Source organism: Rhodovulum bhavnagarense (assembly GCF_004343505.1).
GTDB classification, from domain to species: Bacteria; Pseudomonadota; Alphaproteobacteria; order Rhodobacterales; family Rhodobacteraceae; genus Rhodovulum; species Rhodovulum bhavnagarense.
Map to the genome: position 1 here is coordinate 665,543 of NZ_SLXU01000001.1, position 57,671 is coordinate 723,213.

General features: G+C 63.9%; 44 protein-coding genes (2 of these 44 running past the window's edge). 36 read left to right on the forward strand and 8 right to left on the reverse strand.

What is annotated here, in order from left to right; translation table 11 throughout:
- The 4 genes from sciP to recG form a co-directional block, all read left to right on the forward strand.
- On the forward strand, positions 1-152 hold the 3' portion of the coding sequence (sciP, locus tag EV663_RS03310) for a CtrA inhibitor SciP (protein ID WP_132950323.1). It extends 127 nt beyond the left edge of the window; only the last 152 of its 279 coding nucleotides appear in the window; its start codon lies off the left edge, out of view; its stop codon occupies positions 150-152.
- Between the two features lie 92 nt (positions 153-244).
- On the forward strand, positions 245-961 hold the full coding sequence (ctrA, locus tag EV663_RS03315) for a response regulator transcription factor CtrA (RefSeq protein ID WP_132950324.1): 717 nt from the start codon (positions 245-247) through the stop codon (positions 959-961).
- Positions 962-1,029: 68 nt separating this feature from the next.
- Positions 1,030-3,156, forward strand: coding sequence for an NAD-dependent DNA ligase LigA (gene ligA / locus EV663_RS03320; RefSeq protein WP_132950325.1), 2,127 nt, complete (start codon positions 1,030-1,032; stop codon positions 3,154-3,156).
- Positions 3,153-5,243: an ATP-dependent DNA helicase RecG gene (recG, locus tag EV663_RS03325; protein WP_132950326.1), complete on the forward strand. Its 2,091-nt coding sequence runs from the start codon at positions 3,153-3,155 to the stop codon at positions 5,241-5,243. The genes ligA and recG overlap by 4 nt, the downstream gene beginning before the upstream one ends.
- Positions 5,244-5,310: 67 nt before the next feature.
- Here recG and EV663_RS15560 read toward each other — a convergent pair whose 3' ends face one another.
- The gene (locus tag EV663_RS15560) at positions 5,311-5,475 is read right to left on the reverse strand and encodes a hypothetical protein (protein WP_165910115.1); all 165 of its coding nucleotides are present in this window, start codon (positions 5,473-5,475) and stop codon (positions 5,311-5,313) included.
- A gap of 405 nt (positions 5,476-5,880) precedes the next feature.
- Between EV663_RS15560 and EV663_RS03330 the strand changes: the two genes are divergently transcribed.
- The 16 genes from EV663_RS03330 (at position 5,881) to EV663_RS03405 (ending at position 22,581) form a co-directional block, all read left to right on the forward strand.
- The gene (locus EV663_RS03330; protein WP_132950327.1) at positions 5,881-6,921 is read left to right on the forward strand and encodes a sensor histidine kinase; all 1,041 of its coding nucleotides are present in this window, start codon (positions 5,881-5,883) and stop codon (positions 6,919-6,921) included.
- A 263-nt stretch (positions 6,922-7,184) separates the two neighbouring features.
- On the forward strand, positions 7,185-9,359 hold the full coding sequence (gene katG, locus EV663_RS03335; protein WP_132950328.1) for a catalase/peroxidase HPI: 2,175 nt from the start codon (positions 7,185-7,187) through the stop codon (positions 9,357-9,359).
- A 195-nt stretch (positions 9,360-9,554) separates the two neighbouring features.
- A complete protein-coding gene (rfbC, locus tag EV663_RS03340) occupies positions 9,555-10,121 on the forward strand; it encodes a dTDP-4-dehydrorhamnose 3,5-epimerase (RefSeq protein WP_132950329.1) in 567 nt (188 codons plus the stop codon).
- A gap of 4 nt (positions 10,122-10,125) precedes the next feature.
- Positions 10,126-11,175, forward strand: coding sequence for a dTDP-glucose 4,6-dehydratase (gene rfbB / locus EV663_RS03345; protein WP_132950330.1), 1,050 nt, complete (start codon positions 10,126-10,128; stop codon positions 11,173-11,175).
- Entirely contained in the window at positions 11,172-12,029 is an 858-nt protein-coding gene (gene rfbD, locus EV663_RS03350) for a dTDP-4-dehydrorhamnose reductase (protein ID WP_132950331.1), read from the forward strand. Before rfbB ends, rfbD begins: the two co-directional genes overlap by 4 nt.
- Complete coding sequence (gene rfbA, locus EV663_RS03355; RefSeq protein WP_132950332.1) at positions 12,026-12,901, forward strand: glucose-1-phosphate thymidylyltransferase RfbA; 876 nt, start codon at positions 12,026-12,028, stop codon at positions 12,899-12,901. Before rfbD ends, rfbA begins: the two co-directional genes overlap by 4 nt.
- 425 nt (positions 12,902-13,326) lie before the next feature.
- On the forward strand, positions 13,327-13,560 hold the full coding sequence (locus EV663_RS03360; RefSeq protein ID WP_132950333.1) for an EF-hand domain-containing protein: 234 nt from the start codon (positions 13,327-13,329) through the stop codon (positions 13,558-13,560).
- Between the two features lie 301 nt (positions 13,561-13,861).
- Positions 13,862-14,899, forward strand: coding sequence for a tetratricopeptide repeat protein (locus EV663_RS03365; protein ID WP_132950334.1), 1,038 nt, complete (start codon positions 13,862-13,864; stop codon positions 14,897-14,899).
- 52 nt (positions 14,900-14,951) lie between these two features.
- Positions 14,952-15,782, forward strand: coding sequence for a sulfatase-like hydrolase/transferase (locus EV663_RS03370; RefSeq protein ID WP_132950335.1), 831 nt, complete (start codon positions 14,952-14,954; stop codon positions 15,780-15,782).
- Positions 15,779-16,717: a sulfotransferase family protein gene (locus tag EV663_RS03375; protein ID WP_132950336.1), complete on the forward strand. Its 939-nt coding sequence runs from the start codon at positions 15,779-15,781 to the stop codon at positions 16,715-16,717. The genes EV663_RS03370 and EV663_RS03375 overlap by 4 nt, the downstream gene beginning before the upstream one ends.
- A complete protein-coding gene (locus tag EV663_RS03380; RefSeq protein ID WP_132950337.1) occupies positions 16,714-17,055 on the forward strand; it encodes a hypothetical protein in 342 nt (113 codons plus the stop codon). Before EV663_RS03375 ends, EV663_RS03380 begins: the two co-directional genes overlap by 4 nt.
- A gap of 10 nt (positions 17,056-17,065) precedes the next feature.
- The gene (locus EV663_RS03385; RefSeq protein ID WP_132950338.1) at positions 17,066-18,559 is read left to right on the forward strand and encodes a hypothetical protein; all 1,494 of its coding nucleotides are present in this window, start codon (positions 17,066-17,068) and stop codon (positions 18,557-18,559) included.
- A complete protein-coding gene (locus EV663_RS03390) occupies positions 18,556-19,530 on the forward strand; it encodes a CE1 family esterase (RefSeq protein ID WP_132950339.1) in 975 nt (324 codons plus the stop codon). Before EV663_RS03385 ends, EV663_RS03390 begins: the two co-directional genes overlap by 4 nt.
- A 52-nt stretch (positions 19,531-19,582) precedes the next feature.
- The gene (locus EV663_RS03395) at positions 19,583-20,491 is read left to right on the forward strand and encodes a sulfotransferase family protein (RefSeq protein ID WP_132950340.1); all 909 of its coding nucleotides are present in this window, start codon (positions 19,583-19,585) and stop codon (positions 20,489-20,491) included.
- Between the two features lie 31 nt (positions 20,492-20,522).
- Positions 20,523-21,395, forward strand: coding sequence for a sulfotransferase family protein (locus EV663_RS03400; protein WP_165910116.1), 873 nt, complete (start codon positions 20,523-20,525; stop codon positions 21,393-21,395).
- A 16-nt stretch (positions 21,396-21,411) separates the two neighbouring features.
- On the forward strand, positions 21,412-22,581 hold the full coding sequence (locus tag EV663_RS03405; protein WP_132950342.1) for a hypothetical protein: 1,170 nt from the start codon (positions 21,412-21,414) through the stop codon (positions 22,579-22,581).
- A 6-nt stretch (positions 22,582-22,587) separates the two neighbouring features.
- On the opposite strand, the gene EV663_RS03410 is transcribed toward EV663_RS03405, so the two are convergent.
- Positions 22,588-24,990, reverse strand: a complete 2,403-nt coding sequence (locus EV663_RS03410) for an HlyD family secretion protein (RefSeq protein WP_132950343.1) — start codon at positions 24,988-24,990, stop codon at positions 22,588-22,590.
- Positions 24,991-25,125: 135 nt separating this feature from the next.
- Between EV663_RS03410 and EV663_RS03415 the strand changes: the two genes are divergently transcribed.
- From EV663_RS03415 to EV663_RS03465, 11 genes are all read left to right on the forward strand, one after another.
- Entirely contained in the window at positions 25,126-25,659 is a 534-nt protein-coding gene (locus tag EV663_RS03415; protein WP_132950344.1) for a hypothetical protein, read from the forward strand.
- 83 nt (positions 25,660-25,742) lie between these two features.
- Complete coding sequence (locus EV663_RS03420) at positions 25,743-33,776, forward strand: type I polyketide synthase (protein WP_132950345.1); 8,034 nt, start codon at positions 25,743-25,745, stop codon at positions 33,774-33,776.
- Positions 33,773-37,579 (forward strand): type I polyketide synthase, encoded by a 3,807-nt coding sequence (locus tag EV663_RS03425; RefSeq protein WP_165910117.1) that lies wholly within the window; start codon positions 33,773-33,775, stop codon positions 37,577-37,579. The genes EV663_RS03420 and EV663_RS03425 overlap by 4 nt, the downstream gene beginning before the upstream one ends.
- A 99-nt stretch (positions 37,580-37,678) precedes the next feature.
- Positions 37,679-37,954, forward strand: coding sequence for a phosphopantetheine-binding protein (locus EV663_RS03430; protein WP_132950347.1), 276 nt, complete (start codon positions 37,679-37,681; stop codon positions 37,952-37,954).
- Between the two features lie 27 nt (positions 37,955-37,981).
- Positions 37,982-39,586: an alkaline phosphatase family protein gene (locus EV663_RS03435; protein ID WP_132950348.1), complete on the forward strand. Its 1,605-nt coding sequence runs from the start codon at positions 37,982-37,984 to the stop codon at positions 39,584-39,586.
- A gap of 30 nt (positions 39,587-39,616) precedes the next feature.
- On the forward strand, positions 39,617-40,528 hold the full coding sequence (locus EV663_RS03440; RefSeq protein WP_132950349.1) for an alpha/beta fold hydrolase: 912 nt from the start codon (positions 39,617-39,619) through the stop codon (positions 40,526-40,528).
- 156 nt (positions 40,529-40,684) lie between these two features.
- On the forward strand, positions 40,685-41,863 hold the full coding sequence (locus EV663_RS03445) for an RsmB/NOP family class I SAM-dependent RNA methyltransferase (protein WP_132950350.1): 1,179 nt from the start codon (positions 40,685-40,687) through the stop codon (positions 41,861-41,863).
- Positions 41,864-41,924: 61 nt separating this feature from the next.
- Entirely contained in the window at positions 41,925-44,240 is a 2,316-nt protein-coding gene (locus tag EV663_RS03450) for a hybrid sensor histidine kinase/response regulator (protein WP_132950351.1), read from the forward strand.
- 144 nt (positions 44,241-44,384) lie between these two features.
- Complete coding sequence (gene recA / locus EV663_RS03455) at positions 44,385-45,452, forward strand: recombinase RecA (RefSeq protein WP_132950352.1); 1,068 nt, start codon at positions 44,385-44,387, stop codon at positions 45,450-45,452.
- 128 nt (positions 45,453-45,580) lie between these two features.
- Positions 45,581-48,238, forward strand: a complete 2,658-nt coding sequence (gene alaS, locus EV663_RS03460) for an alanine--tRNA ligase (protein WP_132950353.1) — start codon at positions 45,581-45,583, stop codon at positions 48,236-48,238.
- Positions 48,239-48,526 carry a DUF1330 domain-containing protein gene (locus EV663_RS03465; protein ID WP_132950354.1) on the forward strand — a complete coding sequence of 96 codons (288 nt, stop codon included), beginning with the start codon at positions 48,239-48,241 and terminating at the stop codon, positions 48,524-48,526.
- 92 nt (positions 48,527-48,618) lie between these two features.
- Here the strand turns inward: EV663_RS03465 and typA are convergent, their stop codons facing one another.
- The 6 genes from typA to EV663_RS03495 all read right to left on the reverse strand — a co-directional run bounded on the left by typA (position 48,619) and on the right by EV663_RS03495 (position 53,840).
- Positions 48,619-50,436 carry a translational GTPase TypA gene (typA, locus tag EV663_RS03470; protein ID WP_132950355.1) on the reverse strand — a complete coding sequence of 606 codons (1,818 nt, stop codon included), beginning with the start codon at positions 50,434-50,436 and terminating at the stop codon, positions 48,619-48,621.
- A gap of 67 nt (positions 50,437-50,503) precedes the next feature.
- Positions 50,504-50,839, reverse strand: a complete 336-nt coding sequence (locus tag EV663_RS03475) for a DMT family transporter (RefSeq protein WP_132950356.1) — start codon at positions 50,837-50,839, stop codon at positions 50,504-50,506.
- Between the two features lie 11 nt (positions 50,840-50,850).
- Positions 50,851-51,456 (reverse strand): YitT family protein, encoded by a 606-nt coding sequence (locus EV663_RS03480; protein WP_132950423.1) that lies wholly within the window; start codon positions 51,454-51,456, stop codon positions 50,851-50,853.
- 158 nt (positions 51,457-51,614) lie between these two features.
- Positions 51,615-52,829, reverse strand: a complete 1,215-nt coding sequence (locus EV663_RS03485; RefSeq protein WP_132950357.1) for an NADP-dependent isocitrate dehydrogenase — start codon at positions 52,827-52,829, stop codon at positions 51,615-51,617.
- Between the two features lie 119 nt (positions 52,830-52,948).
- Positions 52,949-53,176 (reverse strand): hypothetical protein, encoded by a 228-nt coding sequence (locus EV663_RS03490; protein WP_132950358.1) that lies wholly within the window; start codon positions 53,174-53,176, stop codon positions 52,949-52,951.
- Between the two features lie 10 nt (positions 53,177-53,186).
- Positions 53,187-53,840 carry an alpha/beta hydrolase gene (locus EV663_RS03495; protein WP_132950359.1) on the reverse strand — a complete coding sequence of 218 codons (654 nt, stop codon included), beginning with the start codon at positions 53,838-53,840 and terminating at the stop codon, positions 53,187-53,189.
- Positions 53,841-53,994: 154 nt separating this feature from the next.
- On the opposite strand from EV663_RS03495, the gene iscR reads away from it, so the two are divergent.
- From iscR to EV663_RS03520, 5 genes are all read left to right on the forward strand, one after another.
- Positions 53,995-54,456, forward strand: a complete 462-nt coding sequence (gene iscR / locus EV663_RS03500; RefSeq protein WP_132950360.1) for a Fe-S cluster assembly transcriptional regulator IscR — start codon at positions 53,995-53,997, stop codon at positions 54,454-54,456.
- Positions 54,457-54,537: 81 nt separating this feature from the next.
- Complete coding sequence (locus tag EV663_RS03505) at positions 54,538-55,587, forward strand: cysteine desulfurase family protein (protein ID WP_132950361.1); 1,050 nt, start codon at positions 54,538-54,540, stop codon at positions 55,585-55,587.
- A gap of 51 nt (positions 55,588-55,638) precedes the next feature.
- Positions 55,639-57,162: a Fe-S cluster assembly protein SufB gene (gene sufB / locus EV663_RS03510; protein ID WP_132950362.1), complete on the forward strand. Its 1,524-nt coding sequence runs from the start codon at positions 55,639-55,641 to the stop codon at positions 57,160-57,162.
- A complete protein-coding gene (locus EV663_RS03515; RefSeq protein ID WP_132950363.1) occupies positions 57,162-57,425 on the forward strand; it encodes a hypothetical protein in 264 nt (87 codons plus the stop codon). The genes sufB and EV663_RS03515 overlap by 1 nt, the downstream gene beginning before the upstream one ends.
- Positions 57,426-57,435: 10 nt before the next feature.
- Positions 57,436-57,671, forward strand: partial view of a heavy metal-binding domain-containing protein gene (locus tag EV663_RS03520; protein ID WP_132950424.1) — the 5' portion only. It continues 76 nt past the right edge of the window; 236 of the gene's 312 nt are visible here — the first part of the coding sequence; its start codon is at positions 57,436-57,438; its stop codon lies off the right edge, out of view.

A 57,671-nucleotide genomic window follows, 5' to 3' on the forward strand; every position in this document is an offset into this window, starting at 1 on the left:
AGGCCGTTTTGGCGGGGCTGATCACGAAAGCCGAGGCACTGGACCGTTACGCGTTATCCGACGAGGAATTTTCCGGTTGGACGCAGGCAGTGAAAGATCACGGTATCGAGGGGCTGAAGGTTGGTGCATTGAAACTTTACAGACAACCCTAGATTGTGCATGTTGCGGTTTCAGGGGGGTAACGGGCAATTAACCTCCTTTCGCCAGGGTGGGCGGAGAACGAAAGCTGAACGGAGAGCGAGACATGCGCGTGCTTCTGGTGGAAGACGATCCAACCACTGCGAAAAGCATTGAAATGATGCTGACCCATGCGAACCTGAACGTCTATACGACGGATCTGGGCGAAGAAGGGATCGATCTTGCGAAACTTTACGATTACGATCTGATCCTTCTGGACCTCAACCTGCCTGATATGAACGGCCATGATGTGCTGCGCCAGTTGCGGCTGGCGCGGATCGACACGCCGATCCTGATCCTGTCGGGCGAGGGCGATACCGACAACAAGATCAAGGGGTTTGGCTTCGGTGCCGATGATTACCTGACCAAGCCCTTTCACCGGGAAGAACTGGTCGCGCGCATCCATGCCATCATCCGCCGTTCAAAGGGGCACGCCCAGTCGGTCATTCATACCGGGCGCATTGCGGTCAATCTGGATGCCAAGACTGTTGAGGTCGATGGCACGGCGGTTCATCTGACCGGCAAGGAATACCAGATGCTTGAGCTTTTGAGTCTGCGCAAGGGCACGACGCTGACCAAGGAAATGTTCCTCAACCATCTTTATGGCGGCATGGACGAGCCGGAACTCAAGATCATCGACGTCTTCATCTGCAAGCTTCGCAAGAAACTGGCCCAGGCCACGGGCGGCGAGACCTATATCGAAACGGTGTGGGGCCGTGGCTATGTGCTGCGCGATCCCGAGGCGGGGTCGGGCTCTGCTGGGCGGCTGGCGTTGGGGGCCTGAGCGCGGGACCGCTGGAAATTCGTCCCGCCGCTGCCTATCACTAGGCCAGATCAGGCGCGGGGGATGCGATGACCGGGGCGATTGCCGTCGAGGCACTGACCGAGGACGAGGCGCGGGCAGAACTTGCCCGTTTGGCCAAAGTGATAGCGCAGGCAGACGCGGCCTATCACCAGATGGACGCGCCCGAGATGACGGATGCCGCCTATGACGCGCTCAAGCGTCGCAATGCGGTGATCGAGGCGCGCTTTCCCGGTCTCAAGCGCGCCGACAGCCCGTCTGATCGCGTCGGCGCCGCACCTGGCGAAGGGTTTGCAAAGGTCCGCCACGAACGCCGCATGCTGTCGCTCGGCAACGCGTTCGACGCCGGCGAGGTCGCCGCGTTCGATGGCCGTATCCGCCGCTATCTCGGGCTGAGTCATGATTCCCCGCTCGACTATACCGCCGAGCCCAAGATCGACGGGCTATCCCTGAGCCTGCGTTACGAGGGCGGGCGGCTTGTGCAGGCCGCGACCCGCGGCGATGGCGAGACCGGCGAGAACGTTACCGCCAATGCGCGCACCATCGCCGATATACCCGCCCGGCTTGAGGGGGCGCCGGATATCCTTGAGGTCCGTGGCGAGGTCTACATCGCCCATGACGATTTCGAGGCGCTGAATGCGCGTCAGCAAGAGGCGGGCGAGAAACGCTTTGCAAATCCCCGCAATGCCGCTGCGGGATCGTTGCGCCAGCTTGATCCGGCCATGACCGCGCGGCGACCGTTGAAATTCTTTGCCTATGGCTGGGGGGTGCTGTCGGTGCCGCTTGCGGAAACGCAAAAGGCCGCACTTGATCGTCTTGGCGCGCTTGGTTTTACCATCAATCCGCTGACGCGGCTCTGTGACGGACCGGATGCGATGCTGGCCCATTACGCGGCGATCGAACAGGCCCGCGCGACGCTGGGATATGATATAGACGGGGTTGTCTACAAGGTGAACGATCTTGCCTTGCAAGACAGGCTTGGATTTCGCGCGACCACGCCACGTTGGGCCATCGCGCATAAATTCCCTGCCGAACTGGCCTGGACGCGTCTTGAAAAGATCGAGATACAGGTCGGCCGCACCGGGGCGTTGTCGCCCGTCGCGCGGTTGACGCCGGTCACGGTCGGTGGCGTGGTGGTTTCGAACGCAACCTTGCATAACGAGGACTACATCGCCGGGTGCGATGCACGCGGCAACCCGATCCGCGATGGCAAGGATATCCGCGAGGGCGACTGGGTTCAGGTTTACCGCGCGGGCGACGTGATCCCAAAGTTGGCTGATGTCGACCTGTCCAGGCGACCCGCAGAGTCGCGGCCATTCGAGTTTCCCACGCGATGCCCCGAATGCGGCTCCGAGGCGATCCGCGAAGAGGGCGATGCGGTTCGTCGCTGCACGGGTGGGCTGGTCTGTCCCGCGCAGGCCGTTGAAAAATTGAAACACTTCGTAAGCCGAGGCGCATTCGACATCGAGGGCCTGGGGGCGAAACAGGTTGAGATGTTCTATCGTGACCAGTCTCTGCCAATCCGCGAACCTGCCGATATCTTTACGTTGCAAGAGCGCGACGCGGTCAACCTTGCCAAGCTCAGGAATCGTGACGGTTGGGGCGAGAAATCTGCCGCCAATCTCTTTGCCGCGATCGAGGCTCGGCGCACCATTCCGCTTGACCGGCTGATCTTTGCACTGGGCATCCGCCACGTGGGTGAAAGTGCCGCCGACCTTCTGGCACGTAGTTACCAGAGCTGGGATGCGTTCGAGGCCGCCATGACAAATGCCCGGGTGGAAGAGGGCGCGCAATGGGATCAGCTCTTGTCGATAGACGGGGTCGGAAAGGTGATGGCGCGATCACTTGTGACCACGTTTCACCAGGCCGCGGAGCGTGCCTCGATTGATCGGTTGGTTGCGCATCTGCGCATTGAGCCGGCCCGCTTGCGCGGGCAGGTGGACAGCCCCGTGGCGGGCAAGACGGTGGTCTTTACCGGTACGCTGGAAAAGATGACCCGTGCCGAGGCCAAGGCGCGCGCCGAGGCCCTGGGGGCCAAGGTCGCAGGGTCGGTTTCGAAAAAGACTGACCTGCTGGTGGCCGGTCCCGGTGCAGGCAGCAAGGCGAAAAAAGCTGCTGAACTCGGGGTCGAGACCATCGACGAGGATGATTGGTTGCACCTGATCGGACAGGCATGAGCGGGCGTCCCGAGATCTTGTTTCCGCTTTTCGGCGAACTGACCTCGCTTGACGGGGTGGGGCCCAAGACTGCCTGCATGATGGGCCAGATCGGCATCGAAAAACCGCGCGACCTGATCTTTACCTTGCCGCAATCGGGTGTTGATCGGCGCCGCCGCACGACGTTGCGCGATGCGGGGCCGGGCGAGGTCGTTACCGTCGAGGTCGAGATCGGACCCCACGATCCGCCGCGCAGCCCCGCGCGCCCCTATCGCGTGCAGGTGCAGGATGCGCAAACCGCGTTCGACCTGGTCTTTTTCCATGCCCGCGGCGATTTCCTGCGCCGGCAAATGCCCGAGGGTGCGCGGCGCGTGGTTTCGGGAAAGATCGATATATTCGACGGGCGCGCGCAAATGGTTCATCCCGATCATATCGTGCAATGTGACGAAGCCGGGACGATCCCCGAATTCGAACCGGTCTACCCGCTGACCGCGGGTGTGACGCTCAAGACCATGACCCGCGCGGTACACGGCGCGTTGTCACGCCTGCCTGACCTGCCCGAGTGGATCGACCCCGCCTTGCGCGCGCGCGAGGGCTGGCCGGGCTGGCGCATGGCGGTCGAGGCCGCCCATGCGCCGCTTGGTCCGCGCGAACTGTCACCAACCGCCCCGCCGCGCCAGCGGCTGGCCTATGACGAGTTGCTGGCCCATCAACTGACCCTTGCGCTTGCCCGCCAGTCGCTGCGGCATGGCAAGGGACGGGCCAGCGCCGGTGATGGGCGGTTGCGCGACAAGGTGCTGTCCGCCTTGCCCTATACCCCAACCGGCGCACAGACCCGCGCGATCGCCGAGATCGGCGCCGACATGGCAGCGTCGCGCCGGATGAACCGTCTATTGCAGGGCGATGTGGGCGCGGGCAAGACGCTGGTTGCCTTCATGTCGCTGCTGATCGCGGTCGAGGCCGGGGGACAGGGCGTGATGATGGCCCCCACCGAAATTCTGGCTCGCCAGCATCTGGCCAGTCTCCGCCCTCTTGCCGAAACGGCGGGTGTGGTGCTGGAAATCCTGACCGGCCGCGACAAAGGGACAGAACGCGCAGCCAAGCTTGGGGCGCTTGCGGCGGGCGAAATTCAGGTGCTGGTGGGCACCCATGCAGTATTCCAGAAGGACGTGATATTTCGTGACCTACGCTTGGCCATCGTCGATGAACAGCACCGGTTCGGTGTTGCCCAAAGAATGGAACTTTCGGCCAAGGGGCGGGGGGCGGATGTGCTGGTGATGACCGCGACGCCGATCCCGCGCAGCCTGGCGCTTGCCAGTTATGGCGATATGGATATCTCCGTTCTGGATGAGAAACCGCCGGGTCGTACCCCGGTCAAGACGGCGTTGATCTCGGTTGGGCGGCTGGACGAGGTGACCGACCATCTGGCGCGCGCTCTTTCCGAGGGACGACAGGCCTATTGGGTCTGCCCACTGGTCGAAGAGTCAGAGGCGTCGGACCTGACCGCCGCGACAGACCGTTTCGCCCGGTTGCGTGCGCGGCTGGGGGAGGAGCGCGTCGGGCTGGTCCATGGTCAGATGTCGCCGGTTGAACGTGATGCGGCGATGGCGCGTTTCCAGTCCGGTGAAACCGGCGTTCTGGTGGCGACTACGGTTATCGAGGTGGGCGTCGATGTTCCGAATGCCTCGATCATGGTTATCGAGCGGGCCGAGGGGTTTGGGCTGGCGCAATTGCACCAGCTGCGTGGCCGTGTCGGGCGGGGTGCGGCGGCCTCGACCTGCCTTCTGGTCTATGGCGCGCCGCTGAGTGAGACCGGGCGGCGACGGCTGGAGATCCTGCGCGAGACCGAGGACGGGTTCCGCATCGCCGAGGAAGACCTCGCGATGCGCGGCGCGGGCGACCTGATCGGCACCGCGCAATCGGGCCTGCCGCGATTCCGTATCGCCGATCTTGAGAGGCAATCGGCGTTGATGGCGCTGGCCCAGGATGATGCGCGCAAGCTTTTGCTGGATGATCCTGGCCTCGAAACCGCCCGGGGTCAGGCCGCGCGTGTCCTGCTATGGCTGATGGAGCAGGATCGCGCGATCCGGTTGATCCAGGTCGGATAAAGGCAGGTCCGATCCTGCGCATTTTCGCAAGACGTATGTCGTGATGCGCAGGCCGGGTTTCTTTTGCCTAGTGGCGTGCCCGTCTAACCAGTTCGACGGTTGTTCCTGGACAAAGCTGTGCGATCTCGACGCGGATCATCTCGGGACGGGGCAGGGCCGGGGTAACGACCATATAGCGCCCACGATACCCCCCAAGCGCCAGTTGGCTTGCCATGTCAAGGGCGTCGAACATTGGGGTCACCAGCGGCGAAACCACCAGATCGGTTCCGGTTTTACTGGCCAGGGCTGCGTGAAGGAGCGTGTATGGCAGGCGTTCGCATCGGGCAGTGGCGAAGGGCATTCCCACTTCTATACGGTCCTCGGCGCTGAATCCCACCAAAAGCGCCGTCGGTTGGGTAACGGGTCTTTGAACCGCACATCCCAAGAGGATCGGTCGTGACAACATAAGGCCGCTCCGCTCGACGAGGACTTCGTTCCGCCCTTGGTTGACGTGTCAATATATTCTTTACGATAGGTAGAATGCCGGTGCAATTCACTCGATCCCGCCTGCGCGCAAGTTGTCAGGCAGATGCGCCTTGCTTTTTTGTGTTGCCGAGGTCGATACCTCTGTTGGCGTATGTTCCATCGGAGGCCGCAGATGATCCCCGAGATTTCGCATTCCATCCTGTCGGGAATGCCTTTGCCGGTATTGCTGGTCGGGCGGAACGAACGCGTGGCGGCCATGAATGCCCCTGCGCGTGCCATGTTCGGCCCGGCCGGAGTGGGGCGGCATTATATCGCGGTCCTGCGCCAGCCGGCACTGCTTGATTGCGTCGAAGAGGCGCTTCGGCTGTGTCAGGTGCGCCGCGTGCGATACCTGACCACGGGCATCTCGCGCGATGCAACCTACGAGGTCATCGCCAGCCCGTTGGGAACGCGCGGCAGCGAGGGCGTGGTGGTGGCCTTTAGCGACATTTCGGAGCGTGAACAGATGGGCCAGATTCGCCGCGATTTCGTCGCAAATGTCAGCCACGAACTGAAAACGCCGCTGACCGCGTTGCTGGGCTTTATCGAAACGCTCAGGGGGCCTGCGCGCAACGATGCGGCCGCACGCGAACGCTTTCTCGAAATCATGGAACGCGAGGCGATGCGCATGAACCGTCTTGTCAGCGACCTGTTGTCGCTCAGCCGGGTCGAGGCCGAGGAAAGGATGCGTCCCGAAAGCCGGGTCGACCTGGGCGCAATCGTGCGTGCAGCAGTTCAGGCTCTGCGCCCCGTGGCCCAGGAAGCTGGGGTCGAGATCGCGCTGAACATCCCGTCGGAGCCGGTTTTCGTCCAGGGCGATTCCGACCAGTTGACCCAGGTGATTCAGAATCTCGTCGAAAACGGCATCAAGTATGGTGCTTCGGGTGGGGAGGTGCGGGTGATGATGACGTTAAGCGACCGGGAACTCGCCTTTCGCGGTCCTGGCGTGAGGGTCGATGTGATCGATCGCGGCGAGGGATTCGACCCGGTTCACATCCCCCGGCTTACCGAACGGTTCTACCGGGTGGACAACCATCGTTCGCGCGAGATGGGGGGCACGGGCTTGGGATTGGCGATCGTCAAGCATATCGTCAATCGCCATCGCGGCCGGTTCCGCATCGACAGCACACCGGGCGAAGGCAGCATTTTTTCGATCATGTTGCCAAGGGCCTGATGAATGCCAAGGCCGTCTTGTACCTGTGCTGGACGGACGTGAAGGTGCGCGGCGGCCGACCAACGGGCAGCCACCTGATCCCGGCCCGTCATGATATTTTCGGAAAAGGCAGGTCACCTTTAATAAGGCAAAATGATCGCTTAAATAAGAATATACGACTTAAAATAATAATAAAAAATGCTACATCGGTCACCGAAGGTCGGTGCCGCCCACGGTGCCGGTTTCATCAAGGGCAAAACTGCGATCCAACAGTGGAGGAAGCAATGGACGGAAACGATAACGGCATGGCCGGCAAGTGCCCCGTGATGCATGGCGGGAACACCGCCATGGGCACTTCGAACATGGACTGGTGGCCGAACGCGCTGAACCTCGACATCCTGCACCAGCACGACACCAAGACCAACCCGATGGGCAAGGATTTCGACTATCGCGAAGCGGTCAAGACGCTGGACTTCGACGCGATCAAGGCGGATGTGCGCGCGCTGATGACCGACAGCCAGGAATGGTGGCCGGCGGACTGGGGCCATTACGGCGGGTTGATGATCCGCATGGCCTGGCACTCGGCGGGCACCTACCGCATCGCCGATGGCCGTGGCGGCGGTGGCACCGGCAACCAGCGCTTTGCCCCGATCAATTCCTGGCCCGACAATGTCAGCCTCGACAAGGCCCGCCGCCTGCTGTGGCCGATCAAGAAGAAATACGGCAACAAGATCAGCTGGGCCGACCTGATGATCCTGGCCGGCACCGTGGCCTATGAGGATATGGGCCTCAAGACCTTCGGTTTTGCCTTTGGCCGCGAGGATATCTGGCACCCCGAGAAAGACACCTATTGGGGCGCGGAAAAGGAATGGCTGGCGCCGTCTGACGAACGCTATGGCGACCTCGACAATCCGGCGACCATGGAAAACCCGTTGGCCGCGGTTCAGATGGGCCTGATCTACGTCAACCCCGAGGGCGTGAACGGCCAGCCCGACCCGCTGAAGACCGCCGCGCAGGTGCGCGAAACCTTTGCCAGGATGGCAATGAACGACGAGGAAACCGTGGCGCTGACCGCTGGCGGGCATACTGTCGGCAAGTGCCACGGCAATGGCGATGCCAGCCTGCTGGGCGCTGATCCCGAGGCCGCAGATGTCTGTGAACAGGGCCTTGGCTGGACCAACCCGAACAAGTCGGGCAAGGGTCGCTATACAGTGACCAGCGGCATCGAGGGCGCCTGGACCACGCATCCGACCAAGTGGGACAACGGCTATTTCTACCTGCTTTTCACCTATGACTGGGAACTCAAGAAATCGCCGGCCGGCGCCTGGCAGTGGGAACCCGTCAACATCAAGGAAGAGGACAAGCCGGTCGATGTCGAAGACCCCTCGATCCGCTACAACCCGATCATGACCGACGCCGACATGGCGATGATCAAGGATCCGGTCTATCGTGAGATTTCCGAGCGTTTCTACAAGGATCCCGACTATTTCACCGAGGTTTTCGCGCGGGCATGGTTCAAGCTGACCCATCGCGACATGGGGCCCAAGGCGCGTTACATCGGACCCGAGGCGCCGAGCGAAGACCTGATCTGGCAGGATCCGGTGCCCGCGGGCAACACCGGCTATGACGTGGCCGCGCTGAAGGCGAAGATCGCGGCCTCGGGCCTCACGATCCCCGAGATGGTCGCAACCGCCTGGGACAGCGCCCGCACCTTCCGTGGGTCGGACATGCGCGGCGGCGCGAATGGCGCGCGCATCCGTCTTGCGCCCCAGAAGGACTGGGAAGGCAACGAACCCGCACGCCTGCAAAAGGTGCTGACAGTGCTGGAGCCGCTTGCGGCCGAGGCCGGCGCGTCCGTTGCCGATACCATCGTGCTTGCCGGCAATGTCGGCATCGAGATGGCGGCGAAAGCGGCCGGGTTCGACATCGAGGTGCCATTCGCGCCGGGCCGCGGGGACGCCACCGACGAGATGACCGACGCGCCCTCGTTCGACGTTCTGGAACCGATCCATGACGGTTTCCGCAACTGGCTGAAAAAGGACTACGTCGTCAGCCCGGAGGAACTGCTCCTGGACCGGACCCAGTTGATGGGCCTGACCGCGCCCGAGATGACCGTGCTGATCGGCGGGATGCGGGTGCTGGGCACCAATCACGCCGGCACCCGTCACGGCGTTCTGACGGATCGCGAAGGCCAGTTGACCAACGACTTCTTCGTGAACCTGACCGACATGGCCAACACCTGGAAACCGGCGGGCAACAACGTCTATGAAATCCGCGACCGCAAGACGGACACGGTAAAGTGGACGGCAACGCGCGTCGACCTGGTGTTCGGATCGAACTCGATCCTGCGGTCCTACGCCGAGGTCTATGCCCAGGACGACAATACCGCGAAGTTCGTGACCGACTTCGTTGCCGCCTGGGTCAAGGTGATGAACGCGGATCGGTTCGACCTGCACTGATCCATAACGGCTCAAGGCATTGCTTTTGCCTCCCGCGCGCTGGTCGCGCGGGAGGTTTGCTGCCACTGGCTGGCAGAGGCCGCAGTATCCGGTCTTCCTTTACGCGATTTCCTGTTGAGGCCGTTGCGCGGCGGGGTTAGGCAAGGGTCGAATGCGTTCCGTTTGCGGCGCGTTTCCCGGTGCGAGAGGCCATTCATGCTTGAGATCGAAGAGACGGGCTTGCCCGGCGTGGTGGTGCTGACGCCCCGGCGGTTCGGGGATCGTCGCGGTTTTTTTTCCGAGACGTGGAATGCGCGGCGGATGGCCGAACACGGGCTTGATTACCTTTTTGTGCAGGATAACCAGTCGCTGTCGGCCGAGATCGGCACGGTTCGAGGTCTGCATTTCCAGGCCCCGCCGCATGCGCAGGACAAGCTGGTGCGCTGCGGGCGCGGGGCGCTGTTCGACGTGGCCGTCGACATCCGCGTGGGCTCTGCGACCTATGGGCAGTGGGTGGGGGTGGACCTGACTGCGGAAAACGGCAAGCAACTGCTGGTGCCCAAGGGGTTCCTGCATGGTTTTGTCACCCGCGCGCCCGATACCGAGATCGTCTATAAATGCACCGATTACTACGCACCCGAATGCGACGGCGCGGTGCGTTGGGACGATCCCGATCTTGGCATTGACTGGGGGATTTCGGCGGCGTCGGCGATCCTGTCGGACAAGGATGCCGCCGCCCCGCGTTTGCGCGATATCACGTCGCCGTTCCGCTACGAGGAGTAAGCGCATGAAGATACTGGTCACCGGTGGCGCGGGGTTCATCGGTTCGGCGGTGGTGCGCCGGGCGATTGCCGATGGGCACGAGGTGGTCAACCTCGACGCGCTGACCTATGCCGCCTGCCTGGCCAACGTGGCCTGCGTGGCCGATGGCGCGGCCTACGCCTTTGAACAGGCCGATATTCGCGACCGCGCGGCGCTGGACAGGGTTTTCGCCGTGCATGCGCCGGACGCCGTCATGCACCTGGCCGCCGAGTCCCATGTCGACCGCTCCATCGACGGGCCGGGCGATTTCATCGAGACCAACATCACCGGCACCTACAACATGCTGGAGGCCGCGCGCAGCTATTGGGTGGGGCAGGGGCGGCCCGCAAGCTTCCGCTTCCACCATATCTCCACCGACGAGGTCTATGGCTCTCTGCCCGCCGACCCGTCGGTGAAATTCACCGAAACCACGCCCTACGATCCGCGCAGTCCCTATTCGGCCTCCAAGGCGGCGAGCGACCACCTGGTGCGCGCCTGGCATGAAACCTACGGCCTGCCGGTGGTGCTGACCAATTGTTCCAACAATTACGGCCCCTACCATTTCCCCGAAAAGCTGATCCCGGTGATCATCCTGAACGCGCTGGCGGGCAAGCCGCTGCCGATCTACGGCGACGGGTCGAACGTGCGCGACTGGCTTTATGTCGAGGATCACGCCGAGGCGCTGCTGCTGGTGGTGGAAAAGGGCACGGTGGGCCGGTCCTACAATATCGGGGGCGAGAACGAGCGGACCAACCTGGACCTGGTGCGGACCCTGTGTGGCATCCTCGACCGGTTGCGCCCGCGCGCGGCGGGCTCTTACGGCGATCTGATCACCTTCGTCACCGACCGGCCCGGCCATGACGCGCGCTATGCCATCGACCCCACCCGCATCCGGACCGAACTGGGCTGGCGGCCCAGCGTGACGGTCGAAGAGGGGCTTGAGCGCACCGTGCGCTGGTATCTCGACAACGAGGCCTGGTGGCGTCCGTTGCAGGCGCGCCACGGTGTTGGTGAACGCCTGGGGGTGAAGGCATGACGCTTCTGGTGTTCGGATCGACGGGGCAGGTTGCCCGCGAATTGCGCAAACGCGCCCCCGACGCGGTGTTCCTGTCGCGGGAAGAGGCGGATCTGGCCGATCCCGGCGCCTGCGCCGCGGTGATCGAGGCCCATGCGCCCGCAGCCGTGATCAACGCCGCCGCCTATACCGCGGTAGACCGGGCCGAAGAGGAAGAGGCGCTGGCCACCACCATCAACGGTGCAGCGCCCGGCGCCATGGCCTGGATCTGCGCCAAACAGGGCATCCCCTTCGTTCACATCTCGACCGATTACGTGTTCGACGGCTCGGGGGACGCGCCCTGGGCGACGGATGCGAAAACCGCGCCGCTGGGGGCCTATGGCCGCTCCAAGCTGGCCGGGGAAGAGGCGGTGCAAAGCGCGGGCGGGGCCTATGTCATCCTGCGCACGTCCTGGGTGTTTTCCGCCCATGGCAGCAATTTCGTCAAGACCATGCTGCGGCTGGGGGGCGAGCGGGAAAAGCTGACCATCGTCGCCGACCAGGTCGGCGGGCCGACCCCGGCGGGCGACATCGCAGCGGCCTGCCTCAAGATCGCGCACCATCTGCAAGAGACACCCGAACATCGCGGCACCTTCCATTTTTCCGGTGCGCCCGATGTCAGCTGGGCCGATTTCGCGCGCGAGATCTTCGCGCAGGCGGGGCTGGACGTGACGGTGGAGGACATCCCCACCAGCGCCTATCCCACCCCCGCCAGGCGCCCCGCCAATTCCCGGCTGGATTGCGAGGGGACAGAGGTCGTTTTCGAGATTGCCCGCCCGGACTGGCGCGCGGGATTGCGCGATATTCTGAAAGATCTGGGAGCATTGAAGACATGATCACCCGCAAGGGCATCATCCTGGCCGGCGGCTCGGGCACGCGGCTTTACCCGATCACGATGGGCGTCAGCAAGCAGCTCCTGCCGATCTATGACAAGCCGATGATCTATTATCCGCTCAGCGTGTTGATGCTGGCCGGTATCCGCGAGATCGCCGTGATCACCACGCCGCAGGACCAGGACCAGTTCAGGCGCGTGCTGGGCGATGGCAGCCAGTGGGGCCTGAGCCTGACCTACATCGTGCAGCCCTCGCCCGACGGGCTGGCGCAGGCCTTCATCCTCGCCGAGGACTTTCTGGCGGGCGCGCCTTCGGCGCTGGTGCTGGGCGACAACATCTTCTACGGGCACGGCCTGCCCGAGCTGTTGCAGGCGGCCGATGCCAAGACGGCGGGCGGCACGGTGTTCGGCTATCGCGTGGCCGATCCCGAACGCTATGGCGTGGTCGAGTTCGACGCGGGGGGGCGCGCGACGGCGATCGTGGAAAAGCCCGAGGTTCCGCCGTCGAATTACGCGGTGACGGGGCTTTACTTTCTCGATGCCGAGGCGCCGGCCCGCGCGCGCCAGGTCCGGCCCTCGGCGCGCGGCGAGCTGGAGATCACCACGCTGCTGGAAATGTACCTGCACGAGGGCGCGCTGGACGTGCAGGTGATGGGGCGGGGCTATGCATGGCTTGACACGGGCACGCATGGTTCTCTGCTGGATGCGGGCAATTTCGTGCGCACGCTGGAAAAACGCCAGGGCCAGCAGACCGGCTGCCTTGAGGAAATCGCCTATGCCCAGGGCTGGATCGACACCGCCACCCTGATCGCCCGTGCCGAGATGTTCCGAAAGAACGCATATGGCGATTATCTCAAGGGGTTGATCAAGCCCTAGGGTCAGCGCCGTTTCGTCGCCTGGCCCGGGTCGCGACGGTCACGGCGGACGCTGGGCCGGGGTAAGAGCCTCGGTTTTAGCGAAACGATCCCGATTACGATACGCGGCTTGGCTGCGCGGTGACAGGGCGCGTGTGCCGTCGGTACGGAGGTCCTTCGCCCGATGGGGGTGAGTCGCCCATCGCGTGCGCATCGGCAACACCTTGCCCGTTTTACATGCGCCCGCAGGGGCTTTCCGCCGAATACCCTGTGCAGGTTGTTTTCCGGCGGTCTTTCGCATGCCCCGCAGACGGGTTTGGGCGGGGTGCCGCGCGGATCGGGCCTGTTTGGCGAGGCGCCGTTTCTGCGCGGGGCAACCGGCGTATTCGAAAGGCGGGGCCGTATTCCGCGGCTCTCAAGACCTTTGGAAAATATGGGAGACAGAGAATGAAAAAGATCACCGCCATGACCGCGATCCTTTTGTTTTCAACCGGCGCCGCCTTTGCCGCAGAGCTGGATGCCAATGGCGATGGTGCGGTAACTTTCGAAGAGTTTCTGGCTGTCTTGCCGACAACCACCGAAGAGGCGTTCGCGGCAATCGATACCGATGCTAGCGGCGCCCTGTCGGCAGAGGAAATCGCGGCGGCCGAAGAGGCCGGGTTGATCCCCGTCGAGGGCTGAGGCAAGGGCGCACGCCCTAGCTGGCAGGGAATATCCTGCTAGGCACGGCGCCCGGTCATGCCGGGGGCCGTGTCGCCTTACGATTTGTCGGCTTATCACGTGACCTTTTCCCGCCGATGGGGCGCGTGGCCTGGCACGCCCGTCAATGTCGCGCGGCACCGTGGCAATCTGGGCGGCTTTTGCCGATTGCGGGGGGCGTGGCAGATGATTAGGGTCGAATTCGACTGCGGCCGCATCCGGGCGACCGCGCGTGGCATGCAAAGAGGTGACAGTGTCCCGGGACGCCCTAACAGATGACGGCATGTCGACGATCCGCCAGCGTTTGGGCGAGATCCGCGAGATGGAACGATCCAAGGGCGCCGAGGCCGCGGAAAAGGCGCTGATCGCGCTGATCCGCGAGGTGCCCGACAACCGGCCCGCCTATACCGCGCTGAGCCGGGTGCTGATGAAGCAGAAAAAATTCGATTACGCCGTCCGGGCCGCCGAAAAGGTGGTGCGGCTTGCCCCAATGGAGGCCGAGCCGCTGGTGCTGGCGGGCTTTGCGCGGTTGCGCAACGAGGATCGCGAGGGCGCGGCAGTGGCCTTTGCCGATGCACTGGGGCTGGATGGCGCAAATACCCGCGCCATGATGGGCGCGGCCCTTTTGAAGATGTCGGAAGACAGCCACGAGGATGCGCTTGAGCTATGCGAACGCGCCGTCGCGCTTGATCCCGACCTGGAACGCGCGCATGAACTGATTGTGCGTATCAACCTCAAACAGGGGCGCAAGGACGACGCGCTGGCCGAATTGCGCGACCTCGTCGAGGCCGGTGGCGGTTCGTCCCGTGCGTTGCGTCTTTACGCCCGCCTGATGCGCGATGAGGGGCGACTTGACGAGGCGTTGAAGGCCGCCGCGTCGCGGCTCGGAGAGGACCGCAAGAGCCTCAAGCGTTTTTCCCAGCTTGCGGCCTTTTCCGGTCAGGCTGACCTTGCGGTGGACGAGTATCGCAAACTTGCCGAGGCAACCGATGCGAAACCCGCCGACAAGGTTCGCCTTATCGCTGCGCTGATCCGCAGCGGTGCGCTTGATGAGGCCCGCACTGGCATTTCCGCGCTGCCCGATGCGCGGGTTCTCAAGCCGCTCAAGCACAAGCTGTCGGGCGACATCGCGATGGCCGAAGGTCAGCACACGGCCGCGATCGCGCTTTACCGCAAGGCCTGCAAGGCGGCCAACGCACAAGAGCCCGATGCCGACGCGATTGGCGCCGACGCACCTGAGGAAGATCTGGCAAAGCTCTGGCAGAAACATAGTGCCCAGGCTCTGCGTGTTGCCTTGCGCGCCCGCCGCAGTCCGGGCTGACCTCTGGGCCCACCCGCGCAGGCAACGTTCAACAGACAGCGAAAGGCCCGAGATGCCCCTGAACCTTGTCTATATCATCATGGATAGCTGCCGGTTCGACAGCTACCGGCGTGCGCGGACGCCCAACATGGACGCCCTGGCCGAGGGTGAACAGCGCTATAGCTATGCGTCCTGGACCGCGCCCAGCCATCACTCGATCTTCATGGGCCAGATCGCCCATAAAAGCCCCACACGGGTTCTGGCCTCGGAGGTCTACAAGAAGGAATATGCCCGTTGGGTTGACCGGATCGACGTGCCGGACCTGTCGTTCAAATCCTTCGTGCCCGAACTGAGCCTCGCGAAGGTTTTGCAAAAACAGGGTTACCGAACCGTGGGCCGGGTATCGATGCCTGTCTTGAACCCTTTTACCGGGCTCAATCGTCACTTCGACGATTATCGCCTGATGTCGAATCACAATGATTTCGGCGGAATGGTGAACGAGGTATCGTTTTCGACCGATCAGCCGAGCTATTATTTCATGAATCTCGGCGAGACCCATTATCCTTACATGCTCAAGGATGACAGCCTGCCGCGCATTTCGGGCGTTCACGGGGTGGTCAAGGGCATGGATGAGGCGATCCAGCGGTCGGGCGATCTGCCGGATGAGGACGATGGCTTTTTCTCTGCCGGGGACATGGCCGCGCTGCACGACCAACAGGTGCGCTGTGTGGAACATGTCGACGAGATCCTGGGCGCGTTGATCGCCAAGGCGCCGAAGGGGACGCATTTCATCGTGACCGCGGATCACGGTGAATGTTTTGGCGAGGGCGACTATTTCGGGCACGGCCCGGTGATGCACGAAAAGGTTTTCGAGATTCCGTTCCTTGAGGGGCGCAAGACATGATGGACGCGCCTTCGGTTCCCGACCCGGTTTTCGTGCTGGCCGCGCCGCGGTCTTTCACATCGCTGATCACCGCGATGATCGGCCAGCACCCAGAACTTTACGGCCTGCCGGAGCTTAACCTCTTTCAATGTGATCTGATGGAGGAATTCAATACCGGGCTGACGCCCGATGGCATTTCCAAATCGCCTGTCTGGAAGACGATGCGCCATGGGTTGTTGCGGACCGTGGCCGAGCTATATGCCGGCGAACAGACGGTCGAGTCGATCCACATGGCCGAACGCTGGCTTGCGCGCCGGGCCGACCGGACCTCGGCAGAGGTCTTCCATGAACTGTGCAAGTCCATTGCGCCTTTGCGCGTGGTTGAGAAAAGCCCGGGTGTGCTGCGCAAGCAGGTGTTCATGGACCGGATGCTTGAGGCATTTCCGAATGCCCGCTTCATCCACCTGTTGCGCAGTCCCGTGGACCAGGGGCGATCGGTGCTCAAGGCCAAGGGTGGTATCGGCGTGCTCTTGGCGATGAACTGCGTTGACTACCGCGGAGAAGAGGCCGCGCTCGAACCGCAGATCCTGTGGCATGACACCCAGGTTCAGATCCTTCGCTTTCTCGACAAGCTGCCCGATGAGCAATTCGTAACGGTGCGTGGCGAGGATCTGCTGAACGATCTCGATAACTCGCTGGGGGCACTATGCCGCTGGCTGGGCGTGTCCGACGATGTCGAGGCCATCGCCGCGATGAAACGGCCCGAGGAGTCGGCCTATTCCTGCCTTGGGCCCGCGAATGCGCGGCTGGGCAATGACGTGAATTTCCTGCGATCGCCGGCGCTGCGCGAGGGCGGGGTGACGTCAACCCCGCTGGATGCGCCCTTGCCCTGGCGGGCGGATGCGGCGCCGCTACATCCTCGTGTCCAGGCCCTGGCGCGGGAGTTGGGATATTGAGTGTTCTTGACCTCAAACCGTTGCGCGCGCCCGGCCACCGGGCCTTTATCGGGATGGAATTTGGCGGCCCTTCTGCCGAGGCAGATCCGGAGGCGCTGAGCCCTGGCGATGTGCTGGCCGATCCGCGCCTGATGTCGCTGGGCCGGGCCGTGTTCGAAGAGCTGCGCCTGCAATTTGCAGAACCCGCCGGCGCCGCGCATCTGAGCGACGAGGAAGAGGCATATCGGCAGAAGCTGGAAACCTGGGCCGATATCCTGGAAATCCTGCTGGAAGAGACCCTTAACGAGCTTGAAACCCTGAATGCCGCGCGCGCGGGGCTTGCGCATGGGCCGGGTTGAGGGGGCAGGCATGAAGCAGATGCGGTGCGCGGCGGCCCATCCCGGCCTTGGCGAGCGGGCTTTTGTCCGCATCGCCCGTAACGGATTCGGTGATGCGCTGAATTCCTACCCCCATTCCATGGCCTGGTTCAAGGACCGCCTGGTGGTCGGCACAACGCGCAGCAACCTGTGCCTGTTCAAGGTCTCGAAGATCGAGAAGAAGCTGGACCGATGGCCGGTCGAATGTCCTGATTACGTTTACGACCTGGATATGCGGGCGCAGATCTGGTCGTTCGATCCGACCGAGGCTCGGCCGGGGGTGGAAAACTCCGGCTGGACGTTGCGCGCTCGCGCGCCCTGGATCGACGCGCAGGGTGAGAGGCTCCCGCGTGAATTGGGCTATCGCGGCATGTGTGTTTTCAAAGGGACCAGCGATCGGGAAGAATGCCTTTACGTCGCCACCTATACGCCGGCCAGGGGATTCGGCACGCGCATCCTGCGATCTGAGGATGGCATACGGTTCGACGAGATCCCGATGCCAGAGGGGTTCGACCGGTCGGTCATCACGCTGCGCCTTGTTGTACCGTTCAAGGGGCGGCTGTTTACCAGCCCTACGGGCAAGGCGGGTGGTAATCCCAACCAGACCGGACAGGCGGTCATCTATGCCAGCGCCGATCCGGCCGGGGGATCGTGGGAGCCGGTGAACCTGCCCGGTTTCGGCGATCCCGGTAATATCGGCATCTTCGAGATGGTTGGTTGCGGAGATTACCTTTACGCGGGCACCGGCAATCCGGCCGGCTACCAGATATGGCGCACCCGCGCCGAGGGGCCTGCGCCTTACGACTGGGATTGCGTGGTTACCAACGGGGCCTATCGCGGCCCGCTGAACCAGGGTGTCGCCTCTTTCGCGGTGCACCAGGGATTGGTCTATGCTGGCAGCGGTATTCAACATGGCGGCATTGATCGGGGGGCTGGAATCGGCCCTGCCGGGCCGGAACTGATCCGCATCCATGAAAACGGCCGGTGGGACCTGGTCGTGGGCAGTAGTCGCGATACACCCGAGGGCGCGCGCGCGCCGCTGTCGGGCTATACGCCGGGGTTCAACAACCTCTTCAACGGATATTTCTGGCAGATGGAAAGCCATGATGGCTGGCTTTACCTGGGCACCTTCGACTGGACCACGATGCTGCGCTATTCCGAGCGCGGAGCCTGGCCCGCGCCGTTTCGCAAGATGATCGAGCGGGTCGGTGTCGAAAAACTGGTGCAAACCCGGGGCGGTGCCGAGCTTTATCGTTCGCGCGATGGCGAGAATTGGCTGCCGGTCACGACACAGGGCTTTGGGAACGCATTCAATTACGGTATCCGTACATTGCAGTCCACGCCATACGGTCTGGCGGTGGGCTTGGTGAACCCCTTTGGTCCGCGGGTCGGCTTCGACGGCCCGGATGGGTACGGATACCGGTACAACCCCGATGGCGGGCTTGAGATCTGGCTGGGACAGAAACGGGAAAGGAATTTGCCATGAGAGCGCTGCGCATCGCGGGTATTTCACTTGGTCTGGTGCTGGGGCTGGGCGCGTGCATGCCCGATATCGCCGCCATCGGGGGGGGTGGAAAGGGCCGCTCGGTCTCGCTGGGTACGCCCGCCGCGGCGGGTGGTCTGGATCAGCGCACGGTCATGGCTGCGGGGCTGGAGCGCAGCTATCACATCTACGTCCCCAAAAGCGTTGCCGCTGCCGGCGGGTCCGCGCCCGCGATCGTCACGTTCCATGGCGGAGGCGGCAACGCCCTGGAGTTCGCCAAGCGGATCGATATCCGCCGCGTCGCCGATGCGCGTGGCATGATCGTGCTGGCTCCGCAAGGGGTCGGGCGTGGCGACAAGGGATTCTGGAACGCGGGCAGCATCTCGCCCGTCGGCATGGCCGAGCGTAACAACGTGGATGACCTCGCTTTTATCCAGGCCATGCTGCGCGATGCCGCGAGCGTGGCGCCGATAGATCCGTCGCGGGTCTATGCGGCGGGGCTGTCCAAGGGCGGGATGCTGGCCTATCATGCCGCGTGCAATCTTCCGGGCACGTTCACGGCGATCGCGGCGGTCGCCAGCACCCTGTCGGCCGCCGATTGCCCCAACCCGCAGGGCGTCAGCCTGCTGCACATCCACGGCACCGACGACAAGAACGTTCCGTTTTCCGGCGGCAGCGGCGAGATGTCGGCCAAGGGCGCGAACTGGCCGCCCGCAAGCCTCGGGATAGAACGCTTCAGCGCGGCCAACCAATGCGCGCCGCAGGCGCAGGTCATGCGGCCAGCGCAGGATACCACCTGCCAGGTCACTTCATGCGCAGGCGGCGAAAAGGTCGAGCTTTGTCTCGTCGAGGGCGGCGGTCATGCCTGGCCGGGCATAGAGCCCGCCCCCTGGCAGCAGAAATACGGGGTTTATGTTTCGCCCTATTTCAAGGCTACGGACTTCGTCGTCGATTTCCTGCTGAGCAGCAACTAACATCAATGGGAGGCCCCGCGCCGGGTTGCCCGGTCGGGGTTGCGCACTTGCCATGGCGGATCTTCAGCCGCTTTTCATCCTGACCTGCATGCGGTCTTATTCGTCACTGGTCAGTTCGATGCTGGGTCAGCATTCCGGGCTGTTTGCCATGCCAGAGCTGAACCCGTTCATCGGCGATAGCCTGCGACAGATCGAAACCATGGCGCGCGCGGTACGACCGCGCACCCTGGACGGGCTTTATCGGGCGGTGGCAGAACTGGTCTTTGGCGGACAGGGCGAGCCCGAGATCGCCGAGGCCAGGCGCTGGTGCGCCGCGCGCCCGCGTTGGACCGCGGTGGAGTTGATATCTGACCTGTCAGACAGGGTCGCGCCGCGCAAGCCCATCGACAAGAGCCCAAGCACCGTTCTGGTCGACGGCGCGCTTGAACGCGCGCTGGCGCAGTTTCCCAACGCCTTTTTCCTGCATCTTTATCGCCATCCGATCGCCACCACCGCCTCGATTGCGAAGATCACCGGCAAGTGGCAGCCCCCCACCAGGCAGGGGCTGCGGGGTGGGCGTCAGCGCGATCCCGAAGAAAGCTGGTTCGGCATCAATGCCGCTATTCTGCGGGCCTCACTGCGGATCGCGCCCGGTCATTTCATGTCGGTCCGCGGCGAGGACGTGTTGCGCGATCCTGACCGCTACCTGACGCAGATTTGCGACTGGATGGGGCTGGAAACCACGCGGGCCGACCTGTCGGCCATGCATCATCCCGAACACAGCCCCTTTGCTTGTCTCGGTCCGCCCTCGGCGCCGTTCGGCAACGATCCCAATTTCCTGCGCGAGCCTGGTTATAATCCCCGCCCCATCAGTGAGGCGCCGCTTGATGCACCACTGGAATGGGACAGTCCGAACCGGCGACTGGGCCGGGAAACAGTCGCGCTGGCCTGTCAGCTTGGTTATGGGAGGGGCACCCGATGAAGCACGCCACGCCACGTCTGCAAGGTTCACGATGAGACAGCCGTTATTCATCATCTGCCCCGGCCGCACCTTTTCGTCGGTCGTCTGTTCGGCGATTGGCCAACACCCCGAGGCCTATGGTCTGCCCGAGGTGAACCTTTTCGTGCGCGACACGGTGGGCGAGTTGATGGCCTCGGGGCGGGTCGGGGCGATCACGGGGTTGAAACGAACAATCGCCGAACTGAATTTCGGCGCACAGACCGTCGAGACGGTCGAGGCCGCCACCGCCTGGATTGAAGAACGCGGCGCGATGTCGGGTGCCCAGATGCTGCGCCTGCTCGGCGAACTTTCGGGGGGGCGGATGATCGTCGACAAAACCCCCACGAATTCGCAGGAGAAAGCGTTGTTGCGCATCGCCGAGGCATTTCCCGAGGCGCGGTTCCTGCATCTCACGCGGCATCCGCGTGCCACGTTACGTTCGCAATACAAGGCGATCCAGAGCCGACGCGGAAAGATCCCCCGCAAGATGCTGATCGAGGCAACAGGCCGCTGGCTGGAACGACACCGATGGCTGGTTGAGTTTGGCGCCGCGCTGGGACCTGGGCAATATCTTTGCCTGCATGGCGAGTGGTTCTTCGAGGATCCCAGGCGGATTCTGGAACAGGTTTGCGACTGGGCAGAACTGTCGCGGGCACCCGGCGCGGTCGAGCGGATGATGCACCCGGAAGAGTCTCCCTATGCCCGTCCGGGCCCGGAGAACGCGCCTTATGGCAATAATCCCGGTTTCATGGAAAACCCCCATCTGCGCATCGGTGCTCCCTCGGCAGAAACGCTGGACGGGCCGCTGGAATGGCTGGACGGGCTTGACGTGTATTTCGACGCGGAGACCAGGCAGCTTGCGCACCAGCTTGGCTATGCAGGCTGAGCCAACAGGAGATGTCATGACACGTGCCGCCAACATCCGCGAGACAGAGCCGGTTAACATGGAAAGCCCCGAACTGGGCGTGGTTCGTGCGCTGGTGCCAGCCCAGGACGGTTGCCTGGCTGAAATCGAACGGATCGGGGCAGGGGGGGGCGTGGTCGAACTTGCCCGTCTTGATGCCACGGGAAATGCGCGTGCCATGGTTCGGCTGGGCGATATGCTCGGCACGCTGGAGCAAGAGATTGCTGCTCGGCTATTATCCGGTGTGTCGGACGCGCCCGACCTTGTCCGGGCCGAGGGCGCGGGACTGGTCGGCCTTGCCCTTTCGGACCCTTCCGCGCTGAAAACGCTGCGAGATGGGCGCGAGGGCCTTTTTGGCCCAAGTGCCGGATCGGGGCCGTGGTGGGCGCTGGTGGAGCATTGCGCGGGCGCAGACCTGTTGCACCTTTTACACCTGTCCGACGGGGTGCGGCGGCTTGATTGTGGTCCGCTTCGGTTGGACGCGCGGCGGCGGATCACGGCGATTGCCTTTTTCGACGGCGCGCTGTTCGTGGCAGTGGCCGATCCGTTGGCCGGGTTTGACCTGTTCCGGCTCGATCTTGCGGCGCCGACCGGGGAGTGGGTAACGGTTCTGTGTCGTGGCGCGCATCGGTTCGCGCTGAACGCCGCGGTTTTCGCGATGCGGCAAACTCCGGCGGGCCTGTTGATCGGAACCGCGGCGCTGGCGGGCGGGGTCGCGCCGGTCGGCAACTGGGGCCCGGAACTGCTCCTTGTTTTGCCGGGGGGGACATGGGACCTGGTCATGGGCCAGCCCAGGTTCACGCCTGACGGGTTGAAACTGCCTGCCTCGGCGCGGTTGGCGGGCATGGACAGGGCCGGCAATGCCGCAATCAAGGTAATCGCGCAGGGACTCGTAGAGGGATGTCCGGCCACGGTTGTGGCAGTGCAGGATTTCGACGGTGCCAACAAGGCCGACCGTGCCGAGGTGCTGGCTGATGCGATGGACTATCGCGGGCCCGTGCGGTTTTACCTGTCGCATGACCCGGCTGAGTGGCGTGAACTGCCCCACGCCCTGCCCGACGGCCTGGGCGAGGTGACCGCGCTTTGCCTGACCGGTCGCGGGCTTGTCATCGGGCATGAGGCTCTCGGCGCCTCTGGGCTGCCGGTCAGTTTCCTGCCGTTGCCCTGAGACCGTTCAAGGTAACCACGACCACAGCTCGACCTCGACAAATCGAAAGAGAACGCGGGAAAAGACCTGCCAGGCGGGGCGTTCGTCGACTTCGATCTTGGCGTGGCCGGTCATATTTCCGGCAAGCGTCCCCCTTGGATTGGGCACCTCGACCACGACCCGCGTGACCCGACCGAAATCGCGTTCTTCGGCGGCAGGGGCGCGGCGCATCACGGTTCCGCTCAGATTGGCATTCGGTGCGCTCCAGGGTTTCAGCGTCACGTCGGCGCCGATCGCGACCTCGTCGATCTCGGTCTCTGGAACTTCGATTTCTGCCAGGACCGTGCGATTGTCGGCCAATTCCGCGAACAGGTCGCCCTCGCGCAGGTAGGTGCCGACCGAGATGCCCGACATGGTGCTGACGATCTGTCCATTTGCCAGGGCGCGGATATCGGTATGTTCCAGTCGCAGCCGGGCAAAGCCGAGATCCTGCCGGATGCGGTCTATCTCTGCGGTTGCGGCGTCGACCTCGCTTTGCAGGGCGGGGCTGCGCAAAAGGTCCAGTCCGGCCTCGCTGCGCTGCAACTCGGCCTGTGCCACGGCGTGGGCTGCCCGCGCGGCCTCCAGCACGCTTTGTGCAACCGCACCGCGTTCGAAAAGCTGTTGTTTGCGGACGAGATCCTCTTGCGCCGCCGTAAAGCCGGCCCGTGCGGCGGCAACGCCCTGCATGGCCAGTTCGACTTCTTCGGGCCTGGGATCTGCGGTCAGCGTGGCCAGCTCTGCGCGCTGGCGTTCAAGTTCAGCCTCAAGCACGGCGATATCGCGTTCGACGTCCCATTTCGAAAGCGAGGCCAGGATCTTGCCCTTTTCGACCCAGTCGCCCTCTCGCACATGGAGCGCGATGATCTCGCCCGCGGTCCGGGCGCGGATCTGGGTACGTTCGACCGGCTGCACGATGAATTCCCCGCCCACCGAGAAGGGATAGGGATAAAGCCCCGCCCCGAAGAGCGTGCCCAGCAACAGGACCCAAACCAACAGCATCGGGCTGCGTCCGGTCCGGTTTCGCGGCGAGGGTGTTTGCGCCAGCACATCGTCAAGCGCGGCGGATGCCGCCGCCCCCTCCGGGCCACGCTTGCGCCGCTTGGGGTGGTCGATGGCGGGACCGTCGACCGTTAGGGGCAAGGCGGATGGCCGGGTGGCGGGGTCCACATCCGGGTTAGAAGCAGGCGGCGCAAGCGCGGCATCCAGCAACAGGTCTAGGTCATCCTGCCCGGTATCGGTCTGGTCCTGTTGAAAGGGGGCGGATGGCGGCCCGAGGATGGATTCCAGATCGGGATCTTTGCCGCGCTCTGGCTGGCGTAGGGGGGCCTTTTCGTTGCCGGGGCCTGTCATGTCCTCGATACTCGTGCTGGCGTGACGCGGGGAACCGGGCAATCCGGGCGCCGGATGTCTGTAACACGAAACTGTTTCCCGGTGCGATAGCCCAGAGCCGCGCGCCTTGCCCCGCTGGCCCCTGATCCGGCGCCGTGATAGCAGGCTGACAACGAAAAGCGTCAACATGCCCATCATCACGCCAAAGATTACAACGCCGGTTCCCCGATACTCGGCCTCCAGCGCATGGGCGATCGAGATCACGATCCCTCCGATCAGCGTGGTAGTGAACCCGATCGAGACCGCCGCATAGAGCAGCAGCATCCGCCGATATCTTGCTGTCAGCGTTGCTGGCGGGCGCTTTCCCCGCAATCGCACCCCCAGCAGGCGAAAGGCGTCTTCGCGCAGGCGGGGACGCCCCAGAAAGGCTGAAAGCCAACGATAGCCGTCCGCCGGCCAGGCCGGGTTGGCCGTAAACAGGAACGCGGCCAGCCCGGTGACCCCGAAGGCCAGCGCGCTGTCGGCCGCGCCGCTACCGCTCTGGCGCAGCATCGCCCAGGCCGTGACGCCCGTGCCGAACATGGCAAGCCGCGCCAATAGCGGGGCCGCGTAACAGCGTCGCTGTGCCGCGAAATCCAGGTCGCGGATCGTCTGGAGAGATATGAAAAAACGCGGGATGACCCCAAAGGCAAGCCGAACCCCGAACATCCGGGGTGCGATACCCAGCCGTGCCATCACTGTGCCCTGCGCAAGCTTGCCCAAGAGGTTCGAGGTGACCATACCCAGAACGACCGATTGCAGGAAGTTGAACGACAGGAACACCGCGTCGATCCGGTCGGTCATCTCGTACCAGTTGAACAGCGCGGCCAGCGCTGCAAGCCCGGCCAGCGGCAGCGTGAGGTAGGCGATCCAGCAAAAAGGCCGCACGAAGGCATTCAGCCCGCGGAACATCCCGGCGGGATCGAATAGCACCACGCTCAGCGGGGGTTTGCGTTGGGGCTTGGGCGTGGAAATGGCGGGTCCTCGATGTTTGCGGGCGGGCTCTGACGTCTTGGGCAAGCTTGGTGCATTTGCAAGCCGAACGCGGTCGATAAACCTGTCAATGAGATGAAATTAGATATAAAAATTAGAAATAAGTTGACCACGACCTGCGAGGTGCGCAGGCTCAGGATGTTTTTCGCAGATAGGTTGGCTATGAGCAACGATCTAGAAAAGGGTACGGCTTCTGATGCAGGCCCGGAGGGTTTGCCATCGCGGCGCAGCCGTCTCGATGCGCTGAAGGCCCGGCGCGATGCGGTTGGGGAAGAGACGGCGCCGTTGGCGGCTCCGGTGGCCGGTGCGCGCGTTGGCAGCCCGCGACCGCAGGGCCGGCGCGGGCGCATGATGGGTGCCGGGGCGGCAGGCGGGGGGCGTGGCGCGGTCAAGCTCAAGATCCTGACCATGGTCCACAAGATCCTGACCCAGACCCCCGAGGACGAGCGCGGGCTTGTCGAGGGCACCAGCTTTACCGTCTCTGGTGTAGAGCGCTTGATGACGCTGTTGCGCGAACGTGCGGCCAGCGAGGGCAAGCCGGGCGCCAAGGCCGCGAGCGGCGCGCTGCGGTTTCTCGCCGCCGATGAGGCCGATCCCGATGCGGTGATGGGGGCCAGCCGGACGCGGCTGAGAGAAATGGCACAGAAGGCAGAGGCGATCAGGGGACGCCGGGGCGGCGCGCGCGGCGGCGTCTGACAAGAAGGTCTCGGCCTGGGTGCCCGCGGTCCGCACCGGTCGGTGCCGGGGAAGTCATATGCTTTGCATGCGGCAGGTGAAACATGACGGTAGAGCTTGACTGCCTTGTTATGGCCTTGCGGGGAATGGACCCCGTCACGCTGTTGCGTGCCTGTGACCGGGCAGGCGCGATCGGTCTTGCCTTCGCGGGCGTGGATCGTGCGCTGGAGGCGCGGCTTGGATTGGCAGGCGTGGCACGGTTCGGCCTGGTGGCAGAAGAGGCCGCGGCGATCGAGGCATTGGCCGTAGATCCCCCGGCGGGTCTGTCCGTGTTGGTGCTTTCCGCGGGCCTTGCGCACGCCGCATCGGGGGCGGTTGCCGCGCTGCACGAGCGCGGCGTTCGGGTGCTGGTCGAGGCCACCGGATGGGAAGCATCACTGGAGGCATTGGCCGACAGGTATGATGGCTTCATCCTGAAGGGCCATGAATGCGCCGGGCTGGTGGGCGAGCAGACGACGTTCATCCTGCTGCAGGAGTTCGCCCGCCATACCGATGCGCCCCTCTACGCGCGCGGTGGCATCACGCCCGAAACCGCGGCCGCGGCGGGTCTTGCGGGGGCCACGGGCGTGGTTCTGGATGACCAGATCGTGCTGATGCGCGAAGCCGGGTTGAAAGATGCCGATCTGCGTCGTCGGATCGCGGCGCTGTCAGGCACCGAAACGATCCAGGTCGAGGCACCAGAGGGCGGACGATACTTGCGCGGTCTCGCGCCCATGGGAAGCACGCTGGGAGCCGAGGTCGCGGCGGCCGCCCTTGAGAGTCCCGAGGCATTGCAAGGCTGGGCCACCCGGCTGAGTTGGGCGGATGGTGCGGTCGCGCCCGGCGGCCAGGGCCTTGTCCTGGCGGAACCGATGCGCAGGCGCCATGGCACGCTTGGCCGGTTGATCGGGGCGATCCGTCGCGCTGCCGCAACGCTGCCCGCGGCCGCGGCGGCGCGGGGTGCGTTGGCGCGGGGCGGGCCGCTGGCCGACAGCCTGGGCATCGACTATCCCGTGTTGCAGGGGCCGATGACGCGGGTCAGCGACGTGCCCGACTTTGCCCTGAAGGTGTCACAAAGCGGTGGCTTGCCGTTCCAGGCGCTGGCCTTGTTGGGAGGCGAACAGGCCGCGGACCTGTTGGAAAGCACCCAAGAGGTGATGGGCGGGCGACCTTGGGGCGTGGGGTTGCTGGGCTTTGCTCCAAGCGGGGTACTCGGACCCCAGCTTGAGGCGATCGAACGCGTTCGCCCCGGTTTCGCCGTGGTCGCGGGCGGGCGCGTCAACCAGATGCACTGGCTGGAAGAACGCGGCATTCACGGCTTCGTTCATGTCGCCACGCCTGCGTTGGCGCGGCATTTCCTCGACGAGGGCATAACACGGTTCGTGGCGGAGGGGCGTGAATGCGGCGGGCATATAGGCCCGCTTTCCAGCTTTGTTCTGTGGGCCGCACTGATCGACGAGATATCCCGCCACCCGCTTGCCGCGCGCAGTCCCGGCAAAATCGAACTTGTCTTCGCGGGGGGGATTCACGACGCGTTATCCGCCGCGATGGTTGCGACACTGGCTGAGCCGCTGGCCTCAAAAGGGGTCAGGATCGGCGTTTTGATGGGCACAGCCTACCTGTTCACCACTGAGATCGTCGAGGCAGGCGCGATCCTGCCCGATTACCAGGACGTGGCGCTGGCCTGCACCGCCACCCAATCGCTTTGGGAAGGGCCGGGCTTTGCCAGCCGCTGCGCGGTTACGCCGATTACCGCCGAATTTCGTGCCCGCAAGGGCGCGCTCGAGGCGGGTGGCGCATCTGTGCCCGAGATCCGCGAGGCGTTGGAGCATTACACTCTGGGACGGTTGCGCATGGCGACCAAGGGGCTGGCGCGTACCGGTCCCGACAGGGCCCTGACGCAGATCGGGCCGGAACAGCGGCTTGCCGAGGGTATGTACATGATCGGGCAGGTCGCCTCGATGCATGACACGGTGGTCCCGATCGCCAGCCTGCATGAAACGGTCTGTGATGGGTCAGTGGCGCTATTGGAGGAACGGTCCGAGGCCGGGGCGGTTGCCGCCCCTGCACCGGCACCCTGTGATATCGCCATTGTCGGCATGGCGACGCTTTTGCCCGGCGCGGATACACTCGAAACCTATTGGCGGCGTATCCTCGGGGGTGAGTGTGCGTTGCGCGACGTGCCCGCCGACCGCTGGTCTGCGTTGCATTATTTTGACTCCGATCCCTCGGCCCGTGACAAGGTTTACGCCCGACGGGGCGGGTTCCTCGAAGATGTGCCTTTCGATCCGTTGAAATACGGGATACCGCCCGCTGCCATCCCCTCTATCGACCCGATGCAAATGCTGGCGCTGGAGGTCGTGGGCGATGCGCTCGACGATGCCTCTGCGGGGGCTGAACTGGCCTTTGACAAGGAACGGACCTCGGTCGTTTTCGGTTTCTCGGGCGGCCTGGGCGAGGCCGGCTTGCAATATGCCGTTCGTTCCGAGCTGGGCCGCCTGCTGGGCCAGGTGCCCGCCGAGATTCTGTCCCGGTTGCCGGAATGGACCGAAGACAGTTTCGCGGGGCTTTTGCCCAATGTCGCGGCGGGGCGCGTGGCCAACCGTTACGACTTCGGGGGGGCGAATTTCACGGTTGACGCGGCTTGCGGCTCGTCGCTGGCCGCACTTTACAACGCGGTTCTGGAACTGGAAAGCGGCCGGTCGGATACGGTGGTCGCGGGCGGCATCGACAGCTTGCAATCGCCATTTGGTTATCTGTGCTTTTCCAAGACAAGGGCCCTGTCGCCGCGCGGCGAGTGTAATACGTTCGATGCCGAGGGCGATGGTATCGTCATATCCGAAGGGCTTGCGGCGGTGGTGCTCAAGCGGCTGGTCGATGCCGAACGGGACGGCGATCGTGTCTACGCCGTGATCAAGGGGGTCGGCGCGTCGTCGGACGGTCGTGCACGGGGGCTGACCGCGCCCTTGCCCAGGGGGCAGCGGCGCGCACTGCGCCGTGCCTACGAACAGGCGGGATTTGCGCCCTCCACGATCCAGCTTTACGAGGCCCATGGCACCGGTACGGTTGCGGGCGACCGGGCGGAACTGGAAACCATCACGGAGGTTCTGCACGAGGCCAAGGCCGCGCCGCGCAGCGTGGCCATCGGATCGGTCAAGACGCTGATCGGTCACACCAAGGCCGCGGCGGGTGTCAGCGGCTTGATAAAGGTTGCGCTAGGGCTGCACCACAAGGTGTTGCCACCCCATGCCAAGGTCACCACGCCCAACCCGGTGCTGACCGCGGATGGGTCGCCGCTTTACCTGTCGCAAAAGCCGCGCCCCTGGATCGTGCCCGAGGGCCAGCCGCGCCGGGCGGGGGTTAGTGCCTTTGGATTCGGCGGCACGAATTTCCATGTCGCGCTGGAGGAATATCGCAACCCCTGCGCGCCCGCCGTGCCGGTCGACCCGGGCCTTGACCTGGGGCTGTTTGCCTTTGCCGCGACGGATCGCGCCGCGCTGTTGGCGGCGGTGAAACGTCTGTGGGCCGATCTTGAGGTAGGCCGTTTCGCGACGCTGAACGCCGCGGCGCGGGCTGTCGCTGGACCATGGCTGGGCGCGCATCGGCTGGCCTTCGTGGCCAAGTCCCTGGACGAGGCGACAGAGCGATTGCGCGCTGCGCTGGTGTTTCTGGAAACTGGTGCCGCAGGGCCGCCCGCGGGGCTGCACCATTCCTTCGCGCCCGCCTTGATGGGGGGCGGCAAGCTGGCGTTTCTCTATTCCGGGCAAGGGTCGCAATATCCTGACATGCTTGCGCGGACCACGCTTCTTGACCCTGCGATGGTGGCCCGGCTTGCGAGGGCCGACCTGCTTTTCGCCGAAACGCCGACCGGCGCGGCCAAGGAGCTTTCGCTGTCGCGTTTCATCTATCCCGGCTGCGCGTTTTGCGCCGAGGATCGTAAGGCGCAGATGGAGGCCCTGACCGCGACCGAGATCGCCCAGCCTGCCCTTGGCGCGATCGAGGCCGGTTTGACAGACCTTCTGGCGGGGCTGGGAATTCGTCCCGACATGGTCGCAGGTCACAGCTATGGTGAAATCGCCGCGCTTTACGCGGCCGGGGCGCTTTCCTTTGACGAACTTATTCGCCTGTCCGAAGCACGCGGCCGGGCCATGGTTGAAAACGGTGATCCCGACAAACCCGGCGCGATGCTGGCTGTCGCGGCTGATCGCGACGCGACCGAGGCGGCGCTGTCAGGTTTGACCGAGGTGGTGATCGCGAATCTCAACTCGCCCCGGCAGACAGTGATTGCCGGCACCGCCGCAGCCATCGACAAGGCCGCCGGGTTGATGGATCGTGCCGGCCTGCAAACCAGCCGCGTACCCGTAAGCCAGGCTTTCCACTCGCCGCTCATGGAAAAGGCCGGTATGGCCTTTTCCGCTGCGCTGGAAACGGTGGAATGGGGCACGCCCGCCTGTCCGGTCTATTCCAACGTCACGACACAGCCACATGCCACATCTGCCGCCGAGTTGTGCGCGGCCATGGCCCGCCACCTGGTCAGCCCGGTCGATTTCGTGGCGATGGTGCGCAACATGGCGCAAGATGGTGCGCGGGTTTTCGTGGAACTGGGGCCGAAATCGGTCTTGTCCAACCGCGTGCCGGAAATCCTGGCCGATGGTCGGGTGCGCGCCATTGCGCTGGACCGTGGATCGGGGGATGCGGCGTCGGTGTTCGAAGCGTTGGCAGAGCTTTTCGTCGAGGGCGCGCCGGTCGATCCGGGTGTTCTGGCGGCACGCATGGCCGCCCCCGTCCCCCGGCCGCGGCCCGACGCGGCCACGACCCCGCAGCTTTGGTATCTCAACGGCGCCTATGCCCGCCGCGCGGCCGATCCGCGGCGCGACATGACGCCTCCGACCGTTCCGGTTCTGGCCGTTCCGCCCGGATCCGCCCCGGAGCCCCAAGAGGAGCTGGTTTTCATGGAAATCAAGCCGAACGACCCCTGGCCCCCGGCGTCGCAGCCGGGCGGGCAGGGCGATATACTGTCCGACTACCATCGCATGATGGCCGAATTCCTGCGGGTGCAGGAAAGCGTGATGCTGGCATATCTGGGTCAGGGCGGGGCACGCGTGCCGTGCCCGACGATGCCCGTTCCGGCCATTGCGTCAGGCCCCTCCGCCTTCCCCGCACCCAGCGTCTCTGCTGCCCCCGCGCCGTCCCCCGCAACTGTGGACGACCCCCCTTCACCTTCTGTTTCTTCTCAGTCAACTCCGACGGGGGACGATACGGAATTGGATAAAGAAACGGTTATCGCACGTTTCCTTTCGGTGGTCGCCGAAAAGACCGGCTATCCCGAGGATACGCTTGATCCCGATCAGGCGATGGAGGCCGATCTCGGTGTAGACTCGATCAAGCGGATGGAGATCCTCGGGGCGCTGCAAAAGGTGTTGCCCGCCGGCCTGGCCGAGCCGATGCGCGCCGAGATGGACGTGATCGCGCAACTGCCGTCGATCCGTGAAATCGTCGAGCATGTTTTTTCAAGGATGAGCGATAGCACCTCTGCCGTCGCAACAGACGTCAGCGGCCCTTTTGATCTCGCCGGGGAGGCCGTGAAAGCCGCGGACGCGGTGCTTCCCCGGTATGTTCAAAGACCCTTTCACGAGCCGGCCGATCACGTCCCGGACGATCTGCCCCCCGATATGCCAGTGATCATTACCGAGTCCGCCGACGGGTTTCATGCGGTGATGGCCGAGGCCCTGACCGGTCATGGCGGACCTGTTTTGATCCTGCCCGGCGCCGAGTTTGAGGCGGCGCAGCCCGCGCGGATCGCCGATTGGCTGGCCGGTAGGGGCGTGGGCGCGGCACCGGTCGCCCTGATCCACTGCGCCGGGCGCGGTGCCTTGCCCGAGCCAGCTGATTTCGATGCCTGGGCACAGGCGCACCGTCATGGAACCAAGGCATTCTTCTCGCTTTTGCAAGTGCTTGCACCGAACCTGCGCGAGGGTGGTCGGGTGCTGTCGTTGTCGGATAGGGGGGGCGATTTCGGGCGGACCACAGGCCCCGCGGAGACCCCGATGATGGCCGCGCCGGGCAACTTGGGCCTGGTCAAGGCGCTGTCGCTGGAATGGCCGGGCGCCAGTCTCAAGGCCGTTGACCTGGACCCCGCAGAAAGCCAGCAAGCCCAGGCGTCCCATGTGCTGCGTGAATTGACGATGCGCGCCGGTCGCCGTGAGGTCGGCTATTGCGGCGGGCAGCGCACGATCCTCAGGACCGAGCCGGCCTCTCTTTCGCCGCCCGTAACGCGACCGGTCGAGCCGGGCCCGGACTGGGTGATCGTGGCCACTGGCGGCGCGCGCGGGATCACAGCCGAATGCCTGCGTCCGCTCGCCGCGTTCTGTCCGGTCCTGGTTCTGGTCGGCCGTGCATCGCTGCCCCAGCCCGAACCAGAGGCGCTGCGCGGATTGGATGATGCCGGGTTGCGTGCGCATTTCCTGGCAGAGGCCAGGGAAAGGGGCGAAAAGGTAAAACCGACCGAAATCGAGGCGCGCTTGCGCCGTCACCTTGCAGATCGCGACATGGCGCAGAATATCCGCGATCTGGCGTCGTTGGGTGCAAGGGTCGACTATCGTGCGGCCGATGTTTCCGATCCGCAGGCGGTCGAGACGCTGTTTGGCGAACTGATGCGCGATCATGGCCGCATCGACATGGTGGTGCATGGCGCGGGACTGATCGAGGACCGCGCCTTCGAGAAAAAGACGCAAGACAGTTTCGACCGGGTCTTCGACACCAAAGTGAATGCCGCCTGGGCGGTCACCCGCGCGGCGATGAACCCGGCTCTCAAGGCGGTGGCGTTTTTCTCGTCGGTGGCGGGGCGCTATGGCAATCCGGGCCAGGCCGATTACGCCGCGGCCAATGAAACGTTGAACCTGTATGCTTGGGCGCTGAAACGCGGGCCGCTGAAACATGTCCGGGTCAAGACGATCAACTGGGGCCCTTGGGGGATGACGACCACGGGCGCGGGCATGGTCACCGAGGCCGTGCGCAGGCAATTCCTGTCGCGGGGCATCGGCATGGTCGAGGCCGGTCCGGGGCGGGAGTTCTTTTACAAGGAACTGTTCTGGTCCGATGCAGACGAGGTCGAAAGCATTGGCTGGGTTGCCGATGGCGAGTCGATGGAATCGCGTGTCTGCGCGCTGCCGCCTGCCCCGCAGGCGCAGGTGCTGGGTGCCCCGCTGGTCCTGTTGCAAGGCGCGCGCAAAACAGCGGGGGGACTGGGCTGGCGCTGTGATATCGTCAGTGCGCCTTATGCCGACCATCACCGCTTTGACGGTGTACCGGTCTTGCCCATGGCTGCCGCCATTCAGATGATGAGCGAACTTCCGGGCATTCTCGGCGATCCGCGCACGGTTGTGGCGCTGGAGGATGTGCGGCTGTTCAATGGCGTGCGCCTGGGTGAGGGCGCGGTCGAGCTGGCGCTGTCGTTGTCAGGGGACGGAGCGGGAGGTCATGTCGCGCGGATCACCGGGCAGGGCGCACGGGCCAAGCCGCATTATGGTGCGCGCCTCGTGATGGGGCAGGGGCTGGACCGCGCAAAAGAACGACCAGCCCCAGTTGCCGCCGACTGGCAGGGCCCCGACATCACCGAGATCTATCGGCGCTGGCTTAGCCATGGCCCGTGTTTCCAAACATTGGACCGGGTTCTGGAAATCAGCGAAACGCGCGCCCGTACCCTTGCCCATGGAACCCGGCCTGCCGATTTGCGCGCGGTCGAGGGAGCGGTTGCCTGGACCTTCGATCCCGCGCTGGTTGACGGGATGCTGCAATCGGTCTGGATCTGGGCCCGCGCGATCCAGGATTTCTCGGGGCTGCCGCTTTCGGCCGGGGTGATCCGGCGACACGACGGCGATCCGATGAACGGCCCGCTTTTGATCGAGACCGATATTCGGGACATCACTACCGCGAACAACGTGCATTCCGATATTCGCACCTTCGACGCTTCCGGGGCGCTTTGCTATGAGATCGCGGATTTCGTGGTGCAATGCACAACGGCGCTGAACAGGCTCGGCGGTGGATGGGCCGGGGGGCTGCGGGATTGGGACAACAGCAGGCCGGATGCCGCCGAATGAGCGCTGACAGGATCGACATTGCCATCGTCGGCATGGCCGGGCTTTATCCCGACGCGCCCGATATAGACGTGTTCTGGTCCAATATCCTGAACTGTCACGACGCGGTACGCGAGGCTGATGAGAGTTGGCTGGGCGGCGCCGATATCTTGGATCCGGGTGCCGACGGGGACATGAGCCGGATCTACACCCGGCGGGGCGGCTTCCTGGGCGATCTGTCGCGGTTCGATCCGCGCCGGTTCGGCACCATGCCGGTATCTGTCGAGGGTGGGCAGCCCGACCAATTCCTGGCCCTCAAGGTGTGCCAGGATGCGCTGGTCGATGCCGGTTATGCCCCCGATTGCGCCGACCATACCCGCACCGGTGTCATCCTCGGCCACGCGGTTCATGCGCACCGCGCCAATTCCAATGGGATGCAACAGGTCTGGTTCCACGCACAGATGCGCAGCATCCTGAACGACCTCTTTCCCGAGGCCGGCGCGCAGCGCATCGCCGAGGCGGTGGCGTTGATGCAGGACAAGTTGCCGACCATCGCGGTCGAGGCAGTGCCGGGGTTGGTGCCCAACATCATGACGGGCAGAATCTGCAACCGCCTGGGCCTGATGGGGCCGAATTACATCATCGATGCCGCCTGTTCCTCGACGCTGATCGCGGTCAACATCGCCGCGAACGAACTGCGCGCGGGCCGGGCTGACCTGATGTTGGCAGGCGGCGTGAACACGACAACCTCGCCGCTGGTCTACAATGTCTTTTGCAGCATCGGAGCGTTGTCGCGGCAGGGGATCATCCGGCCATTCGGGGCCGAGGCGGCCGGCACCGTTCTGGGCGAGGGGGCCGGCGCGCTGGTGTTGAAGCGGCTTGAGGATGCGCTGCGGGACGAGGATCGTATCTATGGTGTGGTAAAAGCAGTCGGCCAGTCTTCGGACGGCAAGAGCACAGGCCTGATGGCGCCTCGGCTTGAGGGCGAGGTGCTGGCGATGCGTCGCGCCTACGAGTTGTCGCGGATCGATCCGGCCAGCATCGGGCTGGTCGAGGCGCATGGCACCGGCATCCCGCTGGGTGACCGGACCGAGGTCAATGCCCTGCGCGAGGTCTTTGGTGCGCGCATCGGCGGTATACCTCAGGTGCCGATAGGGTCCGTCAAGTCAATGATCGGGCATTGCATCCCCGCGGCGGGCTCGGCGGCGCTGATCAAGTCTGCGTTGGCGCTGACCCATCGCATCGTGCCCCCGACGCTATGCGGCGAAGTCGATCCGGGGCTCGGGCTTGAACAGACGCCTTTCTACGTTGCAACAGAGGCCCGGCCCTGGGTGAATTCAGCCCCCACGCCGCGGCGCGCAGCGATCAACGCCTTTGGTTTCGGCGGAATAAATGCGCATCTCGTGCTCGAAGAATCGCCGCTCGGTCGCGACCTCGACGCGACGGCCTGTTACCTGCGGCCGGGTGTTGATACAGCCTTTGTCGAACAGGTTTTCGCTTTTGCCGCACCAGAACGCGATGGTTTGATCGCGGCGATCAGCGCCGTTTCAGATGCCGATGCGGGGCTTGACCCGGCAGGGTTTGCCACGCTCGCGCGGGAGACATGGCAAAGAGCCCGCGCGGTCGGGTCAGGGGAAAGAATGACGCTGGTCGCCGCCGATCCGCAGGATCTGGCGAAAAAAGTAAAAGCTGCGCTGAAACAGCTTGGCAAACCGGGGCTGCGCACGCTCCAGACGCGCAACGGCATCTATTACGAGGCTGCCCCGATGGGGGGCAAGGTCGCGTTTCTCTTTCCCGGCGAGATGGCGCAATATCCCGGCCTGATGGCCGATGCGCTGATGGCTTTTCCACCGGTGCGCGACTGGGTCGATTTCATCGCGAGCCTGTCGGACGGCCAGCGTGCCTTGCGCCTGCAAGACGCCGTGTTCCCGCCGTCGACCTGTGTCGATGATGCGGCAAAGGCGCGTCTGAACGCGGCACTGCACCAGGTCGATTACGGCTCCGAGATCGTTTTTGCCGCCGATCAGGCGGTGTTCTGGATATTGCGCCGGCTGGGAATCCGGCCCGAGGGTATGCTGGGCCATTCCACTGGCGAGAATGCCGCGATCGTGGCCTCTGGGCGGTTACGCCTGGATCGCGCCGCGGTGGGCGAAATGATCGGCCGAATGAACGCGGCCTTCAACAGCGTCAACGAAAGCGGCGCGGTGCCGCAAGGGGTATTGTTGACGGTGGCCGGGCTGGACCGTGCGACCTTTCTCAGCGTGTTCGAGCGGCATGAGGGGTTGCATTTCACCATGGATAACTGCCCCAATCAGGCGATCATGTTCGGGCCGGAATCTGCCGTCGACGCGGCACAATCGGATCTCGTGGCCGCGGGTGCGGTATGTACGCGGCTGCCGATTTGCTGGGGGTATCATACCGATTTCGTGGCCCCGATGGCCGAGCGGTTCCGCTCGCTGTTTGCGGGCGTGCAAACCGGGCCGTCCGATGTGACACTTTATTCCTGCGCTACTGCCGCGCCGTTTCCCGAGGGCGCCGAGGAGATGCTGGATACCGCGATCCTTCAATACGTCTCGCGCGTGCGATTTACCGAGGCGATCGAACGGATGTACGCCGATGGCTACCGGGTATTCGTCGAATGCGGGCCAAATGCGATGCTGACGGCCTTTGTGCGGGACATCCTTGGCGAGCGTCGCTTCCTCTGCGAATCTGCCGATAACCGAAGGCGCGGGATGGTTTCGCACCTGCGCCATCTCGTCGCCCGACTTGTCGCGGCGGGGATAGACTTGGACTATCCCGATCTGCTGGACCCGGCCGAGACCAATGAAGGCCTGCGCCGCCGGACCCGCCGCGCCGAGGATGCCCGCGCGCCCCTGCTGCCCTCTAACCTGCCATTCCTGAAGTTCGATAGCGACGAGAAGAGCCGCCTGCGCAGCCTTCTGGGCTGTGATGCGCCAGCCACGGCGTCCGCTGCCCAGCCCAAGGTGGCGGGTATGCCCGAAACGGAGGCGGCGATGCGCGGCCATATCGAGGTGATGGACGTCTTTTTGAAAGGGCAGGAAAGGATTGGCCGGATCAGTCTTGGCGCACCCGCGCTGGCCGGTGCAGCGCGGCGTGACAGGCACGCGCAGGGCCCGATCGGGGTGCTGGATATCGCGCCGTTCTTCGATGTGCCTTTCGAACTGGACGCGGTGATGATGCGTGGCCAGCCCGGTCTTGACGCCATGGCGCGACATCTTGCCGAACCCGAACGATCGGAGGCCGCGCGCATGTCGCAACGGACCGCGCGCTGGACCGAATGGGCGCTGGGGCGCCTGGCCGCCAAACATGCCGCGCGCGGCTGGCTCGCCCGGCGCGGCCTGCGGGCCGAGAATGCCGACATCGCCGTGCTGAAGACCGAGGCAGGGGCGCCGGTCCTTTCGGTTGCCGGTCAACAGCAGATGCCTTCGGTATCGATTTCTCATGTCGAGGGCTGTGCGGTGGCGGCGGTGGCCGATCTGCCCTGGCGTGTCGGTATCGATTTTGACCGGCCCGACAGGGTACGCGAACCGACCGGGTTTCTTGGGGCGGTGCTGTGCGAGGCCGAGGGGGTCGCGCGCGCGCTGCCGGCCAATGCAGAGACGGCCATCCGGATCTGGACCGCAAAAGAGGCGGCGGCAAAGGCGGTGGGGCAGGGGATGCAAGGGCGTCCCGAGGCCTTTGTGCTTGAAATGCTCGATCCCGTGACAGGCCGGGCGCGCGTGGTCCATGCCGGGCATGGCATCAAGATACAGACCGTTGCGATCATGGGTGGGTTTTGCTCACTGGGATTTGTCGCGGCAGGGTGATAACCGGGGGGCAGGGATGGTTGCCCTAGAAGGGTGCCGCAGGCCGGAACATGGCCGGGAAAACAGCCCGGCGCCGTTCGAATGCAGGAGTAGACGGGCATGGATGCCGCCAAAGTCAGGGCGCTGGTGCAAGCCACGCTGGAAGAATTCATCGAAGATTGGGGCCTGGAGGCCGAGATCAAGCCCGAGACCCGGATCGTCGAGGATCTTGAATTCGACTCGATCGACGTGATCCAGTTGACCGTCGCCATCGAAAGCGCACTTGGCGGGCGCAAGCTGGGGTTCCAGGACCTGCTGATGCGCGATGGCCGATATATCGACGATCTGTCCCTGCGCGAAGTCCAGGATTTCGTTGCCGCCAAGATCGCCGCCTGATCCGTTCAAGCCCGGGGAGATTCCGACGTGACCCAGACCTTTCTTCTTGGCCTTGACGGGGCGAGCTATACCGTTTTGCGCCCGCTGATCGACGGATCGGCGGATGAAGGGGTGGTGATGCCCTATCTTGCCGGCCTTGTTGCAGACGGTTACTCGGCAACCTTGCGCTCAACAGCCCATCCCCTGACCCCTCCGGCCTGGACCTCGGTCTGCACCGGGCGCACGCCCGGCCATCACGGCATCTACGATTTCGTCCGTTTCGAGGATATGGGCGACGACATCTATTTCACGCTTTACGATTCCCGTGACATCCGCTGCGAGACGTTGTGGCAGATTGCGGGCCGTGCGGGAAAGACGGTGGCCTCGTTGAATTTCCCGATGATGGCCCCCCCCCAAGAGGTCAACGGCGCGCTGGTGCCCGGGTTCGTGTCTTGGAAACACCTGCGCCGCAACACCTGGCCGCGCGAACTTTACGACCGGATCAAGACGCTGGACGGGTTCGACCCACGCGAAATGTCGTGGGATTTCGAACGTGAAAGCCAGATCGGCGACGTGATGCCCGATGACGAACTCCATGACTGGGTCGAAAAGCACCTGCCGCGCGACCACCAGTGGTTCAACATCGGTCTGCATCTGCTGCGCGAGGACAATCCTGACCTGATGGCGCTGATGCTGGACGGAACCGACAAGATCCAGCACCAGGCCTGGCACGTGCTGGACCCCAGGTACTGGAACCCGTCAGAGGCATCGCATGGCCGCAAGAAGGTGCGAGCGCTGGTTCTGGATTATTTCCGCGGGTTGGACGGTTATATTCGCGAATTGCACCAGGCCGCGGGGCCGGATTGTCAGTTCGTGATCGTGTCAGATCACGGCTTTACCGGGGCCGAAAAAGTCGTGCGCATCAACAAATATCTTGAATCTTTGGGGGTCTTGGCATGGCGTGCGCATGACGGGTCAGAGGCTGCGCGTCGCCGGGACCTTGCCAACTTTGCCAATCTCGACTGGACACGGACCCGCGCCTATTGCCCGACGCCCTCGTCCAACGGGGTGGTGATCCGGGTGAAGTCTGACAAGAATCCCGGTGGCGTCGATCCCGCCGAATACGAGAGCTTTCGCGCCGGCTTGATCGCCGAGTTGCTGGCGCTTCGCGATCCCGAGACCGGCGAGGCTGTGATCCGCGAGGTTCTCAAGCGCGAGGACGCCTTTCCCGGACCCGCGATGGGACAGGCCCCGGATCTTACGCTGGTGCTGTCGGATCACGGATTTGTGTCGGTGCGTAACCTCGCGCCCGCCGTGGTTACCCGCCCGGTGCCGATGGGCACGCATCACCCCGACGGCATTTTCATAATGACCGGTCCTGGCGTGCGTCGCGCGCAGGGTGCGGTGCTGTCGATCGTTGACACGACTGCAATCGTGGCACACGGCTTGGGACTGGATATTCCGGCCGATTTCGAGGGCAGGGTGCCGGATGATTTGTTCGATGGCGCCTGGCTGACGGAACACCCGGTCAGGATCGGCGGGCAGACCGCCGCGCAGGATGGCACGCCCGCGCATGATGGCGACGAGGCTGATGAGGATCAACGCGAAGAGGTTCTGGCCCAGCTTCGTCTGCTTGGCTATCTTGAGGACTGACAGCCGGGCGCTTGGGCCGGGGGGCGCGCGATGGCGATGATCGACGTGGGCGGCGTGCGCCTGCATGCCACCCTGATCCCACAGCGGAGCAGGCGACCGGCGGGTCAGGCCCCGATGGTCTTTGTTCATGGTCTCGCCGCCTCGCAGGCCTTTTGGTACGCGGCAGGGGTGCAGGTTTTGACCGGTCTGGGTCCGTGCCTGGTCTACGACCTGCGCGGCCACGGCAAGAGCGATACACCCGAAACCGGCTTTGGTCTGGATCGCATGAGCGCAGATCTGCTTGCGGTGATGGATGCGCACGAAATCCCGCGGGCCAATATCGTATGCCATTCCTTTGGCGGCATGATCGCGCTTTATACTGCCTTGAAGGCCCCCGAGCGGGTGCAAAGCCTTGTTCTTGCCGATGTGCGCGTGCGCCCCTTGCAACAAAAACTTGACATCGCCGTGCCGGCCAAGGCCCTGCCGCCCGGCCTGATACGTCGGCTGCGCAGCCTTGGCATCGATGCAGGCCAGATCTCAAATGCCGATGACGGGGTCGATTACCTGCGCACCGTGGCAAGAATCCAACTCGCCGCGGGGGATGAGGCGGGGGATCTGCTTTCGGCGATCTATCATCATCCCGGGCTGTTTCGTTCACGGCGAAACGCACAGAAATGGGTTCAGCTTGCCGAACGTGCGGCCTTCGTCGATGCGCTGCGCGAGGGGGACAGCTTTGGCGCGCAGGATCTGGGGCGGCTGTCTCTGCCGATGCTGATCCTGGTCGGGGCAAAATCCAGCACGCTGGCCTCGGCGCGCGCGCTGCATGAACTTTGCCCGACGACCGTTTTGCGTGAAATTCCCGATATGGGGCATTTTTTTCCGATGTCGCGCCCGCGCCTGTTCCTGCGGCCAACTGTGCGTTTCCTGCACGCGGTCAATACCGGGCGGCTGAAGGGTGTTTGAGTGGGCATCTTTCGCAATGCCTTAAATTTCGCTAATCGCACATGACGGAAATTTCACGGTGCAGGAGACAGAGGTGAACCGCATCCTTGCGACAGTCATGAGCGGCAGTGCGGGGCAGGTGGGCCTTCGGTTTGCGCCAGTTTTCGGGCGGTCATCATGACCCCGGCCGCGCGGGTGGCGGCGGCGATCGGGCTGCTGGATGAGTGGCTGGCCGGTGCGCCGGCCGAGCGGCTGTTGACCAACTGGGCCCGCGCGAACCGCTATGCCGGGGCGCGTGACCGGGCGGCGATACGCGATCTTGTCTTCGACGCGTTGCGACGGTGTCGGTCGGTCGCGGCGCTGGGAGGGGCGCAAACCGGGCGCGCGATGATGATCGGATTGATGCGGGCCCGCGGCGAGGATCTCAACGTGCTGTTCACGGGCGAGGGCTATGGGCCTGCGCCGCTTTGCGAGGCCGAATGGAATGCAGGCCTTGCGCCCGACGACCTGCCCGAACTGGTCGGGTGCGATTGCCCAGAGGCGTTGGCCCCGGTCCTGCGCGACAGTCTTGGCCGGGATTTCCTGCCCGTGATGCATGCGCTACAGGACCGCGCACCGGTTTTCCTGCGCGTCAATACCCGGCTTGCGTCGCTTGAGCAGGCCCGCGCCACGCTGGCCGCCGAGGGGATAGAAACGCGGTCTCATCCCCTGTCACCGACGGCGCTCGAGGTAACGTCGAATGCCCGGCGTATCCAGGCCGGACGGGCCTTTGCCGATGGCTTGGTCGAGTTGCAGGACGCGGCCTCGCAGGCGGTGGCGGACATGATGCCGCTGATCCCGGGTGGACGTTTTCTGGATTACTGCGCGGGCGGCGGAGGAAAGACCCTGGCGCTGGCTGCGCGGGGAGAGGGGGCGTTCTTTGCCCATGATGCCGCGCCCGAGCGGATGCGTGATCTGCCTGACCGGGCAAATCGGGCGGGGGTGCGGGTCACCATAGCCGCCCGGCCACAAGATGCCGGGCTTTTTGATCTGGTCCTGTGCGATGTGCCATGTTCGGGCTCTGGTGCGTGGCGCCGCAGCCCCGAGGCCAAGTGGCGCATGACGCCCGATGATCTGGCGCGCTTGACCGACGTTCAGGCCGCGATACTTGATCGAGCGGCGGGCCTGGTCGGGCCGGGTGGGGCACTGGGATATGCGACCTGTTCGCTGATTTCTGCAGAGAACGGCGCACAGATCGACGCTTTCGTGCAACGCAATCCGGCCTGGCGGGTCGAAGCCGAACGGCAGTTTAGCCCGCTTGAGGGTGGGGACGGGTTCTTTGCCGCGGTACTGCGACGGGAGACGGGGGAGTGTTAACCGGGGATTAATACCTTGGCGCAACACTCGCTCTCAATCCTGGTCTCGATCGGAGTCCGCCTTGCATCGCCACGTCACCGCCCTCGCGGCCTTGGCTCGCGACCCCATCACGCGGGGGGATGCGTCTTTGTGGTTGTTCCTGTCTGCATCCTTGCTGTCGATCCTGGGTGTTTTCTTTACCCCCGATGTGATCGGGATGCCCTTGCTGGCCGCTGCGGGGGCATTGGTTGCACTGGGGGTAGTGCTGCGCGTGGCGGGGGCGCCGTCGGGGCCTTTGGGGCGGCGCAAGCTTGCCGGATTGATCTCGGGCGAAAGCGGGGCCTGTATCGTGACCGATGCAGGGGGGCGGGTCCATCTGTCCACCGTCGAGGCACGGCACCGGCTTCCGGTCAGTCGGGGCCATGCCTTGAGCGAGGCGTTGGGGGCGGTTTTCGCCGATCCCGCCCGTGCGATTTCCGAGTTGCTGGATCGCGCGTCGGAGGGCGGGGCCGCCACGCGCCTGTGCCGTAGCCCGCAGGGTACGTTGCGCGTCAGCGTCACCCGTGCGAGTGCGCGGGCTTATCTGTGGCGGTTTGACGGAGGGGGCGACTGGGTGTCGCCTGCGGGCCTGCCGATGCTGCGGGCCACGACCGGGGGGGTGGTGCTGTCGGTGAATCCGGCCGCTCGGGCGCTTGTGGGCGGGGTGCCGCAAACCACGGCGGAGTTGGGGCTGGACGGGTTGCCGCCGGACGAGGTTGTCGCGACCGGGCTCGACACGGCGGACGGGCGCGTTTGGCGAGGGGGGCTTCGCCTGGCCGTTGGACCCGATACCGACGAGATCTACCTTCTGCCAAGCGCACCGCCGCCGATTGCCTGCGGTCTTGGGCCGGCGGAGTCCGAAGCCGGAGAACAGGCTTTGCTGGAAACGCTGCCGGTGGCGCTCTTGGAACTCGAACGTGACGGTCACGTGCGTTTTGCCAATGGTCGGGCGCGACAGCTTTTGGAGCTTGCACCGGGGATTCCGGCCAATCTGTGCGACCTGCTTGAGGGGCTGGGCCGTCCGATCCGCGACTGGCTGGATGCCGTGGCTGAGGGCCGCGCACCCAGCCGCGGCGAGGTCGTGCGCGCCGCCTTGCCGGATCGGGATACCTACCTGCGGATCACGCTCGATCGGCATGGTCGAGGCGGCGGCCTGGTCGCGGTGCTGGATGACGTGACCGCGATGAAATCGCTTGAGGCACAATTTGCCCAAAGCCAGAAGACCCAGGCGATCGGCCAGTTGGCCGGAGGAATAGCACATGATTTCAATAATCTGCTGACTGCTATCTCGGGTCATTGCGACCTGTTGATGTTACGCCATGATGCGGGCGACCCCGATTACGGCGATCTCGTTCAGATCCATCAGAACGCCAATCGCGCCGCCAGCCTCGTGGGGCAGCTTCTGGCCTTCTCGCGCAAGCAGACCCTGCGTCCAGAGGTTCTGGATCTGCGCGACACGCTGGGCGAGTTGGGCCACTTGCTTGATCGTCTTGTCGGAGAACGGGTTCGTCTGCGCATGCGCCACGCTCCCGACCTGCCCCCGGTGCGCGCCGACAAGCGCCAGCTAGAGCAGGTGGTGATGAATCTCGTCGTCAATGCCCGCGATGCGATGCCGGACGGCGGCATCATTCGGCTTGAAACCGAGTTCTTGCATCTTTCCGCGCCAGAACGGCGCGACCGCGCCGAAGTTCCGCCCGGCGCCTATGCGGTGATCCATGTCAGTGATGACGGCCTGGGGATTGCGCCTGACAAGCTGTCCAAGATATTCGAACCTTTCTACACGACCAAGCGCACCGGAGAGGGCACCGGACTGGGCCTGTCCACGGCCTATGGGATCATAAAGCAGACCGGCGGTTTCATCTTCGTTGAAAGCGTGCCGGGGCAAGGAAGCTGTTTTTCGGTCTATCTGCCGGCCCATATGGGCCCCGTTGTCGCGCAGGCCCCTGTCGATCCCGGCGCCGAGGAAGACCCGCAAGAAGGTGGCGTCGTGCTGTTGGTTGAGGACGAGGCGCCGGTGCGGGCCTTTGCTGTGCGGGCTCTGCGGCTGAAGGGGCACACCGTTCTTGAGGCCGCGAATGGCGAGGACGCGCTCGATCTTTTAGAGGATGACGCACTTGCGCCCGATATCCTGGTCACTGACATGGTGATGCCTGAGATGGACGGCCCCACCCTCGCCGCCGAGGTCCGTATCCGCCGTCCTGGCCTTCCTGTGCTGTTCATGTCCGGCCATGCCGAGGATTCGATGCGCGAGGCACGTTTGCGGCTGGATAAGGCGGAATTCCTGCAAAAGCCGTTTTCCCTGGAAATGCTGGCAGCGGCTGTCAGGCGGGGAATCCGGGCAGGACGCGATGGATCGTAACTGCCTGTTAACCACATGCCGCGAAGATCGCGTCGAGAATTCTGTTGAAATGTTCTCTTTTTGGTCCCATTAGTAGGGTGAACAAAAGGTGATCAAGAGCAGTCATTGCCGCCCGGCGACGGGTGTGAAATAAGGATGAAACACATGGCCGCAGCGAACCTCCTGGATATGGCAGACAAGCGTAATTCCGACAAACAAAAGGCCCTTGAATCCGCGCTGGCGCAGATCGAGCGCCAATTCGGCAAGGGTTCGATCATGCGGCTGGGGGCCGATAACCCCGTTGCCGAGATAGAGGCGACCTCGACCGGGTCGCTGGGCCTGGATATCGCGCTGGGGATCGGCGGCCTGCCGAAGGGTCGGATCGTGGAGATCTATGGCCCGGAAAGCTCTGGCAAGACGACGCTGACACTGCATTGCGTAGCGGAAGAACAGAAAAAAGGTGGCGTTTGCGCCTTTGTCGATGCCGAACACGCGCTGGACCCGATCTATGCGCGCAAACTGGGCGTCGATCTGGACGAGTTGCTGATTTCGCAGCCCGATACCGGCGAACAGGCGCTGGAAATCGTCGACACGCTGGTGCGCTCGGGCGCGGTCAGCATGGTGGTTGTCGATTCGGTGGCCGCGCTTACCCCGAAATCCGAGCTTGAAGGCGACATGGGGGATTCGAGTGTTGGCGTGCAGGCCCGCTTGATGAGCCAGGCGATGCGCAAGTTGACTGGTTCGATTTCGCGGTCGAACTGCATGGTGATCTTTATCAATCAGATCCGGATGAAGATCGGCGTGATGTTCGGCAGCCCCGAGACGACGACAGGCGGCAACGCGCTCAAGTTCTACTCCTCCGTGCGGCTGGATATTCGTCGTATCGGGTCGATCAAGGATCGCGACGAGGTCGTTGGCAACACGACGCGCGTCAAGGTGGTCAAGAACAAGGTCGCGCCGCCCTTCAAGCAGGTCGAATTCGACATCATGTATGGGGAAGGCATTTCGAAGACGGGCGAGTTGATCGACCTGGGCGTCAAGGCCGGTGTCGTGGACAAGTCAGGCGCATGGTATTCTTACGGCGATGAACGCATCGGGCAAGGACGTGAGAACGCCAAGACCTTCCTCAAGGAAAACACCTCTGTCGCACTTGAGATTGAGGACAAGATCCGCGCCGCGCACGGCCTGGATTTCAGTGCCGGTGAGGATGACGACTCGGTCATGGAATCCTGAGAGCCTTTGACCCCGTCAGGCCGGGCCAGCTAGGCCCGGCCTTTTCGTAAGGCATGGACAGCCCCGGCGCACGGCGATACATCGGGCCGACGATATTTCCGAACCCGTGTCCGAAAGGCCCGTTGCACATGCCCAGCCTGAACGAAATTCGTTCGACCTTCCTGAGCTATTTCGAACGGAACGGCCATAAGGTGGTCGAAAGTTCCCCCCTCGTGCCGCGCAACGACCCCACGCTGATGTTCGCCAATTCCGGCATGGTTCAGTTCAAGAACCTGTTTACCGGGGTCGAGCACCGCGATTACAAGCGCGCCACCACCGCACAGAAATGCGTGCGCGCAGGGGGCAAGCATAACGACCTGGATAATGTCGGCTATACCGCGCGCCATCATACTTTCTTTGAAATGCTCGGCAATTTCAGCTTTGGCGATTATTTCAAGGAACAGGCCATCCCCTTTGCCTGGGAATTGCTGACGCGCGATTTCGACATCCCTGCCGAGCGGCTTCTGGTGACCGTCTACCACACGGATGACGAGGCCGCGGCGATCTGGAAAAAGGTGGCTGGCCTGCCCGATGACCGGATCATCCGCATCCCCACCAATGATAATTTCTGGCAAATGGGCGATACTGGCCCTTGCGGCCCCTGCACCGAGATCTTTTTCGACCACGGTGATCATATCTGGGGCGGCCCGCCGGGCAGCAAGGACGAGGACGGTGACCGGTTCATAGAGATCTGGAACCTCGTCTTCATGCAATACGAACAGTTCGACGATGGCACCCGCCGCGATCTGTCAGCCCAATCGATCGATACCGGCATGGGGCTTGAGCGCATCGGCGCGCTGTTGCAGGGCAAGCACGACAATTACGACACCGACCTGATGCGGGCGCTGATCGAGGCGTCCGCCAATGCCACCTCGTCCGAACCCGACGGGCCGGGCAACGTGCATCACCGGGTGATTGCGGATCACCTGCGCTCGACCTCTTTTCTGATCGCCGATGGGGTGATGCCCTCCAACGAGGGGCGTGGCTACGTGCTGCGCCGGATCATGCGCCGGGCGATGCGGCATGCGCACCTCTTGGGCGCAAAAGACCCGGTCATGCACCGGTTGGTGCCCGCGCTGGTCACCCAGATGGGCGCGGCCTATCCCGAACTCGGACGTGCGCAGGCCCTGATCGAGGAAACGCTCGTGCTTGAAGAAACCCGGTTCATCCAGACGCTCGATCGCGGGCTGCGTTTGCTTGATGACGAACTGGCGCGCCTGCCTGAGGGTGCGCCGCTACCGGGGGCTGCGGCGTTCCGGCTTTATGACACTTATGGCTTTCCGCTCGACCTGACCCAGGATGCGTTGCGCGAACAGGGGCGCGGGGTGGATGTCGCGGGATTTGATGCGGCGATGGCCGAACAAAAGGCCAAGGCCCGTGCCGCCTGGACCGGTTCGGGCGAGGCGAAAGAGGCGCGCATCTGGTTCGAGCTTTCCGAACGCATCGCCCCCACCGAGTTTTTGGGCTATGACACCGAGGTGGCAGAGGGCCAGGTCATGGCGCTGGTTGTCGATGGCCGGGCCGTCGATTCCCTCCCCGAGGGCGGCGAGGGGTGGATGGTGGTCAACCAGACCCCGTTCTACGGTGAATCGGGCGGCCAGGTGGGCGATAGTGGCACCTATCTTAAGCCCGATGGGGCGGGTGCGGTTATCGATACGCAAAAGATGCCCGGCGGGCTGTTCGCCCACAAGGTGCGGCCCGAAAAGGCCGTGCTTTGCATGGGGGACGCGCTGGAACTGCGTGTCGATCACGCCCGTCGCGGCGCAATCCGCGCCAGTCATTCGGCCACTCACCTGCTCCACGAGGCCCTGCGCCAGACCTTGGGCGATCATGTCGCGCAAAAGGGCTCGCTGAATGCGCCGGACCGGCTGCGCTTCGATTTCAGCCATGCCAAGGCGATGAGCGCGGAGGAACTGGCGACGGTGGAATCCGAGGTCAACGCCTTCATCCGGCAGAACTCGGCGGTGGAAACCCGGATCATGACGCCGGACGACGCCCGCGCCATCGGCGCGCAGGCGCTGTTCGGCGAGAAATACGGCGACGAGGTGCGCGTGGTCTCGATGGGCCGCGCCGCGACCGGCAAGGGCCACGACGGCAACACCTGGTCGATCGAGCTCTGCGGCGGCACCCATGTGCGCCAGACCGGCGATATCGGGCAATTCCTGATCCTATCTGAGAACGCTTCTGCTGCGGGTGTGAGACGCATCGAAGCAATTACCGGGCAGGATGCGATAACCGACATTCGCAAGCATCTGTTGATCCTTGATCGCCTGACGCTCGATCTTGGCTGTCTGCCCGAAGAGATGAGTGCTCGCGTTTCCAGCCTAAAGAAGGAGAAACGGGCGCTGGAAACGGAAGTAGCTTCCCTGCGCCGCGAGCTTGCGATGGCGGGGCCGGGCGGCGCGGCGCCCGAAACGCGGCAGGTCGGCGGCGTGCCGTTCTTCGCGCAGGTGCTGTCGGGGGTGTCGGGCAAGGACCTGCCGCCCTTGATCGACGAGCACAAGGCGCGGCTCGGCTCGGGCGCGGTGCTGCTGATCGCCGAGGCGGGCGGCAAGGCCGCGGTGGCGGCCGGCGTGACCGACGACCTGACCGGCAAGCTGTCGGCGGTCGATCTGGTGCGGGCTGCGGTGGCCGAACTGGGCGGCAAGGGCGGTGGCGGACGGCCCGACATGGCACAGGGCGGCGGCAAGGACAGCACTAATGCGGAGGCCGCGATAAAGGCTGCGCAGGCGGTGCTGGGGTCATAGATGCCTGCTCTGTGGATTGCCCATGTCACCGTCACCGATCCCGAGGCCTATGCCCGCTATGCGGAACTTGCTGGGCCCGCGATTGCGAAACATGATGGCCGCTTCATCGCGCGCGGCGGCCGCTTCGTTCAGCTCGAGGGCCATGAACGGGCGCGCAACGTGGTCGCCTGGTTTCCGTCCGTCGAGGCCGCAGAGGCCTGTTACCACTCGCCAGACTACCAAACGGCGCTCGATCATGCCCGCGGCGCCTCGGAACGGGAGTTGCTGATCGTCGAAACCAGCGAGTAAAAGGGCCGGGGTGATTTACCCCAGCCCTTTCTTCTTCTTGGAAAAAATACCCCAAACGGGCCGCAGGCCCGCAATTTTCCAGGTGAAAATCGTCAGCTGCTCCGGGCCGCACGCTTGCGCTCGTGCGGGTCCAAAAACCGCTTGCGCAGCCGCACCGCGTTGGGCGTGACCTCTACCAGTTCATCATCATCGATATAGGCGATTGCCTCTTCCAGGCTCATGGTAACCGGCGTGGTCAGGCGCACCGCGTCATCGGTGCCCGACGCGCGGACGTTGGTGAGTTTCTTGCCCTTGAGCGGGTTGACCTCCAGGTCGTTGTCACGGGAATGCTCGCCGATGATCATCCCCTGGTAGACCGGGGCCTGTGCCCCGATGAATAGCCGCCCCCGTTCTTCCAGGTTCCACAGTGCATAGGCGACCGAGGTGCCATCCTCCATCGAAATCAGCACCCCCGCCCGCCGGCCAGGGATCGGGCCCTTGTGCGGTGCCCAGTCATGGAAAACGCGGTTCAGTACGCCGGTGCCGCGTGTGTCTGTCATGAACTCGCCGTGATACCCAATCAATCCCCGCGAGGGGACATGGGCCACGATCCGGGTCTTGCCGGCGCCTGCCGGGCGCATCTCGACCATCTCACCACGCCGGACACCGGTCAGTTTCTCGATGACGACGCCGGAATAGTCGTCATCCACGTCGATGGTGACTTCCTCGATCGGTTCCAGCTTTTGTCCGTTTTCCTCACGCATCAGCACCTGTGGGCGCGAGATCGACAATTCGAACCCCTCGCGGCGCATGTTCTCGATCAGCACGCCCATTTGCAATTCGCCCCGGCCCGCGACCTCGAAGGCCTCGCCGCCGGGCGTATCGGACACGCGGATCGCCACGTTCGACTCGGCCTCTTTCATCAGCCGCTCGCGAATCACGCGCGATTGCACCTTCTTGCCGTCGCGCCCGGCCAGCGGGCTGTCATTGATGCCGAAGGTAACACTGATGGTCGGCGGGTCGATGGGTTGGGCAGGTAGCGGCGTATCGATGGCCGGCGCACAGAGCGTGTCGGCCACGGTCGCCTTGGACATCCCCGCGAGCGTGACGATATCGCCTGCCTCACCCTCGTCGATGGGCTGTTGGCCAAGGCCGCGAAAGGCCAGTACCTTGGTCACGCGAAAATTCTCGATCAGGTCGCCCGTCCGCGTAAGGGCCTTGACCTGGTCGCCCGGTTTCACACGGCCGCTTTCGATCCGGCCGGTCAGCACGCGCCCGATGAACGGGTCCGCGCCCAGCGTGGTGGCCAGCATGCGAAAGGGTTCGTCGATATGGGCAAGCTGCCGCGGCGCGGGAACGTGATCAAGCACGAGGTCGAACAGCGCGTGGAGATCCTTGCGCGGCCCGTCCAGCGTCGTATCGGCCCAGCCAGAACGGCCAGAAGCATAGAGATGCGGGAAATCGAGCTGTTCATCCGTGGCGCCGAGATTGGCGAAGAGGTCGAACACCTCGTCCAGCGCGCGGTCTGGCTCGGCATCGGGCTTGTCGACCTTGTTGACCACCACGATCGGGCGTAGCCCCAACGCAAGTGCCTTTGAGGTCACGAACTTGGTCTGGGGCATCGGCCCCTCGGCTGCATCCACCAAGAGCACCACGCCATCGACCATACTGAGGATGCGTTCGACCTCGCCGCCGAAATCCGCGTGGCCGGGGGTGTCGACGATATTGACGCGGTGGCCGTCCCACTCGACGCTTGTGGCTTTGGCCAGGATTGTGATGCCGCGTTCGCGTTCCAGGTCGTTGCTATCCATCGCCCGTTCCGCGACGGTCTGGTTCTCGCGGAAAGCGCCGGATTGTTTCAAAAGCTGGTCCACCAGGGTGGTCTTGCCGTGATCGACATGCGCGATGATCGCGATGTTGCGAAGGTCCATGTTCGTCTGCCTTTTTGGGATTGTCCTGCCGATAGGGTGTTTCGCATCAAAAGGCCAGCGCGAATGATCAATGCGGGCTGGTTTTCGAAAAGAGATGGATCACGGTGATGCCGCCTACGATCATCGTCATGCCGATTGCGCCGGGCAGGTCGACACGCTGGCCAAAGACAACCCAGGCGATGGCGGCGATCAGAACGACGCCCAGCCCCGACCATATCGCGTAGGCGACCCCGACCGGAATGGTGCGCAGGGCAAATGACAGGAAATAAAAAGATAGCGCGTAACCGGCCACGACAATGACGCTGGGCAGAAGACGCGTGAACTGCTGGCTGGCTTGCAACGCCGATGTGGCGGCGGTTTCGGTAAGGATGGCCAGCAACAGGAACAAGTAGGATTTCGGCATGGTGCGGACCCTCAGCGCGCGATATAGCGGTCGCGTCGATGGTTGGTTGCGATAATGATGTTGAGGACGGCGGCACCGACAAGGGAATGAAAAACCGTGAGCGGCGCGATGACGCCAAGAGCAAGTGCAAAGACTGCCGCGTCAAATCCGAGCTGCACCCAACCTGCGCTTATCCCGCGCGTGTCCTGCACCCAGAGCGCCACGATGCCCACACCGCCCAGGCTGGCGCCGTGGCGAAATAACGCCAGAAGGCCCGCACCCGCGGTAACGCCTGCAAGGATTGATCCGGCCAGCGGATGAACCGTTTCAAAACTCAGAAAATGCGGCACAACTTCGGTGAACAGCGACAAGAGCGCGACCGCTGCAAAGGTCTTTAGCGTGAAACGCCAACCCAGCCGACGCAGCGCCAGCACGTAAAAAGGAAGGTTGAGCGCAAAGAAAATCGGGCCAAAGCCGATCCCGCTGGCATAGGAGGCCACCAGGGACAGCCCGGCAATCTGACCGGTCACAAGGTCCGCGCTTTTCAAAAGCTGGACAGACAGCGCAACCAGCAGCGTGCCCACGAAAAGGCCCTGCACATCCTCGATCAGGCTATGGCGTGCGACGGAATCCTGCATGGGCAAGGGCATGGCGCGAAACCGGTGGGCTTGTCCAGAGGCAAGCCCGATCCGGGCGGGATGTGCGCCGCCCACGGGATGAGCGGTCTGCACGGCAAGGCGGCATCAACAAAAAAGGGCCGGCGCGATGGCCGGCCCCGGTTTTGGCTTGGCGCGTGTCAGCCCGCCAGTGCCTTGTTCAGGTTCTCGTCGACCTTTTCGAGGAAGCCCATCGTGGTCAGCCATTTCTGATCGGGACCGACCAGCAAAGCCAGATCCTTGGTCATGAAGCCCGATTCCACGGTCTCGACGACGACCTTTTCCAGCGTTTCGGCAAAATGCGTGAGTTGGTCGTTGCCGTCCAGCTTGGCGCGGTGCTTCAAGCCGCCTGTCCAGGCAAAGATCGACGCGATCGAGTTGGTCGAGGTCGCCTCGCCCTTCTGGTGCTGGCGATAGTGGCGGGTGACGGTGCCATGCGCGGCCTCGGATTCGACGATTCGGCCGTCTGGGGTCATCAGCTGGCTGGTCATCAGGCCGAGCGAGCCGAAGCCCTGCGCCACGGTATCCGATTGCACGTCGCCATCGTAGTTCTTGCAGGCCCAGACGAAACCGCCGTTCCACTTCATGGCGCAGGCGACCATGTCGTCGATCAGGCGGTGTTCGTAGGTGATCCCCGCTTCCTTGAACTTGTCTGCGAATTCCTCGTCGAACACCTGCTGGAACAGGATCATGAACTGGCCGTCATACTGTTTCAGGATGGTGTTCTTGGTCGACAGGTACAGCGGCCAGCCCATTGACAGCGCGTAGTTCATGGATGCCCGCGCGAAATCGCGGATCGAGTCGTCGAGGTTGTACATGCCCATGTAGATGCCCGAGGAGGGCGCCTTGAACACCTCTTCCTCGATCACGGTGCCGTCCTCGCCGACGAATTTCATCGACAACGTGCCGGGGCCGGGGAATTTCATGTCCGTGGCGCGGTACTGGTCGCCGAAGGCGTGACGGCCGATGACGATGGGCTTGGTCCAGCCGGGCACCAGGCGCGGCACGTTGTTGCAGATGATCGGGGCGCGGAACACCACGCCGCCCAGGATGTTGCGGATCGTGCCGTTGGGGCTGCGCCACATCTTTTTCAGGCCGAATTCCTCGACCCGGGCCTCGTCAGGGGTGATCGTGGCGCATTTCACGCCGACGCCGATTTCCTTGATCTTTTCAGCCGCGTCGATGGTGATCTGGTCGTCGGTACGGTCGCGTTCCTCGATGCCCAGATCGTAATAGAGAAGATCGACGTCGAGGTAAGGCAGGATCAGCTTTTTCTTGATGAAATCCCAGATGATCCGGGTCATCTCGTCGCCGTCAAGCTCGACGACCGGGTTTTCGACTTTGATCTTGGACATGAACTGACCCTCGTTTTGGCGCGTGAATCGCGATTTTCCCAGCGTGATAGCGCAAAGACGAAGATGGGGAAAGATGGTATGCGAAGGCATACCTTTGAATGCCGAACGGGATCGCCCGATCAGACGCCCTGTTGACGCGCGCGGGCAATCCTTGCTTCCAGCAATTTTCGTCCCCGCATCTCGGCAGTACGGATGCGGATGGCGGTCATGAACGCCTCTTGCGTGGTGGGGGACGAGGCGCCGATGGCCTCTGACACGTCACGGATCAGTCGCTCGTCGTCCAATTCTTCGGCTGCGGCCAACGTGTCTCGGGCCAGCGCATCCGCCAAGTCCTCGATGACGCCCATCGCGCCCTCCTCAGCGAGTCCCTTCGGTCAGGCGCCGTTTCACATAGGCTCTCACATGTTCGACCATCGGATCCATGTGAGGTTCCTGGAAGAAGTGATCGGCCCCTTCGATCTGTTCATGGGTAATGGTGATGCCCTTTTGTTCGTGAAGCTTGTCGACAAGGGCCAGCGTGTCGGCGGGGGGCGCCACGCGGTCGGCGGTGCCGTTGATAACCAGGCCCGAACTGGGGCAGGGGGCGAGGAAAGAGAAATCGTACATGTTCGCGGGCGGTGCGACCGAGACAAAACCGGTGATCTCGGGCCGGCGCATCAGTAACTGCATGCCGATCCACGCTCCGAAGGAAAAGCCTGCGACCCAGCAATGCTTGGCGTTCTGGTTCATCGATTGCAGGTAATCCAGCGCCGCCGCCGCATCCGACAATTCTCCGATGCCTTGGTCGTACTCACCCTGGCTGCGACCGACGCCGCGAAAGTTGAAGCGCAGCACGTTGAAACCGAGCCCGTGAAAGGCGTAATGCAGGTTGTAGACAACCCGGTTGTTCATCGTGCCCCCGAATTGCGGATGGGGGTGCAGGACGATCGCGATGGGCGCGTCCTTTTCCTTGTGCGCGTGATAGCGGCCTTCGAGACGGCCTTCGGGACCGGGAAATATGACCTCGGGCATGTTCTGTTCTTCTCAACTGGCGGTGCCGTCGAATTCTTGACGAAATCGCTTGGGCTACTTAGAAACGGGTCTGTCCCGGCGCCGTGCCGGATCAAGGGTGCGTCCGAGGTAATGACCCGGCCGCATCGCGTCAACCATTTGCAGGATCGCAGCGATGAAACTCAGCACAAAGGGGCGTTACGCGATGGTCGCGCTGGTCGATCTTTCATTGCAGCCCGCCGATGCATTGGTCTCTTTGTCGGAGATCTCGCGGCGCCAGCAGATATCGCTGCCGTACCTGGAACAGCTTTTCGTCAAGCTGCGCCGGGCCGGGTTGGTGGAGTCGGTGCGCGGACCCGGTGGCGGCTACCGGCTTTCGCGGCCTGCATCGGAGATCCGGGTGGCCGAGGTCCTGGGGGCGGTCGATGAGACCGTGAGCGCGATGCATACCGGCGCTGGCGCCTCGGGCGGTAGCTCGGGCACCAGGGCGCAATCGCTTACCAACCGGCTGTGGGAGGGGTTGAGCGCCCATGTCTACGTGTTCCTGCACCAGACACGGTTATCGGACGTGACGGGCAATGCGCTGGCACCATGCCCCGCGGTGCCGGCGCTTTTCGAGGTGGTGGACGAGGGATAGGGGGGGCGCTGCCCCCGTCCGCGGGCGGGGCCCGCGGACTCCCCCGGGATATTTCCCTCCAAAGCAGGACAGGATGTCAGGATGAAGCCCGGGCGGATCTACATGGACTGGAATGCAACCGCGCCGTTGCGTCCCGAGGCGCGCGAGGCGATGATCGCGGCTATGGACGTGGTTGGCAACCCTTCCAGCGTGCATGCCGAGGGGCGTGCGGCGCGGGGCATCGTCGAACGCGCGCGCGCGCAGGTGGCGGCCGCGCTTGGAGCGGAGGGCGCCGAGATCGTGTTTACCTCGGGTGCGACCGAGGCCGCGGCATTGGCCTGTGCTGGGCGGGGTCTGGAGGCCGGCGATGTAGAGCATGACGCGGTTTCGGCCTGGGTCGACTCTTGCCTCGATGTCGATGGTAATGGGCGAGTATACCTGCGCGATCCGGCGAGATCAGCGTTGCAGCTAGCCAACTCGGAAACCGGCGTCATCCAGAACATGCCGCAGGGCGTTGCGGTGTGCGACATGACCCAAGGGTTCGGCAAGCTTGCCTTTGCATTCAACTGGCTGGGCTGCGAGATTGCGCTGGTCTCGGCGCACAAGATCGGCGGGCCGAAGGGGGTTGGCGCGCTGGTGATGAAGCGCGGCCTCGACCTTGAGGCGCGACTGCGCGGTGGCGGCCAGGAGATGGGGCGACGCGCTGGAACCGAGAATGTTGTCGGCATCGCGGGGTTCGGTGCTGCGGCGCAAGCTGCTGCAAGCGACTTGGACGCGGAAAACTGGTTAAAAGTTGAGCAACTTAGAAATATTCTAGAAAAAGCTATTGAGGCCGGGGCAAATAATACTATTTTTGTCGGGAAAGATGAGCGCAGGCTACCCAATACCTCTTGCCTGGTTTCGCCGGGATGGAAGGGCGAGACGCAGGTGATGCAGATGGATCTGGCCGGGTTCGCGGTTTCCGCAGGGTCGGCCTGCTCTTCGGGTAAGTTGCGCGAAAGCCGCGTGCTGAGGGCGATGGGGTTTGATGCGGAAGCGGCGGCCTCGGCGATCCGGGTCTCGATTGGGCCCGGCACGTCAGAGCAGGAAGTTTTGTGTTTTGCCGAGGCCTGGCTCGCGGCTGAACGGAAATTCAGGGCCCGCGCGGGCTGAACGATGACAGGTGGTCCGTGTGCGGGCCCGGACAGAGAGGCGACGAAGACGATGGCTGCTATCGACAAGGCCGAGGTGAAAGAAGGCGTCGACCGGGAGACCGTGGAAACGGTCCAGTCCATGGCCGGCAAGTACAAGTATGGCTGGGATACCGAGATCGAGATGGACTATGCGCCGTTGGGGCTGAACGAAGATATCGTTCGTCTGATTTCGGCCAAGAATGACGAACCCGAGTGGATGACCGAGTGGCGGCTGGCTGCGTTCCGGCGCTGGCAGCAACTGGAGGAGCCGGACTGGGCGATGGTCGACTATCCCGAGATCGACTTCCAGAAGCAGTATTATTACGCCCGCCCGAAGAGCATGGAGACCAAGCCCAAGTCGCTGGACGAGGTCGATCCCAAGCTTTTGGAAACCTACCAGAAGCTCGGCATCCCGCTGAAGGAGCAGATGATCCTAGCCGGTGTCGAGGGCGCCGAGGACGCGCCCGCCGAGGGCCGCAAGGTGGCCGTGGACGCGGTGTTCGATTCGGTCAGTGTGGGCACGACTTTCCAGAAGGAACTCAAGAAGGCGGGCGTCATTTTCTGCTCGATTTCCGAGGCGATCCGCGAGCACCCCGAGCTGGTGAAGAAATACCTCGGGAGCGTCGTGCCGCAATCGGACAATTTCTATGCCACGCTCAACAGCGCGGTCTTCTCGGACGGGTCGTTCGTCTATGTTCCGCCGGGCGTGCGCTGCCCGATGGAGCTGTCGACCTATTTCCGCATCAACGCCGAGAACACCGGCCAGTTCGAGCGCACTCTGATCATCGCCGACAAGGGTGCCTATGTGAGTTACCTAGAGGGCTGTACCGCGCCCCAGCGCGACGTGGCGCAACTGCATGCCGCGGTGGTGGAGATCGTGGTGCTGGACGATGCCGAGGTGAAGTACTCGACCGTGCAGAACTGGTATCCCGGCGACGAGAATGGCAAGGGCGGCATCTACAACTTCGTCACCAAGCGCGCCGATTGCCGGGGCGACCGGTCCAAGGTGATGTGGACGCAGGTGGAAACCGGCTCGGCGGTGACGTGGAAATACCCCTCCTGCATCCTGCGGGGCGACGACAGCCAGGGCGAATTCTATTCGATCGCGATCACCAATAACTGGCAGCAGGCCGATACCGGCACCAAGATGGTGCACCTGGGCAAAAACACGCGGTCACGCATCGTGTCCAAGGGGATCAGCGCGGGCCATGCGCAGAACACCTATCGCGGGCTGGTCTCGATGCATCCCAAGGCCAAGAACAGCCGCAACTATACCCAGTGCGACAGCCTGTTGATCGGGGACAAGTGCGGGGCGCATACCGTTCCCTATATCGAGGTGCGCAACAACTCGTCCCGGGTGGAACACGAGGCGACGACCTCCAAGGTGGACGACGACCAGCTTTTCTATTGCCGCTCGCGCGGGATGGACGAGGAAGAGGCAGTCGCGCTTGTCGTCAACGGCTTCTGCAAGGAGGTTCTGCAGGCCCTGCCGATGGAATTCGCGATGGAGGCGCAGCAACTGGTGGCCATTTCCTTGGAGGGAAGCGTCGGCTGATGGGCTCGTCGTGGTTTGTGCCAAAGACGCATGGCTATGGTGCTTTCCCGGCAAACTGGAAGGGCTGGGCGGCGGTGGTTGTTTTTTCGCTGCTGCTGGGGCTTGTGGCGATAGCGGTTTTCGGACCGTTGGGGCGGCTGGGTGTGGCGCTGTTCTGGCAGGTGGCGCTGTATTTGGTGCTGACTACCGTTCTGGCGCTTGGGTTTGTCGTGATCGCCCGGCGCAAGACGAACGGTAACTGGCGCTGGTGTGATGATGACTGAGGAAGATACGATGATCGTGACCACCACACCCTCGGTCGAGGGCAGGACCATCACCGCCTATCACGGCATCGCCGTGGGCGAGGCGATCTTGGGCGCCAACGTGTTCCGGGACATCTTTGCCGGGATCACCGACATCATCGGCGGCCGGTCGGGCGCCTATGAACAATCGCTGGGCGAGGCCCGCGCGACGGCGCTGCGCGAACTTGAAGACCGTGCCCGCACGATGGGCGCGAATGCCGTCGTCGG

What these genes read in the sequence shown, in the direction of transcription:
- ctrA (WP_132950324.1), top strand. Translation starts at nt 245, where the DNA reads ATGCGCGTGCTTCTGGTGGAAGACGATCCAACCACTGCGAAAAGCATT.
- ligA (WP_132950325.1), top strand. Translation starts at nt 1,030, where the DNA reads ATGACCGGGGCGATTGCCGTCGAGGCACTGACCGAGGACGAGGCGCGG.
- recG (WP_132950326.1), top strand. Translation starts at nt 3,153, where the DNA reads ATGAGCGGGCGTCCCGAGATCTTGTTTCCGCTTTTCGGCGAACTGACC.
- EV663_RS15560 (WP_165910115.1), bottom strand. Translation starts at nt 5,475, where the DNA reads ATGTTCGACGCCCTTGACATGGCAAGCCAACTGGCGCTTGGGGGGTAT.
- EV663_RS03330 (WP_132950327.1), top strand. Translation starts at nt 5,881, where the DNA reads ATGATCCCCGAGATTTCGCATTCCATCCTGTCGGGAATGCCTTTGCCG.
- katG (WP_132950328.1), top strand. Translation starts at nt 7,185, where the DNA reads ATGGACGGAAACGATAACGGCATGGCCGGCAAGTGCCCCGTGATGCAT.
- rfbC (WP_132950329.1), top strand. Translation starts at nt 9,555, where the DNA reads ATGCTTGAGATCGAAGAGACGGGCTTGCCCGGCGTGGTGGTGCTGACG.
- rfbB (WP_132950330.1), top strand. Translation starts at nt 10,126, where the DNA reads ATGAAGATACTGGTCACCGGTGGCGCGGGGTTCATCGGTTCGGCGGTG.
- rfbD (WP_132950331.1), top strand. Translation starts at nt 11,172, where the DNA reads ATGACGCTTCTGGTGTTCGGATCGACGGGGCAGGTTGCCCGCGAATTG.
- rfbA (WP_132950332.1), top strand. Translation starts at nt 12,026, where the DNA reads ATGATCACCCGCAAGGGCATCATCCTGGCCGGCGGCTCGGGCACGCGG.
- EV663_RS03360 (WP_132950333.1), top strand. Translation starts at nt 13,327, where the DNA reads ATGAAAAAGATCACCGCCATGACCGCGATCCTTTTGTTTTCAACCGGC.
- EV663_RS03365 (WP_132950334.1), top strand. Translation starts at nt 13,862, where the DNA reads ATGTCGACGATCCGCCAGCGTTTGGGCGAGATCCGCGAGATGGAACGA.
- EV663_RS03370 (WP_132950335.1), top strand. Translation starts at nt 14,952, where the DNA reads ATGCCCCTGAACCTTGTCTATATCATCATGGATAGCTGCCGGTTCGAC.
- EV663_RS03375 (WP_132950336.1), top strand. Translation starts at nt 15,779, where the DNA reads ATGATGGACGCGCCTTCGGTTCCCGACCCGGTTTTCGTGCTGGCCGCG.
- EV663_RS03385 (WP_132950338.1), top strand. Translation starts at nt 17,066, where the DNA reads ATGAAGCAGATGCGGTGCGCGGCGGCCCATCCCGGCCTTGGCGAGCGG.
- EV663_RS03390 (WP_132950339.1), top strand. Translation starts at nt 18,556, where the DNA reads ATGAGAGCGCTGCGCATCGCGGGTATTTCACTTGGTCTGGTGCTGGGG.
- EV663_RS03395 (WP_132950340.1), top strand. Translation starts at nt 19,583, where the DNA reads ATGGCGGATCTTCAGCCGCTTTTCATCCTGACCTGCATGCGGTCTTAT.
- EV663_RS03400 (WP_165910116.1), top strand. Translation starts at nt 20,523, where the DNA reads ATGAGACAGCCGTTATTCATCATCTGCCCCGGCCGCACCTTTTCGTCG.
- EV663_RS03405 (WP_132950342.1), top strand. Translation starts at nt 21,412, where the DNA reads ATGACACGTGCCGCCAACATCCGCGAGACAGAGCCGGTTAACATGGAA.
- EV663_RS03415 (WP_132950344.1), top strand. Translation starts at nt 25,126, where the DNA reads ATGAGCAACGATCTAGAAAAGGGTACGGCTTCTGATGCAGGCCCGGAG.
- EV663_RS03420 (WP_132950345.1), top strand. Translation starts at nt 25,743, where the DNA reads ATGACGGTAGAGCTTGACTGCCTTGTTATGGCCTTGCGGGGAATGGAC.
- EV663_RS03425 (WP_165910117.1), top strand. Translation starts at nt 33,773, where the DNA reads ATGAGCGCTGACAGGATCGACATTGCCATCGTCGGCATGGCCGGGCTT.
- EV663_RS03430 (WP_132950347.1), top strand. Translation starts at nt 37,679, where the DNA reads ATGGATGCCGCCAAAGTCAGGGCGCTGGTGCAAGCCACGCTGGAAGAA.
- EV663_RS03440 (WP_132950349.1), top strand. Translation starts at nt 39,617, where the DNA reads ATGGCGATGATCGACGTGGGCGGCGTGCGCCTGCATGCCACCCTGATC.
- EV663_RS03445 (WP_132950350.1), top strand. Translation starts at nt 40,685, where the DNA reads ATGACCCCGGCCGCGCGGGTGGCGGCGGCGATCGGGCTGCTGGATGAG.
- recA (WP_132950352.1), top strand. Translation starts at nt 44,385, where the DNA reads ATGGCCGCAGCGAACCTCCTGGATATGGCAGACAAGCGTAATTCCGAC.
- alaS (WP_132950353.1), top strand. Translation starts at nt 45,581, where the DNA reads ATGCCCAGCCTGAACGAAATTCGTTCGACCTTCCTGAGCTATTTCGAA.
- EV663_RS03465 (WP_132950354.1), top strand. Translation starts at nt 48,239, where the DNA reads ATGCCTGCTCTGTGGATTGCCCATGTCACCGTCACCGATCCCGAGGCC.
- typA (WP_132950355.1), bottom strand. Translation starts at nt 50,436, where the DNA reads ATGGACCTTCGCAACATCGCGATCATCGCGCATGTCGATCACGGCAAG.
- EV663_RS03475 (WP_132950356.1), bottom strand. Translation starts at nt 50,839, where the DNA reads ATGCCGAAATCCTACTTGTTCCTGTTGCTGGCCATCCTTACCGAAACC.
- EV663_RS03480 (WP_132950423.1), bottom strand. Translation starts at nt 51,456, where the DNA reads ATGCAGGATTCCGTCGCACGCCATAGCCTGATCGAGGATGTGCAGGGC.
- EV663_RS03485 (WP_132950357.1), bottom strand. Translation starts at nt 52,829, where the DNA reads ATGTCCAAGATCAAAGTCGAAAACCCGGTCGTCGAGCTTGACGGCGAC.
- EV663_RS03490 (WP_132950358.1), bottom strand. Translation starts at nt 53,176, where the DNA reads ATGGGCGTCATCGAGGACTTGGCGGATGCGCTGGCCCGAGACACGTTG.
- EV663_RS03495 (WP_132950359.1), bottom strand. Translation starts at nt 53,840, where the DNA reads ATGCCCGAGGTCATATTTCCCGGTCCCGAAGGCCGTCTCGAAGGCCGC.
- iscR (WP_132950360.1), top strand. Translation starts at nt 53,995, where the DNA reads ATGAAACTCAGCACAAAGGGGCGTTACGCGATGGTCGCGCTGGTCGAT.
- EV663_RS03505 (WP_132950361.1), top strand. Translation starts at nt 54,538, where the DNA reads ATGAAGCCCGGGCGGATCTACATGGACTGGAATGCAACCGCGCCGTTG.
- sufB (WP_132950362.1), top strand. Translation starts at nt 55,639, where the DNA reads ATGGCTGCTATCGACAAGGCCGAGGTGAAAGAAGGCGTCGACCGGGAG.
- EV663_RS03515 (WP_132950363.1), top strand. Translation starts at nt 57,162, where the DNA reads ATGGGCTCGTCGTGGTTTGTGCCAAAGACGCATGGCTATGGTGCTTTC.